The sequence below is a fragment of the Streptomyces sp. NPDC040405 genome, assembly GCF_055595765.1.
Genome location: NZ_JBVIVI010000005.1, coordinates 464,171 through 519,472 on the forward strand (window position 1 = coordinate 464,171; position 55,302 = coordinate 519,472).

The 55,302-nt window shown below is 71.1% G+C and carries 55 protein-coding genes and 1 pseudogene (1 of these 56 running past the window's edge); 36 read left to right on the forward strand and 20 right to left on the reverse strand.

Translation table 11 applies throughout. The features are described from left to right. Positions 1-230 precede the first annotated feature (230 nt). Positions 231-410 (forward strand): annotated as a pseudogene (locus ACZ59A_RS23345) (hypothetical protein); the annotation flags it as partial. A 32-nt stretch (positions 411-442) separates the two neighbouring features. Next, complete coding sequence (locus ACZ59A_RS23350; protein WP_470961286.1) at positions 443-1,285, forward strand: aldo/keto reductase; 843 nt, start codon at positions 443-445, stop codon at positions 1,283-1,285. A gap of 19 nt (positions 1,286-1,304) precedes the next feature. On the opposite strand, the gene ACZ59A_RS23355 is transcribed toward ACZ59A_RS23350, so the two are convergent. Further along, entirely contained in the window at positions 1,305-1,961 is a 657-nt protein-coding gene (locus ACZ59A_RS23355) for a TetR/AcrR family transcriptional regulator (RefSeq protein ID WP_470961288.1), read from the reverse strand. 213 nt (positions 1,962-2,174) lie between these two features. On the opposite strand from ACZ59A_RS23355, the gene ACZ59A_RS23360 reads away from it, so the two are divergent. Continuing rightward, positions 2,175-2,570 carry a VOC family protein gene (locus ACZ59A_RS23360; RefSeq protein ID WP_470961290.1) on the forward strand — a complete coding sequence of 132 codons (396 nt, stop codon included), beginning with the start codon at positions 2,175-2,177 and terminating at the stop codon, positions 2,568-2,570. Position 2,571: 1 nt separating this feature from the next. Here ACZ59A_RS23360 and ACZ59A_RS23365 read toward each other — a convergent pair whose 3' ends face one another. Further along, positions 2,572-3,147 carry a TetR family transcriptional regulator gene (locus tag ACZ59A_RS23365; RefSeq protein WP_470961292.1) on the reverse strand — a complete coding sequence of 192 codons (576 nt, stop codon included), beginning with the start codon at positions 3,145-3,147 and terminating at the stop codon, positions 2,572-2,574. A 106-nt stretch (positions 3,148-3,253) separates the two neighbouring features. Here ACZ59A_RS23365 and ACZ59A_RS23370 point away from each other — a divergent pair, with 106 nt between their 5' ends. Then, positions 3,254-4,273 (forward strand): NAD(P)-dependent alcohol dehydrogenase, encoded by a 1,020-nt coding sequence (locus tag ACZ59A_RS23370; protein ID WP_470961294.1) that lies wholly within the window; start codon positions 3,254-3,256, stop codon positions 4,271-4,273. A gap of 27 nt (positions 4,274-4,300) precedes the next feature. Here ACZ59A_RS23370 and ACZ59A_RS23375 read toward each other — a convergent pair whose 3' ends face one another. After that, the gene (locus ACZ59A_RS23375) at positions 4,301-5,017 is read right to left on the reverse strand and encodes a FadR/GntR family transcriptional regulator (RefSeq protein ID WP_470961814.1); all 717 of its coding nucleotides are present in this window, start codon (positions 5,015-5,017) and stop codon (positions 4,301-4,303) included. A 178-nt stretch (positions 5,018-5,195) separates the two neighbouring features. Here ACZ59A_RS23375 and ACZ59A_RS23380 point away from each other — a divergent pair, with 178 nt between their 5' ends. From ACZ59A_RS23380 to ACZ59A_RS23405, 6 genes are all read left to right on the forward strand, one after another. Then, complete coding sequence (locus ACZ59A_RS23380) at positions 5,196-5,711, forward strand: gluconokinase (protein WP_470961296.1); 516 nt, start codon at positions 5,196-5,198, stop codon at positions 5,709-5,711. A 19-nt stretch (positions 5,712-5,730) separates the two neighbouring features. After that, positions 5,731-7,128: a GntT/GntP/DsdX family permease gene (locus ACZ59A_RS23385; RefSeq protein ID WP_470961298.1), complete on the forward strand. Its 1,398-nt coding sequence runs from the start codon at positions 5,731-5,733 to the stop codon at positions 7,126-7,128. 22 nt (positions 7,129-7,150) lie between these two features. Beyond that, positions 7,151-7,921, forward strand: a complete 771-nt coding sequence (locus ACZ59A_RS23390) for a glucose 1-dehydrogenase (RefSeq protein ID WP_470961300.1) — start codon at positions 7,151-7,153, stop codon at positions 7,919-7,921. A 25-nt stretch (positions 7,922-7,946) separates the two neighbouring features. After that, positions 7,947-8,984 (forward strand): L-idonate 5-dehydrogenase, encoded by a 1,038-nt coding sequence (locus tag ACZ59A_RS23395; RefSeq protein WP_470961302.1) that lies wholly within the window; start codon positions 7,947-7,949, stop codon positions 8,982-8,984. A gap of 488 nt (positions 8,985-9,472) precedes the next feature. Then, complete coding sequence (locus ACZ59A_RS23400) at positions 9,473-10,333, forward strand: helix-turn-helix transcriptional regulator (protein WP_470961304.1); 861 nt, start codon at positions 9,473-9,475, stop codon at positions 10,331-10,333. 174 nt (positions 10,334-10,507) lie between these two features. Next, the gene (locus tag ACZ59A_RS23405; protein WP_470961306.1) at positions 10,508-11,506 is read left to right on the forward strand and encodes a trypsin-like serine peptidase; all 999 of its coding nucleotides are present in this window, start codon (positions 10,508-10,510) and stop codon (positions 11,504-11,506) included. A 71-nt stretch (positions 11,507-11,577) separates the two neighbouring features. Here ACZ59A_RS23405 and ACZ59A_RS23410 read toward each other — a convergent pair whose 3' ends face one another. Then, the gene (locus ACZ59A_RS23410; RefSeq protein ID WP_470961817.1) at positions 11,578-12,450 is read right to left on the reverse strand and encodes a D-alanyl-D-alanine carboxypeptidase family protein; all 873 of its coding nucleotides are present in this window, start codon (positions 12,448-12,450) and stop codon (positions 11,578-11,580) included. Between the two features lie 159 nt (positions 12,451-12,609). Next, positions 12,610-13,068 carry an aromatic-ring hydroxylase C-terminal domain-containing protein gene (locus ACZ59A_RS23415; RefSeq protein ID WP_470961308.1) on the reverse strand — a complete coding sequence of 153 codons (459 nt, stop codon included), beginning with the start codon at positions 13,066-13,068 and terminating at the stop codon, positions 12,610-12,612. A 266-nt stretch (positions 13,069-13,334) separates the two neighbouring features. Between ACZ59A_RS23415 and ACZ59A_RS23420 the strand changes: the two genes are divergently transcribed. Together ACZ59A_RS23420 and ACZ59A_RS23425 are read left to right on the forward strand one after the other, a co-directional pair. Further along, positions 13,335-14,663, forward strand: coding sequence for a CoA transferase (locus ACZ59A_RS23420; RefSeq protein WP_470961310.1), 1,329 nt, complete (start codon positions 13,335-13,337; stop codon positions 14,661-14,663). A 188-nt stretch (positions 14,664-14,851) separates the two neighbouring features. Beyond that, complete coding sequence (locus ACZ59A_RS23425; RefSeq protein WP_470961312.1) at positions 14,852-15,940, forward strand: PLL family lectin; 1,089 nt, start codon at positions 14,852-14,854, stop codon at positions 15,938-15,940. Here the strand turns inward: ACZ59A_RS23425 and ACZ59A_RS23430 are convergent. Genes ACZ59A_RS23430 through ACZ59A_RS23440 form a run of 3 tightly spaced genes read right to left on the reverse strand, consistent with a single transcriptional unit; the run spans position 15,937 to position 17,604 of the window. After that, on the reverse strand, positions 15,937-16,158 hold the full coding sequence (locus ACZ59A_RS23430; RefSeq protein WP_470961314.1) for a hypothetical protein: 222 nt from the start codon (positions 16,156-16,158) through the stop codon (positions 15,937-15,939). The genes ACZ59A_RS23425 and ACZ59A_RS23430 overlap by 4 nt on opposite strands. Beyond that, positions 16,155-17,102, reverse strand: a complete 948-nt coding sequence (locus ACZ59A_RS23435) for a MerR family transcriptional regulator (protein WP_470961316.1) — start codon at positions 17,100-17,102, stop codon at positions 16,155-16,157. Before ACZ59A_RS23435 ends, ACZ59A_RS23430 begins: the two co-directional genes overlap by 4 nt. A gap of 43 nt (positions 17,103-17,145) precedes the next feature. Further along, entirely contained in the window at positions 17,146-17,604 is a 459-nt protein-coding gene (locus tag ACZ59A_RS23440) for an Lrp/AsnC family transcriptional regulator (RefSeq protein ID WP_470961318.1), read from the reverse strand. Positions 17,605-17,666: 62 nt separating this feature from the next. On the opposite strand from ACZ59A_RS23440, the gene ACZ59A_RS23445 reads away from it, so the two are divergent. Both ACZ59A_RS23445 and ACZ59A_RS23450 read left to right on the forward strand, forming a co-directional pair. Next, the gene (locus ACZ59A_RS23445) at positions 17,667-18,386 is read left to right on the forward strand and encodes an AzlC family ABC transporter permease (protein ID WP_470961320.1); all 720 of its coding nucleotides are present in this window, start codon (positions 17,667-17,669) and stop codon (positions 18,384-18,386) included. Next, positions 18,379-18,714: a branched-chain amino acid transporter permease gene (locus tag ACZ59A_RS23450; RefSeq protein ID WP_470961322.1), complete on the forward strand. Its 336-nt coding sequence runs from the start codon at positions 18,379-18,381 to the stop codon at positions 18,712-18,714. The genes ACZ59A_RS23445 and ACZ59A_RS23450 overlap by 8 nt, the downstream gene beginning before the upstream one ends. A 52-nt stretch (positions 18,715-18,766) precedes the next feature. Here ACZ59A_RS23450 and ACZ59A_RS23455 read toward each other — a convergent pair whose 3' ends face one another. From ACZ59A_RS23455 to ACZ59A_RS23470, 4 genes are all read right to left on the reverse strand, one after another. After that, entirely contained in the window at positions 18,767-19,417 is a 651-nt protein-coding gene (locus tag ACZ59A_RS23455) for an MOSC domain-containing protein (RefSeq protein WP_470961324.1), read from the reverse strand. A gap of 43 nt (positions 19,418-19,460) precedes the next feature. After that, complete coding sequence (locus tag ACZ59A_RS23460) at positions 19,461-20,663, reverse strand: acyltransferase family protein (protein WP_470961326.1); 1,203 nt, start codon at positions 20,661-20,663, stop codon at positions 19,461-19,463. Positions 20,664-20,757: 94 nt separating this feature from the next. Beyond that, positions 20,758-22,179 carry a polysialyltransferase family glycosyltransferase gene (locus tag ACZ59A_RS23465; RefSeq protein WP_470961328.1) on the reverse strand — a complete coding sequence of 474 codons (1,422 nt, stop codon included), beginning with the start codon at positions 22,177-22,179 and terminating at the stop codon, positions 20,758-20,760. Next, a complete protein-coding gene (locus tag ACZ59A_RS23470) occupies positions 22,179-23,156 on the reverse strand; it encodes a glycosyltransferase family 2 protein (RefSeq protein WP_470961330.1) in 978 nt (325 codons plus the stop codon). Before ACZ59A_RS23470 ends, ACZ59A_RS23465 begins: the two co-directional genes overlap by 1 nt. A 223-nt stretch (positions 23,157-23,379) precedes the next feature. Between ACZ59A_RS23470 and ACZ59A_RS23475 the strand changes: the two genes are divergently transcribed. The 14 genes from ACZ59A_RS23475 (at position 23,380) to ACZ59A_RS23540 (ending at position 41,510) form a co-directional block, all read left to right on the forward strand. Beyond that, positions 23,380-24,732, forward strand: a complete 1,353-nt coding sequence (locus ACZ59A_RS23475; protein WP_470961820.1) for a DUF6716 putative glycosyltransferase — start codon at positions 23,380-23,382, stop codon at positions 24,730-24,732. A gap of 128 nt (positions 24,733-24,860) precedes the next feature. After that, positions 24,861-26,060 (forward strand): cytidylyltransferase domain-containing protein, encoded by a 1,200-nt coding sequence (locus tag ACZ59A_RS23480; protein WP_468049284.1) that lies wholly within the window; start codon positions 24,861-24,863, stop codon positions 26,058-26,060. Continuing rightward, positions 26,061-26,987: an N-acetylneuraminate synthase family protein gene (locus tag ACZ59A_RS23485; RefSeq protein WP_468049282.1), complete on the forward strand. Its 927-nt coding sequence runs from the start codon at positions 26,061-26,063 to the stop codon at positions 26,985-26,987. A 167-nt stretch (positions 26,988-27,154) separates the two neighbouring features. Continuing rightward, positions 27,155-28,345 carry a hypothetical protein gene (locus ACZ59A_RS23490; RefSeq protein ID WP_470961332.1) on the forward strand — a complete coding sequence of 397 codons (1,191 nt, stop codon included), beginning with the start codon at positions 27,155-27,157 and terminating at the stop codon, positions 28,343-28,345. 194 nt (positions 28,346-28,539) lie between these two features. After that, positions 28,540-29,763 carry an amidohydrolase gene (locus tag ACZ59A_RS23495; RefSeq protein ID WP_470961823.1) on the forward strand — a complete coding sequence of 408 codons (1,224 nt, stop codon included), beginning with the start codon at positions 28,540-28,542 and terminating at the stop codon, positions 29,761-29,763. Positions 29,764-29,897: 134 nt separating this feature from the next. Next, positions 29,898-30,929 (forward strand): BMP family lipoprotein, encoded by a 1,032-nt coding sequence (locus ACZ59A_RS23500; protein WP_470961334.1) that lies wholly within the window; start codon positions 29,898-29,900, stop codon positions 30,927-30,929. A gap of 125 nt (positions 30,930-31,054) precedes the next feature. After that, positions 31,055-32,683, forward strand: coding sequence for an ABC transporter ATP-binding protein (locus ACZ59A_RS23505; RefSeq protein ID WP_470961826.1), 1,629 nt, complete (start codon positions 31,055-31,057; stop codon positions 32,681-32,683). Beyond that, complete coding sequence (locus ACZ59A_RS23510; protein ID WP_468049277.1) at positions 32,680-33,813, forward strand: ABC transporter permease; 1,134 nt, start codon at positions 32,680-32,682, stop codon at positions 33,811-33,813. Before ACZ59A_RS23505 ends, ACZ59A_RS23510 begins: the two co-directional genes overlap by 4 nt. Next, entirely contained in the window at positions 33,810-35,099 is a 1,290-nt protein-coding gene (locus tag ACZ59A_RS23515; RefSeq protein ID WP_470961336.1) for an ABC transporter permease, read from the forward strand. The genes ACZ59A_RS23510 and ACZ59A_RS23515 overlap by 4 nt, the downstream gene beginning before the upstream one ends. Beyond that, positions 35,096-35,515: a cytidine deaminase gene (locus ACZ59A_RS23520; RefSeq protein WP_470961338.1), complete on the forward strand. Its 420-nt coding sequence runs from the start codon at positions 35,096-35,098 to the stop codon at positions 35,513-35,515. Before ACZ59A_RS23515 ends, ACZ59A_RS23520 begins: the two co-directional genes overlap by 4 nt. A gap of 46 nt (positions 35,516-35,561) precedes the next feature. Further along, on the forward strand, positions 35,562-36,839 hold the full coding sequence (locus tag ACZ59A_RS23525) for a thymidine phosphorylase (RefSeq protein WP_470961340.1): 1,278 nt from the start codon (positions 35,562-35,564) through the stop codon (positions 36,837-36,839). Positions 36,840-37,071: 232 nt separating this feature from the next. After that, the gene (locus ACZ59A_RS23530) at positions 37,072-38,715 is read left to right on the forward strand and encodes an ABC-F family ATP-binding cassette domain-containing protein (RefSeq protein WP_470961342.1); all 1,644 of its coding nucleotides are present in this window, start codon (positions 37,072-37,074) and stop codon (positions 38,713-38,715) included. Between the two features lie 40 nt (positions 38,716-38,755). Next, positions 38,756-39,397 carry a LysE family translocator gene (locus ACZ59A_RS23535; RefSeq protein WP_470961345.1) on the forward strand — a complete coding sequence of 214 codons (642 nt, stop codon included), beginning with the start codon at positions 38,756-38,758 and terminating at the stop codon, positions 39,395-39,397. Positions 39,398-39,620: 223 nt separating this feature from the next. Further along, on the forward strand, positions 39,621-41,510 hold the full coding sequence (locus tag ACZ59A_RS23540) for an ATP-binding cassette domain-containing protein (RefSeq protein WP_470961349.1): 1,890 nt from the start codon (positions 39,621-39,623) through the stop codon (positions 41,508-41,510). A 30-nt stretch (positions 41,511-41,540) separates the two neighbouring features. Here ACZ59A_RS23540 and ACZ59A_RS23545 read toward each other — a convergent pair whose 3' ends face one another. Next, positions 41,541-41,909: a VOC family protein gene (locus ACZ59A_RS23545; RefSeq protein ID WP_470961352.1), complete on the reverse strand. Its 369-nt coding sequence runs from the start codon at positions 41,907-41,909 to the stop codon at positions 41,541-41,543. 79 nt (positions 41,910-41,988) lie between these two features. Here ACZ59A_RS23545 and ACZ59A_RS23550 point away from each other — a divergent pair, with 79 nt between their 5' ends. After that, positions 41,989-42,453: a MarR family winged helix-turn-helix transcriptional regulator gene (locus ACZ59A_RS23550; protein ID WP_470961355.1), complete on the forward strand. Its 465-nt coding sequence runs from the start codon at positions 41,989-41,991 to the stop codon at positions 42,451-42,453. A 56-nt stretch (positions 42,454-42,509) separates the two neighbouring features. On the opposite strand, the gene ACZ59A_RS23555 is transcribed toward ACZ59A_RS23550, so the two are convergent. Both ACZ59A_RS23555 and ACZ59A_RS23560 read right to left on the reverse strand, forming a co-directional pair. Beyond that, positions 42,510-43,196 (reverse strand): PepSY domain-containing protein, encoded by a 687-nt coding sequence (locus ACZ59A_RS23555; protein WP_470961358.1) that lies wholly within the window; start codon positions 43,194-43,196, stop codon positions 42,510-42,512. Positions 43,197-43,422: 226 nt separating this feature from the next. Continuing rightward, positions 43,423-44,712, reverse strand: a complete 1,290-nt coding sequence (locus ACZ59A_RS23560; RefSeq protein WP_470961361.1) for an MFS transporter — start codon at positions 44,710-44,712, stop codon at positions 43,423-43,425. Positions 44,713-44,805: 93 nt separating this feature from the next. Here ACZ59A_RS23560 and ACZ59A_RS23565 point away from each other — a divergent pair, with 93 nt between their 5' ends. After that, positions 44,806-45,759, forward strand: coding sequence for a LysR family transcriptional regulator (locus tag ACZ59A_RS23565; RefSeq protein WP_468049262.1), 954 nt, complete (start codon positions 44,806-44,808; stop codon positions 45,757-45,759). Here ACZ59A_RS23565 and ACZ59A_RS23570 read toward each other — a convergent pair. Next, positions 45,716-46,414, reverse strand: a complete 699-nt coding sequence (locus ACZ59A_RS23570) for a TetR/AcrR family transcriptional regulator (protein ID WP_470961364.1) — start codon at positions 46,412-46,414, stop codon at positions 45,716-45,718. The two genes, ACZ59A_RS23565 and ACZ59A_RS23570, sit on opposite strands and share 44 nt — an antisense overlap. A gap of 199 nt (positions 46,415-46,613) precedes the next feature. Here ACZ59A_RS23570 and ACZ59A_RS23575 point away from each other — a divergent pair, with 199 nt between their 5' ends. The 3 genes from ACZ59A_RS23575 (at position 46,614) to ACZ59A_RS23585 (ending at position 50,984) form a co-directional block, all read left to right on the forward strand. Then, a complete protein-coding gene (locus ACZ59A_RS23575) occupies positions 46,614-47,924 on the forward strand; it encodes a UDP-glucose dehydrogenase family protein (protein ID WP_470961367.1) in 1,311 nt (436 codons plus the stop codon). Between the two features lie 88 nt (positions 47,925-48,012). Continuing rightward, a complete protein-coding gene (locus ACZ59A_RS23580; protein WP_470961370.1) occupies positions 48,013-49,245 on the forward strand; it encodes a glycosyltransferase in 1,233 nt (410 codons plus the stop codon). A gap of 110 nt (positions 49,246-49,355) precedes the next feature. Further along, a complete protein-coding gene (locus tag ACZ59A_RS23585) occupies positions 49,356-50,984 on the forward strand; it encodes an MDR family MFS transporter (protein WP_470961373.1) in 1,629 nt (542 codons plus the stop codon). Here ACZ59A_RS23585 and ACZ59A_RS23590 read toward each other — a convergent pair. Further along, positions 50,965-51,459, reverse strand: coding sequence for an NUDIX domain-containing protein (locus ACZ59A_RS23590; protein ID WP_470961376.1), 495 nt, complete (start codon positions 51,457-51,459; stop codon positions 50,965-50,967). The genes ACZ59A_RS23585 and ACZ59A_RS23590 overlap by 20 nt on opposite strands. Then, positions 51,456-52,190: a GbsR/MarR family transcriptional regulator gene (locus ACZ59A_RS23595; protein WP_470961379.1), complete on the reverse strand. Its 735-nt coding sequence runs from the start codon at positions 52,188-52,190 to the stop codon at positions 51,456-51,458. Before ACZ59A_RS23595 ends, ACZ59A_RS23590 begins: the two co-directional genes overlap by 4 nt. A gap of 221 nt (positions 52,191-52,411) precedes the next feature. Here ACZ59A_RS23595 and ACZ59A_RS23600 point away from each other — a divergent pair, with 221 nt between their 5' ends. From ACZ59A_RS23600 to ACZ59A_RS23610, 3 genes are read left to right on the forward strand one after another with little or no spacing between them, the layout of a single operon-like run. After that, the gene (locus ACZ59A_RS23600; RefSeq protein WP_470961382.1) at positions 52,412-53,080 is read left to right on the forward strand and encodes a DUF4097 family beta strand repeat-containing protein; all 669 of its coding nucleotides are present in this window, start codon (positions 52,412-52,414) and stop codon (positions 53,078-53,080) included. Positions 53,081-53,107: 27 nt separating this feature from the next. Continuing rightward, positions 53,108-54,064, forward strand: coding sequence for an ATP-binding cassette domain-containing protein (locus ACZ59A_RS23605; RefSeq protein ID WP_470961385.1), 957 nt, complete (start codon positions 53,108-53,110; stop codon positions 54,062-54,064). Then, the gene (locus ACZ59A_RS23610) at positions 54,061-54,846 is read left to right on the forward strand and encodes an ABC transporter permease (RefSeq protein WP_470961388.1); all 786 of its coding nucleotides are present in this window, start codon (positions 54,061-54,063) and stop codon (positions 54,844-54,846) included. The genes ACZ59A_RS23605 and ACZ59A_RS23610 overlap by 4 nt, the downstream gene beginning before the upstream one ends. 79 nt (positions 54,847-54,925) lie before the next feature. Here the strand turns inward: ACZ59A_RS23610 and ACZ59A_RS23615 are convergent, their stop codons facing one another. After that, entirely contained in the window at positions 54,926-55,168 is a 243-nt protein-coding gene (locus ACZ59A_RS23615; RefSeq protein ID WP_470961391.1) for a hypothetical protein, read from the reverse strand. Between the two features lie 20 nt (positions 55,169-55,188). Next, a protein-coding gene (locus ACZ59A_RS23620) for a S8 family peptidase (protein WP_470961394.1) crosses the window boundary here: on the reverse strand, positions 55,189-55,302 show its 3' end. 1,227 nt of this gene lie beyond the right edge of the window; the window shows 114 of its 1,341 coding nt (coding positions 1,228-1,341); its start codon lies off the right edge, out of view — the gene reads right to left on this strand; the stop codon is at positions 55,189-55,191.

The window sequence follows — 55,302 nt, forward strand, 5'->3', positions numbered from 1 at the left end:
AAAAAAGAAAGAAAAGAAAAAAAAAAAAAGAAAAAGAAAAAAGCAAAAAACAAACCACCCCCCCCCCCCCCCCCCCCCCCCCCCCCCCCCCCCCCCCCCCCCCCCCCCGCTCCTTCGCGGGTCGACGCCTGCACCTCCGGGTAGCCTGACGTCGGCTGTACGTCGGGGGGAGCTGACCGTGGAGAACATGCTGTCCGTGGCCATCGGGGCCGGTTTCGGGCTCATAAGGGTCAGCCCTCTACCTGCTCTGCGCCAGCGACACCGTTGACCTCGCCGATGCCCTCGCGCGTCGGGTCTGGAGCACCCGCCCCACCGAGGGCAGGGACGATCGCAAGGCCGAGTTCCGGGAGACGCTGGACCTCCTGCGCCGCTTCACCCAGCAGCTCCGGCAAGAGATAGTCAGATCGTAGTGCGACGTCAACGGGAGTACGGGGGACAGCGGATGGCATCGGCCACCTTTCGTATCGGCGGCGATCTGGAGGTACGGCGGCTCGGGTTCGGGGCCATGCGGCTGCCGACCGAGCCCGGTCCTGATCGGCAGGCGGCCGTCGCGGTCGCACGGCGGGCCGTGGAGTTGGGGGTCACGCTGATCGACACCGCGCATCTGTACGGCGGGGGAGCCAACGAGGAGCTGCTCGCCGAGGCGCTGTACCCGTACCCGGACGGGCTGCTCATCACCACCAAGGTCGGCGTCGCGCGGACGGGGCCCGGCGGGGAGTGGAAGTTGGACGGGCGGCCGGAGATTCTGCGGGATCAGGTGGAGCAGGCGCTGCGGCGGCTGCGCGTCGAGCGGATCGAGCTGCTTCAGCTGCACCGCATCGATCCGGAGACGCCGCTCGCCGACCAGCTCGGCACGCTGCGGGACCTCCAGGTCGAGGGCAAGGTGGGCAGGGTCGGGCTGTCCGAGGTCACCGTCGGCGAGCTCGAACAGGCGCGGGCGATCATCGACGTCGTGAGCGTGCAGAACCGCTACAACCTGCTCGACCGGGAGCATGAGCCGGTGCTCGCGGCGTGCGCGGCGGCGGGCATCGCGTTCCTGCCGTGGCGGCCCGTCGCGGCGGGAGTGTGGGACGAGGCGTCCGGGACCGCCGCCGTGGCGGCCGAGCTGGGCGCCACGCCCAGCCAGGTGGCGCTGGCCTGGCTCCTCGGGCACTCGCCGGTCATCCTCCCGATCCCCGGCACCGCCCGGATCGGCCACCTGGAGGAGAACGTGGCCGCGGCGCACCTCGACCTGACCCCGGCCCAGCGCGACCGCCTCGACCGGGCAGGGGACGTGGCTCCGTAACGCCGCCCGGCGAAACCGCTCAGTGCGGCTGGCGCAGGCCCGCGATGAGGAGGGCGACCAGGGGGCGGGGGTCGTAGCGGGGATCGGTGCCCGCGCCGACGCAGAGGTTTCCCACGCCCCGCATGAGTGCGTACGGCTCGATGCCGGGGCGGATCTCGCCGGATTCGGTGGCGGCGTCGAGGAGTTGGGTGCTCACGGGCAGGAGGCGGTCGATGAAGTACGCGTGCAGCGTGTCGAAGCCGGAGCCCTCGGACTGGAGCACGGCGGCCAGGCCGTGCTTGGTGACCAGGAAGTCCACGAAGAGGTCGACCCACTGGCCCAGCGCGGCGTGCGGGCTGGCTTGGGAAGCCAGCAGGGCCGGACCGGCCTCGGCGCACGCTTCGACCTGGTGCCGGTAGACGGCGATGATCAGGTCCGCTCGGGTGGGGAAGTGGCGGTAGATCGTGCCCATCCCGACGCCCGCCTCGGCCGCGATGTCGCGTACGGGCGCCTCCACGCCTGATCTGACGAAGACCGTGGCGGCCGCGTCGAGCAGCGTCTCCTTGTTGCGCCGGGCGTCCTTCCGTTGGGACGGGGCGGCTTGCCCCGCGCCGTCCCCGCCCTTGCTGCCGTCGTCCACCGTGCCGCTCCCCTCGCCCTCGCGCTCGCTAAACGGAACAGGGATCCGTTTGCTCATGATGTCAGCTCCGCCCGCGGGGGAGGAACACGGTCCCGTTGAAGTTTCCCCGGGGCGGCCGGTAGGTTCGGCCGGGTGACTGCCGGGTCGGCCCCTGAGGGCCATTCACGAGCGAGGCGCCCGGCCTCGGCGTGAGCGCGAGGCGGGCCAGGGCCCCGCCGCCATCTCCGTGTTCTTCGTACGCACCACACGACGACACCGGAGAGACCTCATATGCAGCAGCAGTACAGCGTCGACCTGAACCACACCGCCGTCTACGCCTCGGACCGGCACTGGTCGGCCGAATTCCTCGCCACCGTCCTGGGGTTGGAGGTCGGCGCGCCCTTCGGGCCGTTCCTGCCCGTCGACCTCGGCAACGGCGTCACGCTCGACTACTACGAGAAGCGCGACGAGCCGATCCAGCCGCAGCATTACGCCTTCCTCGTCCCCGAGGAGGAGTTCGACGGCATGATCGACCGGCTGGAGGCGGCCGGGGCCACCTACTACGCGGATCCCAGCCACACCGACCCCGGCAAGATCAACACCCTCTTCGGCGGCCGGGGCGCCTACTTCGACGACCCGGACGGCCACAACATGGAGATCATGACCCGGCCCTACGTCCGGCCGTAGCTCACGGGCCGACGAACGACCGGCGGACCGCCTCCGACAGTGCCTGACGGCGGCGGTCGTGCTCCTCGGGGCGGTCGTCCTGCGTCGCGGTGGCGTGGGGGCTCGCCGCGGACCAGGCCAGGGCCATGGCGGTGACCAGGGCGAGGATGTCCTGCGGGTCGGTCCCGGCGGTGACGGTGCCGTTCTGCTGCGCCTCGGAGAGCGCGCGCAGCTTGGCGGCGACCGCCGGGGTCTCCGGCGCCAGGCTTCCGGTGTGGATCCCTTCCAGCTTCGCCCAGGTCACCAGGCGGACCAGGTCCGGGCGGGCGAGGAACGCGTCGTACAGCCGCGCCGCGTACCCGGCGAGGTCGGTGGCGGTGAACGGGACGGCATCGGCGACGGCGTCGGCGTGGAGGCGGAAGACGGCGTCGAACAGGCGGAGTTTGTCGCCGAAGTAGGCATACAGCTGGGCCTTGTTGACGTCGGCGGCGGCCGCGATGCGGTCGACGCGGGCGCCCGCGATGCCGTGGGCGGCGAAGTCCTCGGTGGCGGCGCCCAGCAGGCGACGGCGGGTGGCGTCGGCTTTCGCGGGGGACATGGCGCCAGATTATCAATACGGATTACCAACCGGTTGGTTGTTTTCGCGCGGTCCGCTGCCCTACCGTAAAACCAACTAGTTGGTTACTTCCGAGAGGCGGCACCCCATGGCCATACGCGCGTACGCGGTGGAGCAAGCCGGAGGACCCGTACGGACGCGGGAGTACGAGCCCGCGCCGCTCGGCCCCCACGAGGTGGACGTGGCCGTCACGCACTGCGGCGTCTGCCACACCGACATCGGCATGATCGACGACCTGCACGGCATCTCCCGCTACCCGGTGGTCGCGGGGCATGAGGCGGTCGGCGTGATCGAGGCGCTGGGCAGCGCGGTCGACCGCACCCGGCTGTCCGTCGGGCAGCGGGTCGGCGTCGGGGCGACGGCCGGTGCGTGCTTCGCCTGCGAGTGGTGTCTCAGCGGTCGGCAGAACCTCTGCCCGGACAAGGACGACCTCGTCCTGCGCGGCGACGGCGGCGCGTTCGCCACCCATGTGCGGGCCGGTGACTGGCGCTACGTCCAGCCCCTCCCCGACGCCCTGACGTCCGAGCAGGCCGCCCCGTTCATGTGTGCCGGTACGACGGTGTTCTCGGCGCTCGTACGGAACGGAGTGCGGCCCACGGACCGGGTCGGTGTGGTCGGCGTGGGCGGACTGGGCCACCTCGCCCTCCAGTTCCTCGCGAAGTGGGGATGCCATGTCACCGCCCTCTCCTCGACGGGCGCGAAGGCGGAGGACGCGCGGCGGTTCGGGGCGCACGAGTTCGTCGCGGCGGGCGCGGCGGGCGAGGGGCTCGCGGGGCTCTCCGGATCGTTCGACTTCGTGCTGTCGACCGTCCCCGTGGACCTGCCGTGGGACGCGTATCTGGCGACGCTGCGGCCGCACGGGACGCTGAGCGTCGTCGGGGTGCCCGAATCCCCGTTCACCGTTGATCCGCTGACGCTGCTGATGGGTGAGAAGAAGCTCGTCGGGGGAGTCGTGGGAACGCCGCTGGAGACCGGGCAGATGCTCGACTTCGTGGCCCGGCACGGCATCCGGGCGGAGATCGAGACGTACCCGGTGGCGCGCATCGAGGAGGCGCTCGACCGGGTGCGCGGCGGGCGGGCCCGCTACCGCGCGGTGCTGGAGTTCTGAGGATCGACCAGTCGGTCGACCAAGGGGCTACGGCGCCAGGATGTCCAGCTCGCGCAGGGCGCCGACGGTGATCTCCCGGGTGTAGCGCTCGGCGCGCTCCGCGTCGCGGGCGCGGACCGCTTCGGCGACCCGGACGTGGAGGGTGACGGCCTCCGGGTCCGGGTCGCTGAACATCACCCGGTGCTCGGTACGGCCCGCCAGCACCTCGGCGACTACATCACCGAGGCGCGCGAACATCTCGTTGCCCGAGGCGCGCAGGATCGTCCGGTGGAAGGCGACGTCGTGGACCAGGTAGGCGGGCAGCTGCTGGCCGCGTGAGGTGGCGACCATGTTGAGGGCGTGCTCGGTCAGCTCGGCGCACTGGGCGGCGGTGGCGTGCTCGGCGGCCAGCGCGGCGGCGGTCGGTTCGATGGCCGAGCGCAGGGAGGTCAGCGAGCGGAGCTGGCGGGGGCGGTCGGGACCGGCCAGCCGCCAGCGGATGACCTGCGAGTCGAAGACGTCCCACTCCTCCGGCGGGAGGACGGTCACTCCGACGCGGCGGCGGGAGCGGACCAGGTGCATGGACTCCAGGACGCGCACCACCTCGCGGACAACGGTCCGTGAGACGCGGAAACGGCGCTCCAGATCGTCGGTGCGCAGCACCGTCCCCGGCGGGTAGTCGCCCGCGGTGATCGCGGGCCCGAGGGATGCCAGCACCCGAGCGTGCAGTCCCCGCCCCGTGGTGGTGGGCCCCTGGTCGTCCATGGGGGTGTCCATGGAGTCAGACTACGTGGCCGCCTCTCCGCATTTAAGTATGACTTTTAAATCACGAACTCTTGAATACGTCGTATCAGTGGGGTTGAGTGTGCTGCCAGCGGTGCCGAGGTCGAGAACGACCGTCGAGGAAGACGGCAGCACCGGAGCAGACAGCGAGGTTTTCCACATGCATGCCCCCCTGGTCGTCGTCATGGGAGTGTCCGGCACGGGCAAGACCACGATCGGCCCCCTGCTGGCGGACGCGCTCGGTGTGCCGTACGCCGAGGCCGACGACTTCCACCCACCGGCCAACATCGCCAAGATGTCCGCCGGTACCCCGCTGGACGACGAGGACCGCAGGCCGTGGCTGGACGCCATCGGCTCCTGGGCCCATGACCACGTGGGCCGCGGCGGCGTGGTCAGCTGCTCCGCGCTGAAGCGGAGCTACCGGGACCGGCTGCGCGCCGCGGAGCCCGGTGTGGTCTTCCTCCAGCTGACCGGCGAGCGCAAGCTGATCGCCGACCGGATGAAGGAGCGCAAGGGCCACTTCTTCTCCGAGAAGATGCTCGACTCGCAGCTCGCCACCCTGGAGCCGCTCCAGCCGGACGAGAGCGGCGTGGCCGTGGACATCGCCCCGGGCCCCGAGACCATCACCGAGCAGGCCGTCGCCGCACTGCGGCAGCGGCGGCCCGGACACCAGTAGCGGACGTTAGGAACCCTCCGTGACCAGACTCAGCGCCGAGGTGCTGGCAGCGGACACCGTCGACCCGATCACGTCGGCCGGTCACGCACAGCTGGGCATAGCCGTCCTCGTCGGCATAGCCGTTCTCGTCCTGCTCATCACCAAGACCAAGCTGCACGCGTTTCTGTCGCTGACGATCGGCTCGCTGGCGCTCGGCGCCGTCGCCGGAGCACCGCTGGACAAGGTCATCACCAGCTTCTCGGGCGGGCTGGGCGACACTGTGGCGGGCGTCGGCGTGCTGATCGCCCTCGGCGCGATCCTCGGGAAGCTGCTCGCCGACTCCGGGGGCGCCGACCAGATCGTGGACACGATCCTCGCCAGGGCGAGCAACCGGATGATGCCCTGGGCGATGGTGCTCATCGCGGGAATCATCGGGCTGCCGCTCTTCTTCGAGGTCGGCATGGTGCTGATGATCCCGGTGGTGCTGCTGGTCGCCAAGCGCGGCAACTTCTCCCTGATGCGGATCGGCATTCCGGCGCTCGCGGGCCTGTCCGTGATGCACGGCCTGGTACCGCCGCACCCCGGCCCGCTCGCCGCGATCGACGCGGTCCACGCCGACCTGGGCGTCACCCTGGCGCTCGGCGTCCTCGTCGCGATACCGACCGCGGTCATCGCGGGCCCGGTCTTCTCGCGCTTCGCCGACCGCTGGGTCGACGTCACCCCGCCGGACCGGCTGATGCCGACGCGCCCCTCGGAGGACCTGGAGCGGCGTCCCGGATTCGCCGCCACCGTGGTCACCGTGCTGCTCCCGGTCGTGCTGATGCTCATCAAGGCGCTGGTCGACATCGCCGTGGACGACCCGGAGAACACCCTCCAGCGGGTCGCCGACGTCATCGGCAACCCCCTGGTCGCGCTGCTGGCGGCGGTGATCGTGGGCATGTTCACCCTCGGCCGTGCGGCGGGCTTCACCCGCGACCGCATCTCCACCACCGTGGAGACCTCGCTCGCCCCGATCGCCGGAATCCTGCTGATCGTCGCGGCGGGCGGCGGCTTCAAGCAGACGCTCATCGACATCGGCGTCGGCAACATGATCATGGAGATCTCCAAGGACTGGAACGTCTCCGCGCTGCTGCTCGCCTGGCTGATCGCGGTCGCGATCCGGCTGGCGACCGGCTCGGCGACGGTGGCCACGATCTCCGCCGCCGGGCTGATGGGGCCGCTGACCGCCGACATGTCCACCACGCACGTGGCGCTGCTGGTGCTGGCCATCGGCGCCGGTTCGCTCTTCTTCAGCCATGTCAACGACGCGGGATTCTGGCTGGTCAAGGAGTACTTCGGGATGAGCGTGGGGCAGACGGTGCGGACCTGGTCCGTGATGGAGACGGTCATCTCGGTCGTCTCGTTCGGCTTCGTCCTGCTGCTGTCACTGGTGATTTAGCACCGGAAGGAATACGTACGTCATGACGACACATCCGCTCTTCGACATCACGGGCCGCACCGCCCTGGTCACGGGCTCCAGCCGCGGCATCGGCCACGCGCTCGCCCGCGGCCTGGTGGAGGCCGGTTGCACGGTGGTCCTCAACGGCCGCGACCAGCAGGCCCTGGACAAGGCCGCGGCCGAACTCGGCGGCGCGGCGGCGGGCGTGCACACCGCCGCCTTCGACGTCACCGACGGCCCGGCTGTCGCCGCCGGGATCGCCGACGTGGAGGAGCGGGTCGGTCCGCTCGACATCCTGGTCAACAACGCCGGGATGCAGAACCGCGCACCGCTGCTGGAGTTCACCGACGAAGCCTGGCGGCAGATCGTGGACACCAACCTGACCAGCGCGTTCCTGGTGGGCCGGGAGACCGCGCGGCGCATGACCGAGCGCGGCCACGGCAAGATCGTCAACATCTGCTCGCTCCAGAGCGAGGTGGTCCGCCCCGGCATCGCCCCGTACTCGGCGACCAAGGGCGCGCTGAAGATGCTCACCAAGGGCATGTGCGCCGACTGGGGCCCGTACGGCATCCAGGTCAACGGGGTCGGCCCCGGCTACATCGAGACCGAGCTGACCCGGCCGCTGGTGGAGGACGAGAAGTTCAGCAGCTGGGTGCGCGGCCGGACCCCGGCGGGCCGCTGGGGCCGCACCGAGGACCTGATCGGGGCGCTGCTCTATCTCGCCTCGCCCGCCGCGGACTTCGTCAGCGGGCAGGTGCTGTACGTCGACGGCGGCATGACAAGCGTGCTGTGAGGCACACCACGAAGGAGGCTGGGCGATGGTGCTGGGCTGTGTGATCCATGGGCAGGGAGATCTACGAGTCGACGAACTCCCCGAACCGGAGGTGGCGCCCGGGCAGGCGCTGGTAGCGATCCGGTACGGCGGGATCTGCGGGTCGGATCTCCACTACCACCAGCACGGCGGCGTGGGCGACTTCCGGCTGAAGCAGCCCATGGTGCTGGGGCACGAGGTCGTCGGCACGGTCGTGTCGTACGGCGAGGGCGCGAGCGGGCCCGCCCCCGGCACCCCGGTCGCCGTGCACCCGGCGACGCCGTGCGGGGTGTGCCCCGAATGCGCGGGCGGCCGCGCCAACATCTGCCGCGACACCCGCTACCTGGGCAGCGCGGCGCGTTTCCCGCACGTACAGGGCGGGTTCGCGTCCCGTATCGCCGTCCCGGCCGGACAGCTGCGGGTGCTGCCCGAGGGACTGGATCCGCGCCGGGCGGCGCTCGCCGAACCGCTGTCCGTCGCCCTCCACGCGGTGCGCCGCGCGGGCGATCTGGCGGGCCGCAATGTCCTGATCACCGGGTCAGGGCCGATCGGCTGTCTGGCCATCGCCGCCGCCCGGGCGGCGGGCGCGGCGAGCATCACGGCGACCGATGTGCTGCCCCGGGCCCTGGAGTTCGCTGCGGCGGCCGGTGCGACGGCGTGCGTACGGGCCGACGACCCGGACGACCCGAACTGGCCCTCCGCCTCCGACGAGATCGACGTCGCGATCGAGGCGTCGGGCGTGGCCGCCGGGCTCGACACCTGTCTGCACCGGGTGCGGCGCGGCGGGGTGATCGTCCAGCTCGGCATGCTGCCGCCCGGGCAGAGCCCGTTCGCCGGAAACCTGCTGGTCGCGCGCGAGATCGACCTGCGCGGCGCGTTCCGCTTCCACGCCGAGTTCGACGACGCGCTGCGGCTGCTGGCGACGGAGCCGTCGTTCGACGCGCTGATCAGCGGGGTGCGGCCGGTGACGGAGGCGGGGGAGGCGTTCGCCCAGGCGGCCGACCGCCGCGAGTCCTGCAAGGTGCTGCTGGACTTCGACGTCTGACCGATCGTCCCTTTCCGTCGCCCCCGGTGTGCCGCACCGGGGGCGACGGCGTGTTTCGGGCACCTCGGGAGGAACGTCAGCCGGTTGATGACGTTCGACCGGGAGTGGGCCGCCGTCGGCGGTGCGCGCGGCGGGAATGTCCCTCACACCGGCGTTGTTGATCAGGACGTCGATGTCGCTTGCCGGTGTCGCGTACCCCCAAGCCGACGCGGGCACCGGAACGGGCCGGTTCGCGTGCCGTGATCAGGCCGAGGCCACGCCCGGCACTGGTGATCACCACCGTACGGCCGGTCAGGTCCGGGAGGTCATTTGCTGTCCAACTGGTCATGGGTCGTGGCTCCGTGGTGCGGGATCCGGTGTTCTTGGTTCATGGCGACCGGTGTTCGCCACGCCAGTGAACTCGCGGCACCACGGCGCCGGAAGGACACGCGCAACCACTGAATGGCAGGTCGTGGCTGAGCCGCGCCGGATGGAAGACGATGAGGACCATGGACCAGACGTTCGACCGCTCATCCCTGGGAGCCTTCCTGAGCACCAGGCGTGCGGCCCTGCAACCGGAGGACGTCGGGCTGCGCCGGGGAGAACGCCGACGCGCTCCCGGCCTGCGCCGCGAGGAGGTGGCGGAGCTGTGCACCATGTCCGCCGACTACTTCGCCCGGCTGGAACGAGGCGACGGGCCGCAGCCGTCGGAGCAGATGGTCACGGCCATCGCCCGCGGCCTGCGGCTGAGCCCGGACGAACGTGACCACCTGTTCCTGCTCGCCGGTTACCGCACCGCCCACCGCGACGTGCGGCATCAGCACGTGAGCCCCGGGCTGATGCGGGTCATGGACGGCCTGGTCGACACCACCGCGCAGGTCATGGGCCCGCTGGGCGAGACGCTGGTCCAGACGCCGTCCGCGGTGGCCCTGCTCGGCGACCAGACCCAGTACACCGGCAACGCCCGCAGCGCGACGTACCGTTGGTTCACCGATCCGGCCGCCCGTGAGCGGTATCTCCCCGAGGACCACGACGACAACAGCCGGACCAACGTCGCGCTGCTGCGCGAGGCCGTCACCCGGGCCGGGCCCGCCTCCACCGCGGCGGACCTGGCGGGCGTTCTGCTGCGCACCAGTGAGGAGTTCGCCAGGTTATGGGGGCGCCACGAGGTGGGCTGGCGGTGGAGCGAGACCAGGCGATTCGTCCATCCCGAGGTCGGACGGCTGGATCTCTACTGCCAACTCCTGCTGGAGCCGGACCAGGGTCAGTCGCTGCTCATCTTCACCGCCACCCCGGGGACGGTGAGCCACGAGAAGCACGCCCTGCTCACCGTGCTGGGCACCGACCATTTCCCCGCCGACACGGAGTGAGGCCACCCGCGGCGGAGTAGGGGGATCACTAGAAGGCGACGGACGGTGCCGTGGTGCGGCCCGGTCCGCCATTGGCAGGTCTGTACCAGCCGTGCCACCCTACCGGCGACATCGGCGCGGACATCGTCCGTCCGCGCCGTCGGGCACCTCCAACTGACTTGGAGTCGACCGCTCATGAGACGCGTCGGTACCTTATTCAGCGCCCTCACCCTCGCCACCGTGACCCTGGGAACCGCCGCCCAGGCCGCCCCCGTGCAGCCGCCCCCGCCCGGCGCCGCCAAGTCCGGCGCCGCCATATCCGCCGACGATCAGCGCGCCGCCGAGCGCTACTGGACGCCCGAGCGGCTGCGCGGCGCCAAGGACGTCACCACCCTGCCCGCCGCCCGCGCCGCGGACCTCGGCACCGCGCCCACGACCACCGGCGAGCAGGTGACCGCGCCTCCGGTGCAGGGCCCGGCCGCGGCGACCCCCGAGTCGCCCTCGGTCCGCGCCACCTCGCCCACCGCCTGGACCGGCGGCGGGCTGATCAGCACCACCGCGGGCAAGGTCTTCTTCAACAACGCCTCGGGCGGCACCTTCGCGTGCTCGGCGACCGTCGCCAACGCCGACAACAAGTCCGTCGTCCTCACCGCCGGGCACTGCACCGTGGACGCCGCCACCGGCACGGGCTACCGCAACTGGGTCTTCATCCCGGGCTACAGCAACGGCAACCGCCCCTTCGGCACCTTCACCGCGCGCCGCCTCTTCTGGGAGCCCCAGTACGTCTCCACGAAGGGCAACGCCAACTGGGACTACGCCTTCGCCGCCATGAATACGCTGGGCGGCCGCTCGCTGGTCGACACCGTCGGCGCGCAGGGCATCGCCTTCAACTCGCCCACCGGCCGCCACGTCCACTCCTTCGGCTACGGCGGCTCCGCGGCCGAGGGCAACGGCGAGCGGCTGAACCACTGCGAGGGCAACGAGTTCGCCGACCAGGGACGGCCGGGCTCCACGATGTGGGGCATCGACTGCGTACAGACCGGCGGTTCGAGCGGCGGCGGCTTCCTCGCCGACTTCGCGAACGGCGCCGGGTATCTCGTCGGCAACATCAGTGTGAGCGCGGGCCAGAACGAATACCACCCGACGCTGGGCAACGAGGCCCTGTCCCTCTACCGCCAGGCCGGGGCGGCCTGACCGGGACGGCCCGACAACGGCAAGGGCCTGCTCGCGCGGCTCGCGAGCAGGCCCTTGCACCGTGTGCGTACTTACCGCTTGAAGCCGTAGTCCAGCAGCTTCTTCGCGTCGGTGGTGCGGGTGCCGACCGCGGAGGAGGCGAGGACGGTGCCGATGACCGTCTTGCCGCTCCGGGTGGCGGCGAAGACCAGGCAGTACTTGGCCTCCGGGCCCGAACCCGTCTTCACGCCGATGGCGCCCGAGTAGGTGCCGAGCAGCGGGTTGGTGTTCTCCCACGTCATGTTGCGGTAGCCGCCGCTCTTGGTGACGGTCTTCTGCGTGGTCTTCTTCGTCTTCACGACCGAGCGGAACGTCGAGTACTTCATCGCGCTGCTCGCGAGCTTCGTCAGGTCGCGCGGCGTGGAGTAGTTCTTGCCGTGCCCTATGCCGTCGAACGAGTCGAAGTGCGTGTTCTTCAGGCCGAGGGTCTTGGCGGTGGAGTTCATCTTGCCGATGAACGACTTCACCCGCGCGGCGCGGGTCGAGCCGGAGCCGAACTTGTCGGCCAGGGCGTACGCGGCGTCACAGCCGGACGGCAGCATCAGCCCGTAGAGCAGCTGGCGGACGGTGACCTTGTCGCCGACGATCAGACGGGCCGAGGAGGCCCAGTTGTTGTCGACGATGTAGTCGCTGTACGCCTTCTGGACCGTGACCTTGGAGTTGAGGTTCAGGCCCGACTGGGCCAGCACCACACGGGCGGTCATGATCTTGGTGGTGGAGCCGGTGGAGAGACGGCTGTCGGCGGCCTTCTTGTAAAGGTCCTTGCCCGTCCCGTTGTTCATCACGTACCCGCCCTTGGCGGTGATCGTGGGCGCAGCGGCGGTCGCGGCCTGCGCCGGGACGAACGCCCCGGAGGCCAGGACGGAACCCGCGGCGAGAATGCTCAGCGCGGAGAGCCGACGCATGCGCTTGGTGGTGGTTTTCAAATGAATACTCCAAATGTCCCTGTGTGGGCGCGACCGTCCAAAGGAAAGCCGTCGAGCCTGGGACGCATGAGAGCGGTCAATGGATGTGCGCTCCGCGATGTTATCCGTACCCGCTGTGCGGTTTCCCGTCGTATCGTCCTATGCGCCCAAGCTGGTCAGATATCCCGTCACCTCGTCCGCACGGTCGGCCGCGCATCCCACGTACCCGTCCGGCCGGATGACGAAGACGCCCCGCTCCCCGTACCCGGCGCGGATATGGCCGTCCGGGTCGAGCAGATCGGGCGCCGGGCCGCCGACACGATACGCAACCACGGACGCGCGGTCGGGGGCGGGCGGTTCCGCGTCGCCGAGCACCAGCACGGTCAGTTGCGGGCCGCGGAAGGCGTCGAAGAGGTGGAACGGGGTGCCGTCGGGGAGCGTGCAGGGGGCGTCGGGCGCGCGGTCGCCCGCCCGCAGCGCGGTCTCGGCCACGTTCCGCCGTACGTCTGCCGCGAGTGACGCGCCGCGGTAGGTCAGGCCGAGCTGGTGCACCTCCGCCGTGCGCCGGGGTTCCTTCGCGTTGCCCTCCATTCCGGCGCGGTGGATACGGGTGCTCATGCCCAGCACCCCCGCGGCGACCGGGATCCGCTCCTCCTCGTAGCTGTCCAGCAGTACCGGATCCGCGCCGCCGCGCAGCGGCCCGGACTACCCGCTCACGGGCGCCGTCGGCGCGGACCTCTTCCTGGACTACGACACCCGCTTCGAGGAGGGCCTGCGCACGATCGTGGCGGGCATCGAAGCCACGATGGGCCCGGCTGGCCCGGCTGGCCCGGCTGCCTCGGCTGGTCTGGCTGGTCCGGCTGGTCCGGCGGCACAATGACCGCATGACACCCGATGCCGCGACCGCCCACGCCTGGTCCGCCCTGGGCGGCGCTCCCGCCCTCGCCGAGCGGGTCTCGTACACCCCGGCGGGCGACGTGCTCCCCGCCCGGCTGCCGGTCCGCCAACTGGCCCGGGCCACCGTGGGCGTCTGCTCGCTGGCCGCCGCCGAACTGGCGGCGCGGCGCGGTGGCGGGGCGATCCCCGCCGTACGGGTGCACGAGGGCGCGGTCGCCACGGCGTTCATCAGTGAACGCCACCTACGGATCGACGGCCGTAAGGCCGTCAACTTCGCCCCGCTCTCCGGTTTCTGGCGCGCAGCCGACGGCTGGGTACGCACCCACGCCAACTACCCGCACCACCGCGCCCGGCTGCTGACCGCTCTGAACCTGCCGGAGCACGCCGATGCGGACACGCTCGCCGCAGAGTTGGCACAGCGCCCGGCCCGGGAGATCCAGGAGACGGCGTACGCGGCGGGCGCGCTAGCGGTGGCCGCCGTGGCGCCGGGCGAACTCCCCGTCCGTACCCTCCCGTTGACGGAGTCCCGGGACACCGACAGCGGCCGCCCGCGTCCCCTCCCACCTGCGGCGCTACCCGCCGAGGGGATCCGCGTCCTGGACCTGACCCGGGTGATCGCGGGCCCCGTGGCCACCCGCACCCTGGCCCTCCTGGGCGCGGACGTCCTGCGCGTCGACTCCCCGCACCTCCCCGAGGACCCGGACGCGCACGCCGACACCGGCTTCGGCAAGCGGTCGACGCGCCTCGACCTCGCCGACCCCCACGACCGGCGGACCTTCGACGAACTCCTCGCCCAAGCCGATGTCGTGGTCACCGCCTACCGCCCCGGCGCGCTGGACCGCTACCTCACCCACCACCCCGGTCTGATCGTCGCCCAGCTCAACGCCTGGGGCTGGACCGGGCCGTGGGCCGACCGTCGCGGCTTCGACAGCCTGGTCCAGGCCGGGACGGGCATCGCCCTGACCATGACGGGTGCCGACGGCCGTCCCGGCGCCCTCCCCGCCCAGGCCCTCGACCACGGCACCGGCTACCTTCTCGCCGCGGGCGTACTCCGCGCCCTGACCGACCGGGCGTCGACTGGCGCGGGCCGCCACCTGCGTTTCTCCCTGGCCGGAACGGCGTCCTGGCTCCTGCACGGCATCACCCCCGTACCGCCGCAGGGTGGGCCGTACGCCCCGGACCCCTGGCTGACCGAGCGCCCGTCCCCGTACGGCCACCTACGCCACGCCCTCCCCCCGATCGCCTACGACGGTGCCCCTCGCGACTGGGCCAACCCGCCTGGCCAGTGGGGCAGCGACGCCCCGGAGTGGCTCTGACGGCCTGGTCCCTCCATCCCGCCGCAAGGCTGACGCGCGGAGGAGTCACGGGGAGCGTATCGTCGTAAAAGGCCCTCTTGATTCCCGCCCTCATTCGATTGTTTTGCCGGCTCCCGTCAATTCCTCCCTTGGTTAACCCTGTCGCCATAGATACGGTCACCAATTCGCCAGAGAGGTCAGGGATTGCCATGGCTACGGTGAGTAGCGTCCGGTACGTTTCGCCCTTCTCCTGGGTCGCTCTCAATGCGCACGAAGCGCTGGAGGTTTTCGCCCGCGGTTCCGACGGCACCCTTCTGCACAACTGGCAGACGGCCCCCAGCCGCAATGAATGGTCGGGGTGGTACTCGCTCGGCGGCGAACTGGCAAGCGACCCGGTCGTGGCCACGAACCTCGATGGCCGCATGGAGGCTTTCGTCCGCGACACCGACGGTGCGATCTGGCACGCCTGGCAAACCACCCCTCTCAGCAGCTCATGGTCGAGTTGGTACTCGCTCGGCGGCTTCGGCGACAGCAGCCCGGCGGGCACCCCGACCGTTGCCAGGAACTTCGATGGCCGACTGGAGGTTTTCGTCCGTGCCGCGAACGGTTCCGTCCAGCACGTCTGGCAATCCGCCCCGAACAACGGATGGGAACCCGAGTGGAAAGCGCTCTTCGACGACCAAGTGATAGGCGAAGTGGCCGTCATGCCGGACGCCGATGGCCGACTGGAGGCATTCGCCCGCGGCTACTCGGACGAAGCCGGGGCACTCACCGTTCTGCACGCCTATCAGCGTCCCCACGTCAACGGATGGATCTTCGGCGAGCTGAACGGCGACCCGCAGGGCGACCCGACGGCCGTCTTGAACACCTCGGGCCAGCAGGAGGTCTTCGTCCTCGGTCCGGGCGGCTCCATCAAGCACATCTGGCAGACGAAACCCAGCAACGGATGGGCCCCGAGCTGGCAATCGCTCGGCGGCGACACTCCGGTGGGCGCCCCTGCCGTCGGCGTGAACACCGATGGCAGGCTGGACGTCTTCGTCCGTCAGGAAGGCGGCGGCCTGGAGCACACATGGCAGACCAACCCCGCTCCCGCCGGTCGATGGTCCCCCAATTGGGCATCGCTCTACAGCGGCGGCCCGCTCGTGATCGGCGACCCGGCGGTCGCCTCGAACGCCGACGGCCGACTGGAGGTCTTCGCCCTCTTCGGCGACGGCACGATCAGGTGCACCTGGCAGAACACCCCCGGTGACGACACCGACTGGTCCACGTGGCACTCGCTCGGTGTACCCGAAAGCTAGTTACTGCGTCCGGCCGCCTTCACTTGGCCGCGTGCCCAGCCCGCGACAACCGCACCGATGGCGACGGCGATGACGTAGACGGTGACGCGGGCCGCGAATCCGCCTGGCAGCCAGCCGAGTAGGCCGACGTTGCCGTGGTCGACGAGCTGGCGAATCGCTCCCTGACCCCCGAGGACGAGGAGAACCACACCGAGGGTTCGCAGAACGTCGTACTTCACGTCGCCGCCTCGGTGGAAGCACCGCGAAGAACGGTGGTGAACCAGGTGTAGACGGGAGCGAGTGTGGGTGATGCGGGCCATCCGTTGACCGTCGCCAGGAGCTGCCAATAGCGCTTGGCGTGTGGGTCGACGGTCATCCGCAGGCGGGCGAGGAGCCATCGGCGCAGATCGCCGTCGCCCGCACTCGCGAACGCGTGGCCGTAGAGGCCGCCCAGCGAGTCGGCGAGGGGTGCGGTGTTGATGGAGGACGGAAGGACGCCGACGGATACGGCTTCGTCGATTCGTTCACGCATCGCTCGGTTGAGGCCGTCGTGCAGGTCGCCGACGTCCTGCTGGGACGGCTCCTGCGCCTGCTCCTCGGCCATGCGCCGTACCGCGGAACGGAAGTCCGCGTTCTGGCAGAGTTCGGCGAGTTCCACCCAGGCCCCGACCTGTTCGGGCGTGGGATCGTCGGGGAGTTCGGGCAAGGCGGATCGCATCAAGGCCACGAACTCGGGGTTGCCGTCGGCGCCGCTGAAGGTGGCGTCGATGAAGTCGGCTACCAGTCGGTGGCGTTCGGCCTGGGACAGCGTGGCGAGTCGGTGCATGAGGTCCACTTCCATTGCTGTGGGGCAGCCCCTGGCGACTGCTCGCAGTACTGCGCGGCGCAGGCTGAGGGTCTGGATCTGTACGTCCAGGGCGTCGGCGTGTGCTTCCGCGACTTCCGGTATGGATGCCTCCCGGTCCAGCACCCTGCGCACGGTCGCCAGGTCGAGCCCGAGATCGCGCAGCGTGCGGGCCAGATCCAGGCGTGCGAGTGCGTCGAGGCCGTAGAGCCGGTAGCCCGCCGGGCTCCGGCCGGTCGGCGGGACGATGCCCTGGTCGGAGTAATACCGGATGGTCTTCACCGTCAGGCCGGTCCGGCGGGATAGTTCTCCGATGGAATAGAGCGTGTCGCTGTCCATGCCCCCAGCTTGATGTCTCCCCCCAGGGGAGACTCAACCAAGCTCAGTCGTCCGTCTTGATTCGCTTCATCGTCAGGTGGGAGTCGACGCGGGTGATCGCGGGGAGGCCGATCAGCTTTCCGGTCAGGAACCGCTCGTAGGCCGCCTGGTCGGCGGTCGCGATACGGATGAAGTAGTCGGGGCGCCCGAACATGCGGCGGATGTCGATGACCTCCTCGTAGGAGGCGACGATCGACTCGAACTCGTCCACCGTCTTCAGGTCGTTGACGCCGATGTCCACCGCCACCACCACCTCGAAGCCGCGGCCGACGGCTGCCGGGTCGATGCGGGCGCGGTAGCCGGTGATGACGCCCGCGTCCTCCAGGCGCTTGACGCGGCGCAGGCAGGGGGGCGGGGTGAGGCCGACGCGGCGGGCCAGCTCGACGTTGGTCAGGCGGCCGTCCTGCTTCAGGTGAAACAAAATGTCCTTGTCGAGGGCATCGAAGGGCCATTCATTGCTCATGGCGACAGTTTATAGCCATAACCGGAAACCATATTGCGTATGAAACGACCTAATATTTCTCCATGGACACTTCCACGGACACCACCGGGCCACGGACGGGGGCCTCCGACGTGGCGCTGGCGTTCAGGGACACCAGCTCGGTGGGGTTCGCGCTGTTTCCGCTGGGCATCGCCTTCGGCATCCTCGTCGTCCACGCCGGGCTCCAGTGGTGGTGGGCGACCGCCTTCACCGCGCTGGTGTACGCGGGGTCGCTGGAGTTTCTGCTCGTCGGGCTCGTGGTGGCCGTCGCGCCGCTGGCGCAGATCGCGCTGACCGCGTTCCTGGTCAACGTCCGCCACGTCTTCTACGCGCTGTCGTTCCCGCTGCACCGGGTGCGCGGGGCCGCCGGGAAGGCGTACGGGACGTTCGGGCTGACGGACGAGGCGTACGCGCTGACCACCGCCAAGCCCGCCGAGTCGCTGACCAGCGGCCGCATTCTGTGGCTGCAGGCGTTCTGCCAGGCGTACTGGGTGGCGGGCGCCACCATCGGGGCGCTGCTGGGGGCGCTGGTTCCGGCGCGGCTGGTCGGCCTGGACTTCGCGCTGACCGCGCTGTTCGTCGTGCTGGCCATCGACGCGTACCGGGCCCGGCGCGACATCCCGTCCCCGGTGCTCGCGCTGGTGTGCGCGCTGATCGCGATGGTTGTCGCGCCCGGCCAGATGCTGCTGACGGCGATGGCCCTGTTCACCGCCGGGCTGCTGGTGCGGCTCGGCCGTACGACGAAGCGAGGGGCCCGTGCCTGACACGTCCTATCTGCTGGCCGCGCTCGGCGTCTCGGTAGCCGTCACGTGGGCGCTGCGCGCCCTGCCGTTCGCCGTCCTCGCCCCGCTGCGCGGCTCCCGCACCGTGCGTTTCCTCGGCGAGCACATGCCGGTGGGGGTGATGGTGATCCTCGCCGTCTACACCCTGCACGGCGTCTCGTTCACCCACGCCCCCTACGGACTCCCGGTGGGCATCGCGGTGGTGTGCACGGTCGCCCTCCACCTGTGGCGGCACAACGCGGTGCTGAGCATCCTCGGTGGCACGGCGATCCATGTAGCCCTGGCCAGCACGGTCTTCGCCGTGTCGTAGTCGGGTGGCGGTGACGTTCCGCACGATCGGCTGACCGGGGCCATCCGATGGTCTACGCGGTCCCGCGCCTGTGGACCAGCGCCTTGATCTCCTCCGGTAGCGCGTCGGCGGCCAGCAGCCCCGGCAGCAGGGCGGGTTCCCGGGTCAGCGCGCGGAAGACCAGGGCGATGGTCACGTCGTGGCCGGGCCGGTGGGCGATCTCCACCGGGTCTCCGGCGCGCAGGGCGCCGGGGGAGATGACGCGCAGGTACGCACCCGGCAGGGCGGCCTGGGTGAAGCGTTTGATCCAGCCTTCGCGCTCCAGCCAGCCCTGGAAGGTCGCGCAGGGGATGCGGGGGCAGGAGACCTCCAGGACCAGCCCGGAGCCGATGTGCCAGCGCTCGCCGATCAGCGCGGCGTTGACGTCCAGGCCGAGGGTGGTGAGGTTCTCGCCGAACTCGCCGTTCTTCAGCGGTCTGTTCAGCTCGGCCTCCCAGCCGTCGAGGTCTTCGCGGGCGTAGGCGTAGACGGCCTGGTCGGAGCCGCCGTGGTGTTTCACGTCGTACGCCCGGTCGCCGTCGAGACCGACCGCCCCCGTGCCCTTGGGGCCGGGGGCGGTGACGGTGACCGGGCCGTCGACGGGGCGTTTGTCGATGCCCGTCGCGCCGAGCCCCTTCCACGGGTTGGGCCGGGGCTTGCCGACGTTCACGGAGAGCAGCTTCATGGGGCTGACAGTAGGGACCGCCGGGCTCCGTGGCGACGTATTTTCACCGCACCCGGGGCGCCGAGAGGGATCGTTTCAGCACGGGGGTGAGGCGCTGTTCCACGAAGTGGTAGAGCAGCCAGGCCAGGGTCAGCATCAGCAGGATGGTCAGCGGGAACGTCCCGTAGGCCGGGATGCCCAGGCTGCGGTGGAGGTACTGGACGACGACCCAGCCCAGGTGTTCGTGGACCAGGTAGAACGGGTACGTCAGCGCGCCCGCGACCGTCAGCCAGCGCCAGTTGGCCCACTGGAGCTTGCCGAGGGCGACCAGGGCGACGGCGAGGTACCCGAAGGCGACGATCGCGACGATGCCGAACGTGGAGCGGTAGGAGAAGAAGTCGGGGTTGGGGCGGTGCCAGAGTTCGGCGACCGCGTAGTGCTGCCCGATGAGGAAGCTGAGGGCGACGATGCCCCAGGCCGTGGCGTCGTGGCCGTAGCGGTGGATCAGGTAGAGGCCGATGCCGCCGATGAAGTACGGGGCGTAGTTCGGCATCAGGATCAGGTCCAGCAGAGGCTGGTTCGCCGCGTCGGTGACGGCCGCTCCCAGGGTCCAGACGGCGCAGAACAGGACCACGCGCTGACGGCTGGCGCCCGGCAGGACGACGAAGAGCGCGAAGAGGGCGTAGAAGCGCAGCTCCGCCCAGAGGGTCCAGCACACGCCCAGCACCCGGTCGGCGCCCAGCGGTTGCTGGAGCATGGTCAGGTTGAGCAGGGTGTCGCTGGGCGAGACCGTCTTGAACGCCACCCAGGGGAGCGCGAAGACGAGGCTGACCAGCAGGATCGCGGCCCAGTAGGCGGGGAAGAGCCGGGAGACGCGGGAGGCGAAGAAGGAGCGCAGCGGGCGTCCCCAGCCGCTCATGCAGATGACGAAGCCGCTGATCACGAAGAAGATCTGGACGCCCAGGCAGCCGTACGAGAAGTACGGCGAGACGGTGGGGAAGATCTGGCGCGGGGAGGCGCCCCACGCCTGGGCGATCTCGCCGTCGCGGCCGCCGTAGTGGTACGCGGCGACCATGAGCGCGGCCAGCAGCCGCAGCCCGTCCAGGGCGCGCAGCCGCACCGGCTGCCCCTTGCGGCCCGGGACCGGCTGCCCCGGACCCTGCCCCGGTTCGGGCTGGGACGGTTCCCGCTGCGACGGGAACGAGACCGGGGCCGGGGCTATCGGGCCCGCTTCGGGTGCGGGCGGCGCGCCCGCACCCGCGGTCATGACGCCACCCCCGAGGCGCCGGTGCGTATGTGGCTTGCCCCGTGGTCGGCGGTCACGCCGTGGCTCCTTCGCGTAAGACGAACAGTCAGGTGGGTCAGCTGGTCGCGGTCTTCTTCAGCGCGGCCTTCTTCAGCGCCCGCGCCCGGCGCGCGACCCGTCGCACCGTCTCGTTGCGCGGGATGAAGCCGAGCTGGGACGGGACCGCCCCGGGCAGGGCGAGCGCGGTCAGGCGGCGGCGCTTGAAGTAGCGCCAGGTGCGGGCGTCCAGATGGGCGGCGAGATAGCCTTCCGCGGCGGGCCGCAGACCGGGGTAGATCTTCGCCTGCATGCAGAAGCCGACGGCGGCGACCAGCCCGGTCAGCTTCTGGCCCGACCGCTCGTCGATCGCGCCCTTGCCGGCGGCGACCGCCTTGTGGTCCTCCAGGTCCGGCAGCAGCGTGTCCACGATGGTGACCGGGATCCGGTTGCTGTTCTGGTACGGGGTGAGCCGCTCCAGCAGCACATCGGTGCCGATCCGGGCCACCGGAAGTCCGTAGAAGACGCTCGCGGTGAGCAGCGCGGTGGAGAAGCAGCCGATGACCAGGCCCGGTTCCATCCGCTGGTAGAGCACCTCGGCGAGGACCGGGGTGTCCATGACGGTCAGCTCCGCGCCCAGTTCGGCGGCCTTCTTCTCCAGCATCCGCGACCAGCGCGCCGGGGCGGTCGGGTGCGGTTTGAAGACGACCGTGCGGTGGCCGAGCGCGACCGCGCCCCGCAGCATCCGCACATGCAGCTCTTCCTCCTCTTCCGGGGAGAGGATGTCCAGCGCGGACAGGTACTGACCGAGCAGCAGGGCGGGCCCGCTGCCGGTGGCGACCCGCTCGGTCGCGGAGGCGACGGTGCGCGGGGCGGCCTCGGCGATCTCGGCGAGCACCTTGGTGAACGTCTCGGTCGGCAGCACCTCAGCGGGCACCGCGAACTCGGTGAGCAGCAGGGGTTCGAGCCCCGGCACCAGGTCGAGGTGGATCAGGCGGCGGATGCGGGTGCCGACCAGCGGGTGGAGCTTGTTACGGGTCGGGCCGTAGCTCATCAGCCCGTCGGCGTAGACGTCGATGGGGGCGCCCTGGAACACCTGGGCGACCGCCATCGCCGGGTTGACCTGGATGGACTCCAGGACCAGCTCGACGTCGTCCTCGCCGAGGTTCCACAGCATCCGCAGATGGCGCTCCCACAGCGGGGCGTCGTCCTGGCGCGGGGACCAGCCGCCGGGGTGGAAGGGGCTGATCGTCTCGTTCCAGGACAGCACCCGGTCGAAGCGCGGCCGCAGCCGCTCGAAGCCCGGCATGTCGTCCACGGCGGGCGTGGTCTCCGGCGTCGCGGCGTTGTTGCTGACCAGCAGCAGCCTGCGGTCGGCCGGTCCGACGCTGCCCGCGTCGATCGCGGCGGCGAGGGTGGCCGCCCCGTACAGGGTGGAGGCCAGGAAGATCTGGGTGCGCTTGCGTTCGCTGCGCGGGGTGTACACCGGGGTCGCGGACATCAGGCCGCCACCTCCGTACCCGCTCCGCGGCGCTTCACTCGCCGCAGCCGCGCGGCACGCTCGTAGTCCATGGAATCCAGCGCGTCCTTCAGTACGTCCTGGGGCATGCGTTTCATCGCAGCCGCCGACATCGAACGGAGCTTGCGGGCCACTTGGGGCTCGAAGCGTTCGATGTTTCCGAGATGGTGGGAAATGATCGCGCAATAGGTGCGCACGGCCTTCGGCAGCAGGGCGTCCGCGTCGCGGTCCCGCGCCGTTTCCTCGATGACCTGGTCGAAGGCGCGGATGAAGTCGAGCTGCCGCACATCGCCGATCTGGGTGAGCGAGGAGGAGACACCGCGCCGGTAGAAGACGCCCGCCATGCCGAGGACGGCGAAGCTGCGCGCCTCGCGGTGCAGCCGCCAGATCCACGGCCGGTCCTCGGCGGTGCGCAGCCCGTGGGTGAACTGGAGAAGCCCCTCGTCGGCCAGCCGGCGGTGGTACATGCCCGCCCAGGCGAAGGCGTAGTCGACCGAGGTGGAGCGGTCGGCGGGGAGGATCACGTCCCGCGGGTTCATCACCTGGTCCCGCAGGCCGTGCGGCACCCGGTGGACCGAGCGCTTGCGGCCGGTGCACTGGACATGGTCGGTGCGGACGAAGTCGCACCCCAGGTCCTCCATGGCCGCGACCAGCTGCTCGTAATACCCGGGCGCGAGCCAGTCGTCGCCGTCGAGGAAGGTGATGTACTCACCCCTCGCCGCGTCCAGACCGGTGTTGCGCGCGGTGGCGAGCCCGCCGTTCTGTTCATGACGGATGCGGACGGCCCCCGGAAGCTCGCGTTCGGCGCGCTCCAGGATCTCCGGTGTCCCGTCGGTCCCACGGTCGTCGACGAGAATGAATTCGAAGTCCGCGCGTGCGTTCGCACGAAGACTTCTGAGCGTGTCAGGGGCATAGGTCTGCACGTTGTAGAACGGCACGATGACGGAGAGCTTAACCACGCGGGTGACGCTAGGCCGCCGGGCGGCATTCGTCTTGACCGTAGGTGTACGTGAAGGTGAACGAAGAACGTCGGAACGGTTAACCGGCCGCTCCGGCCAGCCGATTCGCCATTCGTAGACATGCTGTTAACCCTTTGTTGCTCCTGCGTTGGGCCGTGAATCGAAATCCCTTCCTAGCGTCTCCGACGTGCCCTCACGTATCAAATCCCCCGTGCGAGTAGCCGTGCTCGCCGACTCCGACACCCGGTGGAAATGGGGCGCGCTCACCGCGCAGCGCCTCGTCCCCGACAGCTCGGATTCCTCGGACACGGGTTCAGTGGATTCAGCAGGTTCAGGCCGACGCCTGGACGGCTATCTGCTGCGCGGCCGCGCCACACCGACGGTCCGGCAGCTCGCCGAGGTCGGCGTGCGCACGGACTCGCTGCGCGAGGTGACGGGCATCGAGTTCGTACGGTCCATGGACCGCGAGAAGTACGACGTGATCGTGCTGTCCCTGGTGGGCGGCGGCGTTCAGGCCATGCTGCACGGTCTCGCGCACGCCTGGCAGGGCGCCACCCACCGCCCGGTGATCGTCACCGGCTATGTGGGCGTCGTCTACGAGAAGCTCGCCGACGGCCTGCTGCTGCGGCACGGCGCCGATGTGGTGCTCGCCAACTCGCGCCATGACGCGGACCGGTTCCGCGAGGTGTACACGGGTGTCGGCACCGCCGGGGACAGCGTCACCGAATGCGCGCTCCCCTTCCTCGGCGGCGCACGCTACGACGAGAAGGCCCGGCAGGAGCGGAAGTACCCCGGCGGCACGGTGGTGTTCGCCGTCCAGCCGTCCGTCCCGGACAACCGCGCCGACCGTACGTACCTGCTGCGCCGGGCCGTCGACCACGCCCGCCGCCACCCGGACCGCGAGGTCGTGGTCAAGCTGCGCTCCAAGCCGGGCGAGCACACCACGCACATCGAGGAACTGCCGTACCAGAAGCTGATCGCCAAGTTCGGCGACGGACTGCCGCCCAACTTCCGCCTCGCGTACGGCAACATGGGCGAGGTCCTGGACACCACGGACCTGCTGGTCACCATCAGCTCCACGGCCGCGCTGGAGTCCCTGCACCGCTCCATCCCGACCGCGGTCCTCACCGACCTCGGGATCCGCGAGCCGCTGGGCAACCACCACTTCCTGGGCTCCGGATGTCTGGCCTCGTGGGACGAGCTGGACGCCGGATACCGGCCCGAGCCGGACCCGGAGTGGCTCGCCCGCCAGGGCGTGGCCGCCGACGGGTCGTATGAGACCGCGTTCGACACCGCCCGGCACAAGGTCTCCGGCCTGGTCGCCGCCGAAACCCTCCCGGCGCTCGCCCCCTACTACACCCCGGCCACCGCGCCCGGCTATCTGCCCCGGATCCTTCAGCGGTACGGCTTCGAGCCGGACGGACGGCCCCGCCCGGGCGCGTCTTCCGCGGACGAGGCCGAGGTCAGCGGATTGCGGCGGGCCGTGCGCAACACCATGCGGGACGCGGCGCGCGGTGCCTACCGGCATGGCGTGCAGCGTGTGGCCCCGGTCATCCGGCGGATGGGGGAGCTGTGAGCGACGCACGCGCGGCCGCCGGGCCGCAGACGGCGGCGATGCCCGCACCTCTGCGCCGCGCGGGCGGAGAAGCGAACGAAGGCGTCGGTGTGAGCAGCGCCAATACCGAATCCCCTGAAGGAGCCGCCATGCCCGCATCGAGCCCCTGTGTGCTCGCCGTGATCCCCGCCCGCGGCGGGTCGAAGGGCGTGCCCGCCAAGAACCTCGCCGCCGTCGGAGGTGTCCCGCTGGTCGCCCGCGCCGTCATGGAGTGCCGGGCCTCCCGGCTGGTGACCGACGTGGCCGTCTCCACCGACGACGCGGGCATCGCGGCCGCGGCGCGCGGCGCGGGCGCCGTGGTCATCCAGCGGCCGACCGACATCGCGGGCGACACCGCCACCAGCGAGGCCGCGGTCATCCACGCCATGGACGCGTACGAGGCGGCGCACGGCACCACCGTGGACGTCGTGCTCCTGGTGCAGTGCACCAGCCCGTTCATCGTCCGCGAGGACATCGACGGGGTGGCGGGCGCGGTCGCCGAGCAGGGCGCGGACAGCGCGCTGACCGTGGCCCCGTTCCACGGCTTCGTCTGGCGCGAGGGCGACGAACCGGCCACCGATGGCGGCGACGGCGTCAACCACGACAAGTCGTACCGCCCGCGCCGCCAGGACCGCCCCCAGGACTTCCTGGAGACCGGCGCCGCCTACGCCATGGACGCGCGCGGCTTCCGCGAGGCCGGGCACCGCTTCTTCGGCCGCACCGAGCTGGTGCGCACCGACGCCGCCCGGGTGCTGGAGGTCGACGACCCGCACGACCTGGCCCGCGCCCGCGCCCTCGCCCCGCTGCTGGACGCGGAGCGCCCGGGCGCCCTCCCCACCCGCGACGACATCGACGCGGTGGTACTCGACTTCGACGGCACCCAGACCGACGACAGGGTGCTGATCGATTCCGAAGGACGCGAACTCGTCTCCGTGCACCGCGGTGACGGGCTCGGGATCGCCGCACTGCGCCGCTCGGAGCTGGCGCTGCTGATCCTGTCCACGGAAAAGAACCCGGTCGTCGCCGCACGGGCCCGGAAGCTCCAGGTCCCCGTGCTCCACGGCATCGACCGTAAAGATCTCGCACTGAAGCAGTGGTGCGAGGAGCAGGGCATCGCGCCGGAGCGCGTGCTCTACGTCGGCAACGACGTCAACGACCTCCCGTGCTTCGGCCTTGTCGGCTGGCCCGTGGCGGTCGCAGGTGCGCACGACGTCGTGCGCGGCGCTGCACGTGCGGTCACCTCCACCCCTGGAGGAGACGGCGCGATCCGCGAGATCGCCTCGTGGATTCTCGGAAAGGAACTGTCTTAAGTGAGCTCCAACTCTCGCCTCCGCACCCTCGGCGCGAAGACCGCCGGCCCCGGCAACCCGGTCTACGTCACCGGTGAGATCGGCATCAACCACAACGGCGACCTGGAGAACGCGTTCAAGCTGATCGACGCTGCCGCCGACGCCGGCTGTGACGCGGTCAAGTTCCAGAAGCGAACCCCGGAGATCTGCACCCCGCGTGACCAGTGGGACATCGAGCGGGACACCCCCTGGGGCCGGATGACCTACATCGACTACCGCCACCGCGTGGAGTTCGGCGAGGCCGAGTACACCGCCATCTCCGAGCACTGCAAGAAGCGCGGCATCGACTGGTTCGCCTCCCCGTGGGACACCGAGGCCGTCGCCTTCCTGGAGAAGTTCGACGTCCCGGCCCACAAGGTGGCCTCGGCCTCGCTGACCGACGACGAGCTGCTGCGCGCCCTGCGGGCGACCGGCCGCACGATCATCCTGTCGACGGGCATGTCCACCCCGAAGCAGATCCGCCACGCGGTGGAGGTGCTCGGCAGCGACAACATCCTGCTGTGCCACGCCACCTCCACGTACCCGGCCAAGGCCGAGGAGCTGAACCTGCGCGTGATCAACACGCTGCAGGCCGAGTACCCCAACGTGCCGATCGGCTACTCCGGCCACGAGACCGGTCTGCAGACCACGCTGGCCGCCGTCGCGCTCGGTGCCGCGTTCGTCGAGCGCCACATCACCCTGGACCGCGCCATGTGGGGTTCGGACCAGGCCGCCTCCGTCGAGCCGCAGGGTCTCGCCCGCCTGGTGCGTGACATCCGCGTGGTCGAGGAGTCCCTCGGCGACGGCGTGAAGAAGGTCTACGAGAGCGAGCTGGGCCCGATGAAGAAGCTGCGCCGGGTCGCCGGTGTGGTCGCCGAGGCCGACGACCGCGAGCCCGTCGCGGTCTGAGGCTCATCTCCGTGATGCCACTGGCCGGATCGACCGGCCTACGCCCGGAAGCGGCGGGATCCCTCGACTTCTCGGGGGACACCCGCCGCTTCCGGGCCCTGCCCTTGGACGGTGTGATGTCTTCGGACGGTGCGATGTCTGTGGACGGTGCAACTGTGGACGGTGCGATGTCTGTGGACGGGGCGCAGCCAGGGAACGGCGCGAAGACCGCCACCACCCTCGCCTTCGTCGAGAGCCCGGTCCAGCTCCTCAACGTGCTGGAGTGGGCGTACACGGACGCGATGCGCGCCCCGGGTCCGGACCCGGCCGCGCCCCCGGGCCCGCCGGGGCCCGGCGACGAGCCGTCCCCGCTGCCGTCGGTCGGCCGGGCGGCCGACCTCACGGTCGTCGTGCTCTCCCCGCACGACCCGATGTCCCGCGGCCAGCTGCGGCGGATGGCCGAGCTGGCGCGCGACGAGGGCATCACGGTGCGCTGGGAGGACGCGCGGGGCGGGGCGGGTGCCCCGCTGAAGACCATCGGCGGGCTGCGCGGACCGCTGCGGCGGGCCGCCCGGATCGTCATCGGGGACCCGTTCTCCCGCTACGTCCAGCTGCTGCTGACCCTCACCCGGGCCAAGGACCTGGTCGTGGTGGACGACGGCACGGCCACCATGGAGTTCATCTCCCAGCTGGCCAACGGGGAGCGCCTGGTGCGCTGGCACCGCCGCGGCAGCAGCCGCGGGGCGCGCGACATGGTGTTCGCGCCGTTCTCCGCCACCGCGCGCCGCAAGCTCACCCCGGGCCAGAAGCGCCGGGTCGAGGTGTTCAGCTCGATGCCGGTCGAACCGCCCCCCGGGGTCACCGTCACCGCCAACGACTTCGCCTGGACCCGGGCCCGCTTCGGCCCGCCCCGGCTCACCCGCGGCACCGACCTGGTCGGCACCTCCCTGGTGGAGACCGGCGTGGTCGATCTGGAGCGCTATCTGGAGGCGGTCGCCGGGCTGGCCGAGGCCCACGGCGCGACCCGCTACTTCGCCCACCGCCGGGAGAGCGCCGAGAAGCTCAGCCGGGTGTCGCACGAGGTGGGGCTGGAGATCGTACGGCCGGACCTGCCGCTGGAGCTGATAGCGCGCCGCGGCCCCATCGGGCACACCATCGTGAGCTTCCCGTCCACGGTGGTGCACACCCTGCCGCTCGCGCTCGCGGGCACCGAGGTGAAGGTCGCCGTGTACGACGTCGACCCCGCCTGGCTGACCAGCGACGCGTCCCCGCGGGCCCAGGGCTTCCTGTCGGGCGTCACCGGCACCGCGCGGGACGTCCAGCGGCCCGGCTCCGTGCCGCCCACGGCCGCCCCGGACACCCCGCTGGCCATGTCGTAACGCCAGGGGGTACCCCATGTGGCGCTTCTCACGAAAGGATCACGCGCTCGCCGAGAAGCAGGCTGTTATACCCCCTGACTAGGGAGATCATGCATCTGCCGGGGTACTTTCCCGCCCCGAACGGGTTGAAGTTTTGTTGATCGACATTCGCTCCACCCCAAGGTCGTTCTACGCTTCATTGGGTGAAGCAATTGATGTCCCTCGATGAGACCGATGCCACACCGTCCGCCGACGCGGCTCTGCCCGGCGCGCTCCCCGATGCGCTGCGCGCCGAACTGATCGCCTTCCGGCGGGACTTGCACATGCACCCCGAGCTGGGCAACTGCGAGTTCCGTACCACCGCCGCCCTCAAGGCGCGGCTGGAGAAGGCGGGCCTTGAGCCCCGCGTCCTGCCCAGCGGCACCGGCCTCATCTGTGACATCGGCCCGTGGGACGGGGTGACCCCGGCGCTGGCCCTGCGCGGCGACATCGACGCGCTGCCCATCCCGGACACCAAGACCGTCCCGTACCGCTCGACCGTGCCCGACCGCGCGCACTCCTGCGGCCACGACGTCCACACCACCGTCGTCCTCGGCGCCGGTCTGGTCCTCGCCGAGCTGGCCCGCGAGGGGCGGCTGCGGCGCCCGGTGCGGCTGCTGTTCCAGCCCGCCGAGGAGGTCCTGCCGGGCGGTGCCGCCGACGCGATCGAGGGCGGCGCCCTGGACGGCGTCGGCCGGATCCTCGCCCTGCACTGCGACCCCAAGGTCGAGGTCGGCCGGATCGGGCTGCGCACCGGCCCCATCACGTCGGCCTGCGACCGGCTGGAGATCTCCCTCGACGGCCCCGGCGGCCACACCGCCCGCCCCCACCTCACCACCGACCTGGTGACCGCGACCGCCAAGGTGATCACCGAGGTGCCCGCGCTGCTGGCCCGCCGGGTCGACGCCCGCTCCGGCCTCGCCGTCACCTGGGGCCGGGTCGAGTCCGGCCACGCCTGCAACGTCATCCCGCAGCACGCCGAGCTGTCCGCCACGGTCCGCTGCCTGGACCTGCCCGCCTGGCGCGCTGCCCCCGACCTGGTGCACGCCGCGATCGACGAGGTCGCCACCCTGCACCGCGCCAAGTCGGAGATCAACTACATCCGCGGGGTCCCGCCGGTGGTCAACGAGGAGACCTCCACCGAGCTGCTGCGCGACGCCATGGTGGCCCGCCGCGGCTCGTACGCGGTCGAGGACACCGAACAGAGCCTCGGCGGCGAGGACTTCTCCTGGTACCTGGAGAAGGTGCCCGGCGCGATGGCCCGGCTCGGCGTGCGCAGGGTCGGCGACACCACCCGACGCGATCTGCACGCGGGCGACTTCGACGTCGACGAGGGCGCGATCGAGGTGGGCGTCGAGCTGTTCACCGCCGCGGCTTTGCTCGATCGAAACGTTCTGTAGATCCAGCTGTCACAAGAGGTTCGCGACGATCCGATAACGGCTTCGGAGCGGGCCTTTATCTGAGATCTACGCGCGTTACGATGCGGCGGAGCCAGCGCCGCAGAGAGGCGCTTCGAGATTCAGAGGGGACCCTCGTGCGCCGGGTATCCACGATAGCTGTCGCGGGCATTGCCACCGCGGCTCTCGCAATGTCCGTCACCGCCTGTGGCAGCAGCTCCGAAGAGGAAAGCAAGAACGCCGGCGTCGGCCTCGCCTATGACGTCGGCGGCCGCGGCGACCACTCCTTCAACGACTCCGCCGCCAAGGGCTACGACCGCGCCCTGAAGGACTTCAAGGTCAAGGGCAAGGAGCTGACCGCGAAGGACGGCGACACCGACGCCGACCGCTACGACAAGCTCTCCAGCCTGGCCGAGGCGGGCTACAACCCGGTCGTCGGCGTCGGCTACGCGTGGACCCCCTCGCTGGCCAAGGCGGCCAAGAAGTACCCCGGCACGGACTTCGGCATCGTCGACTCCGTCGTCGACTCCAAGAACGTCGCCAGCCTGGTCTCCGCCGAGCACGAGGGCTCGTACCTCGCCGGGGTCGCCGCGGGGCTCAAGACCAAGTCCGACAAGGTCGGCTTCATCGGCGGCACCGACAGCGCGCTGATCAAGAAGTTCGCGGGCGGCTTCCAGCAGGGCCTGAAGGACACCAACCCCAAGGCGTCCCTCGACGTCCAGTGGGTCCAGGTCGGCTCGCCCAAGGGCTTCGGCATGCCCGACCGCGGCAAGGACATCGCCGAGGGCATGCTCTCCAACAAGGTCGACGTGATCTTCTCCGCGGCCGGCGGCTCCGGCGCGGGCGCCATCGAGGCGACCGGCAAGAAGAAGGGCACCTGGTCGATCGGCGTCGACGGCGACCAGTACTACGACAAGGGCCTGGCCGCGTACAAGAACGCCATACTGACCTCCATGGTCAAGAACGTGGACGGCTCGGTCTACGACTTCATCAAGAGCGTCGTCAAGACCAAGAAGTCCGAGCACGGCGTGCAGTCCTACGACCTCAAGCGCGGCGGCGTCGGCCTCTCGTACTCCGGCGGCTTCATCGACGACATCAAGCCGAAGATCGAGACGGCCAAGAAGAAGATCATCGACGGCAAGATCAAGGTCGCGGACACCTACAAGTAACCCGGCCCTCGTCGCCCGAGGCCCTGGGGGGCGTGCCATTCGGCGCGCCCCCCGCGTGCAACAAGGCCCCCCGCCTACAACAAGGCCCCCTGTGTACTACGCCCCCGCCCCCTCAGGAGTGCGCCATCAAAGCCGCCAGCCCACCCAAGGGCGCTCCCGCCGGTGACGTCGACGACGTTGCCGTCCAACTCCGCGGAATCACCAAGCGGTTCCCCGGAGTCGTCGCCAACCACGACATCGACATCACCGTGCGACGCGGCACCGTGCACGCCCTCGTGGGCGAGAACGGCGCGGGCAAGTCCACCCTGATGAAGATCCTCTACGGGATGCAGCGCCCCGACGAGGGCACCATCACCCTCGGCGGCTCACCGGTCGAGCTGCACTCCCCGGCGGACGCCATATCCCGCGGCGTGGGCATGGTGCACCAGCACTTCATGCTCGCCGACAACTTCACCGTGCTGGAGAACGTCGTCCTCGGCGCGGAGAAGCTGCACGGCATCGGCGGCAAGGCGCGCGCTCGCATCAAGGAGATCTCCGACGCCTACGGACTGGGCGTCCGCCCGGACGTCATGGTCGAGGACCTCGGCGTGGCGGACCGGCAGCGCGTGGAGATCCTCAAGGTCCTCTACCGCGGCGCCCGCACCCTCATCCTCGACGAGCCCACCGCGGTGCTCGTCCCGCAGGAGGTCGACGCGCTCTTCGCCAACCTGCGCGAGCTCAAGGCCGAGGGCCTGACCGTCCTGTTCATCTCCCACAAGCTGGGCGAAGTCCTCTCCGTGGCCGACGACATCACCGTCATCCGGCGCGGTACGACGGTGGCCTCGGTCGTCCCCTCCGAGACAGACGCGCGGCAGCTCGCCGAGCTGATGGTCGGCAGCGAACTGCCCTCCCCGGAGACCCGCGAATCCACCGTCACCGAGACCGAGATGCTGCGCCTCGACGGGGTGCGGCTCACCGCCACCGACGTGGACGGCGTCGAGCGGGCCGTTCTGGACGACATCGATTTCACCATCCACAAGGGCGAAGTCCTCGGCATCGCCGGGGTCGAGGGCAACGGCCAGGCCGAACTGGTCGAGGCCATCATGGGCATGCGCGACCCCGACGCGGGCTCCATCACCCTCGACGGCACCGACATCTCCCACGCCCCCACCCGCACCCGGCGCGAGGACGGCATCGGCTACATCCCCGAGGACCGCCACCGGCACGGCCTGCTGCTGGAGGCCCCGCTGTGGGAGAACCGCATCCTCGGCCATGTCACCGAGGCGCCCAACAGCAAGGGCGGCCTGCTCAACCCGGCGGCCGCCCGGCGTGACACCGAGCGCATCGTCGCCGCGTACGACGTCCGTACCCCCGGCATCGAGGTCACCGCGGCCTCGCTGTCCGGCGGCAACCAGCAGAAGCTGATCGTCGGCCGCGAGATGAGCCACCATCCCAAGCTGCTCATCGCCGCGCACCCGACGCGCGGCGTGGACGTCGGCGCGCAGGCGCAGATCTGGGACCAGATCCGCACCGCGCGCCGCGAGGGCCTGGCCGTGCTGCTGATCTCCGCCGACCTCGACGAGCTGATCGGCCTGTCCGACACCCTGCGGGTCATGTACCGCGGGCGGCTGGTCGCCGACGCCGACCCCGCCACGATCACCCCGGAGCAGCTGGGCTCGGCCATGACCGGCGCGGCGTCCGGCCACCTGGATCACCCCGCGGAAGACCCCGCGGAAGACCCTGCGGCAGAGACGGCCGGGGGAGAGGACCGATGAAGAAGTTCGACAAGGAGCGGGTGCTCCTCGCGGTCGCGGCCCCGCTGCTCGCGCTCGTCGCCGCGTTCCTGCTGACCGCCCTGGTGCTGGCCGCCACCGGCAAGGCGCCGTTCAACGCCTTCGGCATCATGTTCGACTACGGCGTCAAGGCGGACAGCCAGGTCTACATCCTCAACAAGGCGACGACGTACTACCTGGCGGGTCTCGCGGTGGCCATCGGCTTCCGGATGAACCTGTTCAACATCGGCGTAGACGGCCAGTACCGGCTCGCCGCCTTCCTCGCCGCCGTCGTCGGCGGGGCCCTGAACCTCCCGGGCCTGGTGCAGATCCCGCTGATCATCCTCGTCGCCATGCTGGTCGGCGCGATGTGGGCGTCCATCGCCGGACTGCTCAAGGTCTACCGCGGCGTCAGCGAGGTGATCAGCACGATCATGCTGAACTCCCTCGCCGGCATCCTCATCAGCTATCTGCTGGTCGACGGGCGGCTGGCCGAGCTGGACAAGCAGACCAACATCGTCTCCACCGAGCCGCTGCCCTCCTCCAGCCACTTCTTCACCATCCCGGCCGGTGGCGACCTCGACCCGGTCTTCGGCTTCATCGCCGTCGCCGCGCTCGCCGGGGTCGGCTTCTGGTTCCTCCTCGGCCGCACCCGCTTCGGCTTCGACCTGCGCGCGGTGGGCCGCTCCGAGTCCGCGGCCCAGGCCAGCGGCGTCGACGTCAAGCGCATGGTGCTCACCAGCATGCTGCTCTCCGGCGCGATGGCCGGACTCATCGGCATGCCGACCCTGCTCAACGACACCCACCAGTTCACCTCCGACTTCCCGGCCGGTATCGGCTTCACCGGCATCGCCATCGCCCTGCTCGGCCGCAACAACCCGGTCGGCATCGCGCTGGCCGCGGTGCTGTGGGGCTTCCTGGAGCGCGGCGCCAACCGGCTGGAGTTCGAGGGCTACGACAAGGAGATCGTCGGCGTCATGCAGGGCGTGATCGTCCTGTGCGTCGTCATCGCGTACGAACTGGTGCGCCGCTACGGGCTGAAGCGCCAGCAGCAGCGGGTCGGCGCGGAACTCGCCGCCCAGGCCCGTAAGAACGACAAGGGCGACAAGGACAAGAAGGAGGTGGCGGTATGAGCGCCACGGCTACCGCCACCAAGACCGCACCCGGGAAGGCCCCGAAGCGCGGGCCCCGGATGTCCGTCGCCACGGTGCTGCTGATCACCGCCGGGGCGCTGGTCGTGCTGTCCGTGCTGCGCGCCCTGGCCGGCGCCACGCAAGCGTCCGCCTTCGAGAACATCACCTCCTCCGGCCAGATCGGCGCCGCCCTCTCCATGGCCGTGCCCATCGGGCTCGCCGGGCTCGGCGGGCTGTGGGCCGAGCGGGCCGGTGTCGTCAACATCGGCCTCGAAGGCATGATGATCCTCGGCACCTTCTTCGGCGCCTGGGCGGGCTACCAGACCAACCCCTGGGTGGGCGTCCTCGCCGGGGTCCTCGGCGGCGCGGTCGGCGGTCTGGTGCACGCCATCGCCACCGTCACCTTCGGCGTGGACCACATCATCTCCGGTGTCGCGATCAACATCCTCGCGCTCGGCGCCACCACCTACCTCGCCAAGCGCTGGTTCGAACCGCTCGCCGACATCGGCGGCAGCCCCAAGCAGTCCCCGCAGGTCGACGACATCGCGTCGTTCACCGTGCCGGGCCTGTCCGACGGGCTGGCCACGGTCGAGAACCACCACTGGTTCCTGGTCTCCGACCTCGCGGGCCTGCTCGGCGGCCTGGTCACCGACATCTCCGCGCTGACCATCGTCTCGATCCTGCTCTTCGCCGGCACCTTCTTCGTGCTGTGGAAGACCTCGTTCGGGCTGCGGCTGCGGTCCTGCGGCGAGAACCCCACCGCCGCCGAATCCCTCGGCGTCAACGTCTACCTCTACAAGTACGCGGCCGTCGTCATCTCCGGCGGCCTCGCCGGACTGGGCGGCGTCTTCCTCGCCCTCGTCCGCTCCCACATCTACAACGAGGGCCAGACCGGCGGTCGTGGCTACATCGGCCTCGCCGCCATGCTCTTCGGCAACTGGCGGCCCGGCGGCCTCGCCATGGGCGCGGGCCTCTTCGGCTACTCCGACGCCCTCCAGCTGCGCAACGGCGGTGCCACCGTCCACGCCCTGCTGCTCCTGGTGGCCTTCGGACTCGCCCTCCTGGCGGGCTGGCGGCTCTACCGTAAGAGGTACGTCGCGGGCGCGGTGTCCGGCGGCGCCGCGATCCTGCTGGTGCTCTGGTACGCGCTGACCGACACCGTGGCCAACGACCTGGTCCCGGCGACCCCGTACCTCGTCACCCTGCTGGTCATGGGGCTCGCGGCCCAGCGGCTGCGGATGCCCAAGGCCAACAACAAGCCCTACCGGAAGGGACAGGGCACATGACCCCACCCGCCGCGGCGGCTCCCGACTGGGAGGCGCTGCGCGACGAGGCCCGGGACGCCATGTCCCGGGCGTACGCCCCCTACTCCCGCTTCCCCGTGGGCGCCGCCGCCCTCGTCGACGACGGCCGCACGGTCAGCGGGTGCAACGTGGAGAACGCGGCGTACGGCGTCGCGCTGTGCGCCGAGTGCGGCCTGATCTCCGCCCTCTTCGCCACCGGCGGCGGCCGCCTCACCGCCTTCACCTGCTGCGACCGCGACGGGGCCGTGCTGATGCCGTGCGGCCGCTGCCGTCAGCTGCTGTGGGAGCACGGCGGCCCCGAGCTGCGGGTGGACACGGCGTCCGGCATCCGGCCGCTCGCCGAACTCCTCCCGGACGCGTTCGGCCCGGCCGACCTGGCCCGCGTCAGCGCGCCGTGAACCCGTCCGAGCCCCTGTTACGTCCGTACGAAAGGCCCCTGCGCACATGGACGCCATCTCCGTCATCCGAGCCAAGCGCGACGGCGGCCGCCTGAGCGACGCCCAGATCGACTGGATCATCGACGCCTATACGCGCGGCGAGGTCGCCCACGAGCAGATGTCCGCCCTCGCGATGGCGATCTTCCTGAACGGCATGGACCGCGCGGAGATCGCCCGCTGGACCGCCGCGATGATCGCCTCCGGCGAGCGGATGGACTTCTCCTCGCTGCCCCGCCCGACCGCCGACAAGCACTCCACGGGCGGCGTCGGCGACAAGATCACCCTCCCGCTGGCGCCCCTGGTCGCCGCCTGCGGGGCAGCCGTACCGCAGCTCTCGGGCCGGGGCCTCGGCCACACCGGCGGCACCCTCGACAAGCTGGAGTCCATCCCCGGCTGGCGGGCCTCCCTCTCCAACGACGCCATGCTCGATGTGCTGCGCTCCGTGGGCTCCGTCATCTGCGCGGCGGGCGACGGCCTCGCGCCCGCCGACAAGAAGCTCTACGCCCTCCGTGACGTCACCGGCACGGTCGAGTCGATTCCGCTCATCGCCTCCTCGATCATGTCCAAGAAGATCGCCGAGGGCACCGGCTCCTTGGTGCTGGACGTCAAGGTCGGCTCCGGCGCCTTCATGAAGGACATCGGCGCCGCCCGCGAACTGGCCACCACCATGGTCGGCCTCGGCACCGACCACGGCGTACGCACCACCGCCCTGCTCACCGACATGTCCACCCCGCTCGGGCTGACCGCGGGCAACGCGCTCGAAGTCCGCGAATCCGTCGAGGTCCTGGCGGGCGGCGGCCCCGCCGACGTCGTCGAACTCACCCTCGCCCTGGCCCGCGAGATGCTCGACGCGGCCGGTCTGACGGACGCCGACCCCGCGAAGGCGCTCGCCGACGGCAGCGCCATGGACCACTGGCGGCGCATGATCACCGCCCAGGGCGGCGACCCCGGCGCGTCGTTGCCGGTGGCCCGCGAACAGCACGTCGTCGCCGCGGAGTCCACCGGCGTCCTCACCCGCCTCGACGCCTACGCGGTGGGCGTCGCCGCCTGGCGGCTGGGCGCCGGGCGCGCCCGTAAGGAGGACCCGGTGCAGGCGGGCGCGGGCATCGAGATCCACGCCAAGCCGGGCGACCACGTCACGGCCGGACAGCCCCTGCTGACCCTGCACACGGACACCCCGGAAAAGTTCGGGTACGCGCTGGAGGCGCTGGAAGGCGCCGCCGACTACGCCGCCGGGGACGCGGCGTTCGCCCCGAAGCCGATCGTGCTGGAGCGCATCGCCTGACGCGTCAACGGGAAGGGTGCGGCGCGTAATCGGATTGATCGCGCCGCACCCTCCCCGTATCTTCGTTCCCATGTACACAGGCGCTCTCATGCACGCAGGCAGCTGGTACGCGAGGCCCCGCGACCGCCGCTGACGGCGGCGCACCGAGCCTTCTCCCTGCCCGCCGTTCCGGCCCTCCGCCGGGCGGCTGCTCGCATGCTGCCCGGCTCCATCCCGAGCTGCGGAGCACCCTGTGTCTTCCCTTCCCCCCGCGGGCTCTTCGAGCCTGCCCCCGAACGCCCATCTGCGCGCGGACGACATCACCGTCACGCGCGGCGCACGCCGGATCCTCCGAGGCGTGTCCGTCACCGTCTCCGCCCGCTCCCGGCTGGCCATCGTCGGCGAGAACGGCCGTGGCAAGACCACGCTGCTGCATGTGCTCGCCGGTCTCCTCGCGCCCGACAGCGGCTCGGTGCACCGGGCGGGCACCTTCGGGCTCGCGCGGCAAGTCATGCACTCCCGCTCCGGAGAGACCGTCGGCACGCTGACCGCCGAGGCGCTTCGCGGCGCCCACGCCGCCCTGCGCGCGCTGGACCTGGCCTCCGCCGGCCTCGCCCAGGGGGCGGACGGTGCCGACGACCGGTACGCCGAAGCGCTGGAGGCCGCCACACGGCTGGACGCCTGGGATGCCGACCGGCGCGTCGACGTGGCGCTGGAGGCGCTGCACGCGTGCACCGACCGGACCCGTGAGCTGTCCACCCTGTCGGTCGGACAGCGCTACCGGGTGCGGCTGGCCTGCCTGCTGGGCGCCTGGCACGACATCCTGCTGCTCGACGAGCCGAGCAACCACCTCGACGCCGACGGCCTGGCCTTCCTCACCGACCGCCTGAGCGGCCACGGCGGGGGCGTCGCCCTGGTCAGCCACGACCGCGCGCTGCTGCGCGACGTCGCGCGGGAATTCCTCGACCTGGACCCCACCCAGGACGGGCGCCCGCGCCTCCGCTCCGGCGGCTACGACGCGTGGCAGGACGGCCGCCGCCGCGACCGCGAGCGGTGGACCCAGGACTACGAGGAACAGCAGGCCGAACACCGCAGGCTGACCGTCGCGGTCGATCAGGCCCGGGACCGGCTCGACACCGGCTGGCGCCCCGCGAAGGGCACCGGCAAGCACCAGCGCCAGTCCCGGGCGCCGGGCGTGGTGCAGGCGCTCAACCGCGAACGGGAGGCGCTGGAGGCGCACCGCGTCACCGTTCCCCAGCCGCCGCTGTCGCTGCGCTGGCCCGAGCTGGCCACCCGTACCGGCTCGGCGCTGGTCCGCGCGCGGGAGGTGGCCGTCGCCGGGCGGCTCACCGGCCCCGTCACCCTCGACGTGGACGGCGGGGACCGGCTGCTCATCACGGGTGAGAACGGCTCCGGAAAGTCCACCCTGCTTTCCGTCCTCGCCGACGCCCTCGCCCCGACGAGCGGCACGGTGCGCCACCTCGCCGGGGCGCGGGTGGCCATGGTCGCGCAGGAAGTCCCGGCCTGGCCGGGCGAGTTCACCGCCCGGCAGGTGTACGACCAGCATGTGGGGAGGCTGATCGTCCACGGCGGGGCGCATGAGCGCGACCTCGTACCGCTGGGTGCGACCGGGCTGCTGGACCGCGAGGCGATGCGCACGCCGGTGGTCCGCATGTCCCTGGGCCAGCAGCGCCGTCTCGACCTGGCCCTGCGGCTGGCCACCCGCCCCCACCTGATCATCTTCGACGAGCCCACCAACCACCTCTCGGCCGTGCTCGTCGACGAACTGACCACGGCCCTCCGCGACACCCCGGCCGCCGTCATCATCGCCACCCACGACCGACGGCTCCTGACCGACCTGGCCACCTGGCCCCGGCTGCACCTCACCCGCACATAACCGATGGGCGGCAGCGGCGTCCGTCATTACGCTGACCCGTATGCCGCCCACCGACCGACTGCTCGCCTTCGCGGCGATGTCGTTCCTGCTGATCGTCGTCCCCGGCCCCAGCGTGCTGTTCGTGATCGGACGCGCGCTGGCGCAGGGCCGCCGCGCCGCCCTGACCTCGGTCCTCGGCAACACCCTCGGCGCGTACACCCTCGTCGTGGCCGTGGCGCTCGGCGTCGGGACGCTCGTGGAGCGCTCGGTCCTCGTCTTCACGGCGCTCAAGCTGGCGGGCGCCGCGTACCTGGTCCACCTGGGCGTGAAGGCGATACGTCAGCGTGGCTCCCTCCCCGCCGCCCTCACCGGCGACGGCCCGGTCACCCACGGCCGCCTGCGCACCCTGGGGGAGGGGTTCGCCGTGGGCGTGGCCAACCCGAAGACCATCGTCTTCTTCGCCGCTGTCCTCCCTCAGTTCGTCGACCGCGGTCAGGGCCATGTCGCGGTCCAGATGCTGCTGCTCGGCCTGGTCTTCAACGCCATCGCCCTCGCCTCCGACAGCGTCTGGGGCCTGGCCGCCGCCACCGCCCGGGGCTGGTTCACCCGCTCGCCCCGCCGCCTCGCCCTGGTCGGCGGCGCGGGCGGCCTCGCCATGATCGGCCTCGGCGTCACGGTCGCGGCGACGGGCCGCAAGGACTAGGGGGCGGCGGAACCTCGTACGCCACACCCGTCACAACCATCGGCGTTTCGGCCACCCCCAGTCGCGCCGGAAGCCTTGCGGCACGCGACCACGCGTTCGATGTCCCCGCATTCCCGGGCCGCCGCTTCGTCCGGAATCGAGCGCGTTCGAGACGCTCACCGTCTCGTTGAGCCTGGCATCGCCGGATCATCCAGGTGCGGCGGCGACCCGAGGAGGGACCCAGGTGACCGTGCCCGACACCTCGACAGAACGCCCCGCAGCGCCACCCCCTCCACCACCGGCAGTGATCAGCTTCGAGGGGAAGCACGGCAAGAACCCGCTGGAAGAGGCGAGTTTCGCCACGATGTGCTCGCGGCTTCCCTCGGTGCTGACGAAGACCGCGCGCATGGCCTGGGCCGTCGACCGCCCCGCGGTCGTGCTGCTCCTCGCCTGCCAGGTCCTCACCGGCGCCGCGGCTGCCTGCGTGCTGGGGTTCACCGCGAAGGCCATGACGCACATCCTCGGCGCGGGCACCGTGTCCGAACGTCTGCACGCCGCGCTGCCCGCCCTCGTCGTCGTGGCCGTGGCCGCCGCGGCTGGCCGAATCAGCGGTGCTCTGTCCTCGTACGCCGACGGGCGGATCACCCCGCTCCTGATGTCCGAGGCGGACGTTGCCCTGGTGACCGCCGTGTGCCGGGTCGAGGGCTCCGCCTACGGGGAGCCGGGGTTCGCCGACCGCCAGGAGGCCGCCGAGGTCGGGGTCACCCGCACCCGGCTGATGGTCCAGGACGCCCAGCGCTTCATGGCCGCCCTGGTCCGTATGGTCGCCGCCAGCGGCGTCATCACCGCCCTCCACTGGCTGATGCTCCCGCTGCTCCTGCTCGCCGTGCTGCCCGCCGGTCTGGGCGCCGTGCTGTCCGCCCGCGTCGACTACGAGACCCACTACGCCAACATCGGCGACCGCAACGTCCGCGGCATGATGCGCTGGTGGGCCACGTACTCCCGGTACGGCGACGAGGTGCGCGCCAACGGCATGACCGGCTACCTCGTCTACTGGTACCGCGCCCTGTCCGAGCGCATCGACCAGCGCACCCTGACCGCCGCGCCCCGCATGCTCCGCATCGTCCTGGCGACCTCGGCCCTCGGCGGCCTGTTCCTGCTCGGCACCTGGGCCGCCCTCGCCTGGCTGGCCACCACCGGCCGCGTCGCCCTGCCGGTCGCGGCCACCGCGGTCGTCGCCGTGCAGGCCACGCTGGCCGCGCTCTCCCAGCTCGTCATCCACGGCGCCGCGATGTTCCACACCTCGCTCTACCTCGCCGACATGCGGTCGTTCCTCGACATGGCGGCCGAACGCGCCCCGAAGCGCGGCGAGCTGACCATCCCGGACCGGGTGGACGAGATCCGCCTCGACGACGTCGTCTACCAGTACCCCGGCAAGGGCGAACCCGCGGTCGACGGTGTCTCCCTCACCCTGCGCCGCGGCGAGATCCTCGCCGTCGTGGGCGAGAACGGCTCGGGCAAGTCCACCCTGACCAAGCTCCTCACCGGCATCCTCCTCCCCGACAAGGGCCGGGTCCGGTGGGACGGCACCGATCTGGCCGACGCCGACTCCGACGCGGTCTGGGCGCGCACCGCCCTCGTCCCCCAGAACTTCGCCTGCTGGCCCCTGCGCGCCCGCGAGAACATCACCCTCGGCCAGCCCAAGACCTACGACGACGCCCCGGTGTGGGAGGCGGTCGACGCCGTCGGCATGCGGGAGGCCGTCGAGAAGCTGCCCCGGCAGCTCGACACCCTCCTCGCCCGCGAACTCTTCGGCGGCGCCGAACTGTCCGGCGGCCAGTGGCAGCGGCTCGCCTGCGCCCGCGCCCTGTACCGCCGGACCCCCTTGCTGATCCTGGACGAACCGACGTCCCAGATGGACCCGCGCGGCGAGCACCAGATCTTCCTGGAGGTCAAACGCATCGCCGCCGAGCGCATGACGATCGTGGTGACGCACCAGCTGGAGAACACCCGCCTCGCGGACCGCGTCATCGTCCTGCGGAACGGCCGCATCATCGAACAGGGCCGCTACGACGACCTCGTCCACGCGAACGGCCTCTTCGCCGAACTCGTCGCCCTGGCCAAGGACCGCTAGACCCGGTGGGAGGGGGCTCGTGGGCGCGCGTCAGACTCCGTGGGCGGTCAGGACGTAGCCCTCGGGGCCGACGAAGGAGAACACCGGGCCGAACGGGCTGTCGGCGATCGGGGTCAGGATCGTGATGCCGTCCGCGGCGAGCTTGTCGTGCAGGGCCTGGGCGTCGGGCGTGGAGAACCACAGGGCGACCCCGAGCCCTGGGCGCCCGGCGTCCAGGTCGGTGCCCGGCAGCGGCTCGCGCACGGCCATCGGAACGGGCTTGGTGTCGAAGACGACCGCGCCCGGCGGCGACGCGGGGGTACGGCGCAGGCCGAGGTGCTTCTCGCAGAACTCGGCCGCCGCCTCCACGTCACGGACCTGCAGGGCGATGAAGTCGGGGCCGTCGATGCTGATGGACATGGATGTCTTCCTCGAATCATGTCAGGACTTTGACATCACTCACGTTAGATCCGGCCCCTGGGTGTGTCAAAGTATTGACATGACGGACAGCTCGCGGGCGGCGGAACCGCCCCACCCGGCCGACGACGTGCTCGATCATGTGGGCTACCGGCTCAAACGCGCGCACGCCGCCCTGCGCGGCGCCATGGACCAGGCGCTGCGCGAGCACGGTCTGACCGTGCCGCAGTACGCCTGCCTGGAAGTCCTCGCCGCCCGCCCCGGCATGTCCAACGCGGAGCTGGCCCGCGCCACCTTCGTCACCCGCCAGTCCATGAACGTCGTCCTGCGCGGGCTGCAGGACGACGGACTGCTCGCCCGCCCCGACACCGTCGACCAAGGGCGCGCGCGCCCCACCACGCTCACCGACGAGGGCCGACGCCGCCTGCACGCCGCACAGGCAGCCGTCTATGCCATCGAAGCGCACATGATCCAGGCCATCCCCGCGGAGCGTCTGGACAACCTCCTCGAAGACCTCAACCGCATTGCGCAAGCCCTCAACAAATGAAGGGGCCGCCCCCGCCGGACAGTGGCGGGGGCGGCCCCTTCGGCTCGGGGAAGGCATCAGTCGTCGTCGCCGTCGTCGTCGTTCTGGTCGTCGTCGTGGTCGACGTGCTGGCTGAGGACCTTGCCGGTGGTGGCGTCGACGGTGACCTCGTGGCTCTTGTGGTCCTTGCCGAGGATGTCGACCTCGTAGACGGCTGCGCCGTTGCTGTCGTTGTCGTCGAGGCCGTAGGAGGTGGCGGTGCCGGGGACGGCCTTGAGGGCGGCGGCGGTGGCCTTGTCGTAGCCGGTCTTGTCGCCCTTGAGCTGGGCCTTGGTCTCGGCGGCGTCCTCGGCCGCGTCGTCGTCGCGGTCGGTGTGCTTGTTCAGGACGGTGCCGTTGCCCGCGTCGACGGTGATCTCGTGGTTCTTCTGGTCCTTGCCGAAGACGTCGACCTCCCAGGTGAGGGAGCCGTTGCGGTCGGAGGTGTCGAGTTCGGCGGAGGTCGCGGTGCCGGGCACGGCCTTCAGGGCCGCCGCCGTGGCCTCGTCGTAGCTGACCTTGTCGGCCTTGACCTGAGTGCGGTCCTCGGCCGTGTCGTCCAAGTGGCGCTCGTTCTGGGAGAGCTGGACCGAGGACTTGGGCGCCGGGCCGTCGTCGTCCGCGAAGGCGCTGGCCGCGCCCGTGCCGCCGATGAGGGCGATGGCGGCGGCCGTGCCGAGGACGATGGCGCGGGGGGCGAGGGTGCGCTTGGCGGTGGCCTTCATGAGGACGTTCCTCCGGTTCGTTTCGCGGTTGCGTTCCGTGGTGCGTTTCGCCGGTGGGCCCTGTCGCGCCCTTCCGACACCCACTACGTTGCCGAACCGCACCTGAAGCCAGCCTGAAATCCTGAAGGGGTCTTCAGGTTGGGGAATCTCCGCAAGCGGAAACGGGCGAAGGGGCCGCGCCCGCCGGACAGTGGCGGGGGCGGCCCCTTCGGGCTGAGAGGTGGTGTCAGGCGTGGGCCGGGGCGGGGGACAGCCGCTGCTCGACCCGGGCCTTGCGCGTCCCGTACAGCGTGATGGCCGTGGCGCCGACGACGGCCAGCAGGCCGAGCGCGACGGTGCCGGTCCAGCCGCCCGTGTGGAAGGCCATGGCGCCGAGCGTGCCGCCCGCGCTGCTGCCGACGTAGTACGCGGTCTGGTAGAGCGCGGCGGCCTGGGCGCGGCCCGTCTTCGCGGTGCGGCTGACCGCCGACGAGGCGGCGGCGTGGCCCGCGAAGAAGCCCGCGGTGATCAGGACCAGGCCGAGCAGGACCAGCGCCAGCGAGTCGGCGAGGCTCAGCAGGAGCCCGGCGGCGGTGGTGCTCACCGCGACGTACAGCGCGCCGCGCCGTCCCAGGCGGCCGACCAGCTTGCCGGTGGTGGCGGAGGAGACCGTGCCCACCAGGTAGATCAGGAAGATCGAGCCGATCATGCTCTGCGAGAGCCCGAAGGGCTCGTCCACCAGCCGGTAGCCGATCACCGTGTAGACGCCGCCGAAGACGGTCATGAAGAGCGCGCCGATGGCGTACAGCCTGCACAGCAGCGGGTCGGACAGATGCCGGGTCACGGTGCGGGCCAGGGCCCGCGGGCTGACCGCGGAGGGGGAGAAGTTCCGGGCCTTGGGGATCAGCAGCCGGAAGGCGATACCGCACACCAGCGACATGGCGCCGACCGCCGCGAGGCCCATCCGCCAGCCGTAGCCGTCGGCGACCCAGCCGGTGATGAGGCGGCCGCTCATGCCGCCGACGCTGTTGCCCGCCACGAACAGCCCGATCGCACCGACCAGGGCCTTCGGCTCGACCTCTTCGGACAGGTACGCCATCGCGGAGGCTGGGATTCCGGCGATCGCCGCGCCCTGGACCGCGCGCAGCGCGATGAGCCAGCCCAGGTCGGGGGCGTACGGAACGACCAGGGCGACCGCCACCGCGACCGTCAGCGAGACGGTCATCATCGTGCGGCGGCCGAACCGCTCGGACAGGGCGCTCAGCGGGACGACCATCAGCGCCAGCGCCAGCGTGGCCGCGGACACGCTCCAGCTGGCCTGGTCGGCTTGGACGTGCAGATCGTCGGAGATCGCGGGAAGCAGCGCCTGCGTCGAGTAGAGCAGAGCGAAGGTGGCGAGTCCGGCCGTGAAGAGGGCGAGCCTCATCCGGATGTAGCCGGGGCGGCCGGGTGCCATGCGCTCGGAGTCGGAAGAGACGGGCGGTGCGGAGGCGTCCACGCGGCTGTGGGTGGACGCCCCGGTATCAGCAGGAGGCATGGTTCGACCGTAAGGACCCGGGCGTTGATGCGTCCAATGCACGGAATCGCGATAATCGATCCACGGGAGCATCAGTAAAGGTCAGGGGCGCTTATGTCACGCATCCGCAACGAAAAAGACATTCCGGTGACAGTAGAGATCGAGGCCGAGTCCTGGGCGGCGGCCCTGACGCCCCGCCTCGCCCAGTTCGCCGCGGTCGCCCGCCACGAGCACGTCACCCGCGCCGCCCAGGAGCTGGGCGTGCCCCAGTCGACGCTCAGCCGGGCGATGGTGCGGCTGGAGGAGGACCTGGGCGTGGCGCTGTTCGCCCGCCGCGGCCGTACGGTGGCGCTCACCCCGGCGGGGCGTACGTTCCTGCGCTCGGTGGAACGGGCGCTGGCCGAGGTGGACCGGGCCGCCGAGTCCGTACGGGCCGACGCGGACCCGGCGGCGGGCCTGGTCGCGTTCGGCTTTCTGCACACGCTGGGCTCGGAGACCGTACCGGGCCTGATCCGCGGCTTCCGCGTCGACCACCCCCGGGTCCGCTTCCAGCTCGTCCAGAACTACGGCCAGGCGATGATCGACCGGATGCGCGAGGGCGGCCTCGACCTCTGTCTGACCTCGCCCGTCCCCGACGCCCCCGATCTGGTCGCCCGCCGCCTGGACGAGCAGCGGCTGCGGCTGGTGGTGCCGGACGACCACCGGCTGGCCGGGCGCCGCCGGGTGCGGCTCGCCGAGGCGTCGGCGGAGCTGTTCGTCACCCTGGAACCGGCTTACGGGCTGCGCCGGATCACCGACGCCCTGTGCGCGGAGGCGGGCTTCACGCCGAAGATCGCCTTCGAAGGGGAGGAGGCGGAGACGCTGCGCGGCCTGGTCGCCGCGGGGCTCGGCGTGGCGCTCCTGCCGCCGCCCGCCGTGCCCCGCCCCGGCGTCGCGGAGCTGACGGTCACGGCGCCGCGCGCGGTCCGGGAGATCGGCGTGGCCTGGCTGGACGGCCACCCCGACACGCCTCCGGTGGCCGCCTTCAAGCGGTTTCTGCTGAGCCGCCGCGGTCAGCTTCTGGACTGAGGTCTTCGCGGCCGGGGTTCTCCCCGCCGCGGTTCTCCCGGCTGAAGTCCGCGGCGTCCGGGCTGATCAGGACGTCGATCCCGGCCCGCAGGAACTGCTCGAAGACCTCCTGGTTGGCCGCCGAGGCCAGCGCGGGGGTCTGGATGGTGCCGCGCATCAGGCTGGTGCCGAGCACCCAGGCCACCAGCAGCTCGGACCGCACCTCGGCGTGCGGGCCCTCCAGGCGGGCGGCGAACCGCTCGGTGAACATGTCGGTCAGCTCCTCGCGCAGCCGGCCGATGGCCTCGTCGCGGCTGGAGGAGCGGAGCACGGTGAGCACGGGGTGGGGGAAGTCGGCGTCCTTGGGCTCTCCGTCGATCAGGGCGCTGAACCAGTCCGCGACGCAGTCCAGGGGCACGTCGAGCAGCGGCTCGAACACCTTGGATTTGCTCGACACCGTGTCGAACAGCGCCTCCTTTGAGCCGAAGTACCGGTAGACGAGCGCGGCGTCCACCCCGACGTCCCCGGCGATGTCGCGCACGCTGGTGCCGTCGTAGCCGTACCGGCCGAAACGGAAGGCGGCGGCGGACATCAGGGCGGTGCGCGTCCGCTCGGCGCTGCGCTTGCGCGCAGGTGCGCACGCCCCTGAAGTGCTGTCGTTCGCTGGTTCGTTCACCCAAAGCTCCTCGCGCAGTACGGCTGTTCGCCGGTCGCCCATCCTCCTGGCTCTGCCGACTGTCTCAAAGTCACCGATCGTTGTCAGCGCTTGTTGACTTCCGGATGAGCGCGCGTGCACGATGATCGATAAGTCAACGGTCGATGACTTAGGGGTTGGGAGATCAACTGTGTCTGATGTATCGGGTCGACATGTAGCCGTGATCGGAACCGGCTATGTCGGACTGACCACCGGCGCCTGTCTGGCGTCCCTCGGCCACCACGTGGTGTGCGCGGACGCCGACTCCCAGAAGGTCCAGCGGCTGCGGCGGGCAGAGGTCGACATCCTCGAACCCGGCCTGCCGGACCTCGTGGGGGACACCGTGGCCACCGGCCACCTGCGGTTCACACAGGACACCGCGGCCGCCGTGGCGGACGCGGAGGTCGTGTTCCTGTGCCTGCCCACGCCCATGGGCGCGGGCGGCGCGGCCGACCTGGCCGCCGTCGAGACGGTCGCCGGGGAGATCCGGACCGTCCTGCCGGAGGGCAGCGTGGTCGTCAACAAGTCCACCGTGCCCGTCGGCACCGCGCAGCGCGTCGCGGATCTGCTCGGCCGCCCGGACGTGACGGTGGTGAGCAATCCGGAATTCCTCCGCGAGGGCCGGGCCGTCCACGACTTCCTCCACCCGGACCGCATCGTGATCGGTGCCGAGCAGGAAGCGGACCGGGAGGCGGCCCAGCGCGTGGCCGACCTGTACGGCACCATCGACGCGCCCGTCGTGCTGACCGACGCCGCCAGCGCCGAACTGGCCAAGTACGCGGCCAACTTCTTCCTGGCCATGAAGCTGTCCTTCGCCAACAACCTGGCCACCCTCTGCGAGCACTTCGGCGCCGACATCGGCGACGTCACCGAGGGCATCGGCCACGACCCCCGCATCGGCCCCGCGTTCCTGCGGCCCGGCCCCGGCTGGGGCGGCTCCTGCCTGCCCAAGGACACCCACGCCCTGCTGACGATCTGCCAGCAGGCCGGGGTGGACTTCCCGCTGCTGCGGGCCACCATCGAGACCAACGTCGAGCATCAGCACCGGCTGGTCGAGCGCATCGCCGCCGAGTCCGGGGCGGCCGACGGCTCGCTGCACGGCGTACGGCTCGCGCTGCTCGGCCTCACCTTCAAGGCGGGCACCTCCGACCTGCGCGACTCACCGGCCCTGGCCATCGCCCGGCTGCTCAAGGAGCGCGGCGCCGAACTCCTCGCCTACGACCCGGCGTTGCGGGGCACCACCCGCCCCGACCTCAGCGATCTGCTCACCCTCGTCGACGACCCGCTGGACGCGGCGGCCGGTGCGGACGCGTGCGTCGTCCTCACCGAGTGGCCGCAGCTGCGGGACCTCGACTGGGAGGCCATCGCCGGGCGGCTCGCCACGCCCACCGTCCACGACTTCCGCAATCTCCTCGACCCGGTCCGGCTGGAGCGGGCCGGGCTGCGGTGGTACGGCGTCGGCCGCACGCCCGCCCTCGCGCCGCGCGGCTGAGCCGTACGTACGCCCGTACCACGTCACGTAAGCCCGTACCGCGTTGCGTACGCCCGTACCACCTCACCGAACAGAAAGGGTTCACCCCATGCGGGTCCTGTGCACCACAACCGGCAGCCCCTCCCACGGGCGTGCCCAGCTCCCCCTGCTCCGCGCCCTCGCGGCGGCCGGACACGAGGTGCTGGTGGTCACCAACCCCGGCCTGGCGCCGGTCTTCCAGGACGACGACGTCCGCCTGGACACCACCATGCCCGAACTCGACCCCCGGGCCCGGATGATGGAGCGCGCCGACGAACTGGCCGCGCTGCCGAAGGACGACACGGCCGCCCTGCACGGGGCGATCGCGAAGCTGATGTTCCGCGGCATGGCCGAGACCGGGGCGAAGATCTCCCTGGAGGGCGTCTTCCCGCTGGCCAAGGAGTTCCAGCCCGACCTCATCCTGCGCGACGGCTTCGACATGGGCGCCGTCCTGATCGCCGAGCGGCTGGGCATACCCCATCTGCCCACCCCCTCCGGGGCCATCAACCTCCTCGACCCGGTCGATCTGCTGCCGTACCTCAACGCCACACGCGAGGAGGTCGGGCTGCCCACCCACGACGACCCGCTGTCCGTCGTGCCGCACGGGCGCGTCGACTGCGTGCCGCCGGAGTTCACCTTCGCCCGCAACCTGCCCCCGACGTGGTCGTACCGGCAGACCGTGGACGTCGAGCGGGCCTCCGTCCTGCCGCGCTGGGTCGCAGAACTCCCCACCGACCGGCCCCTGGTGTACGCCGCCATCGGCACCGCGATGCCGAAGATGCTCGAAGAGAGCGCCTCCGGGAACGGCCCTGGAGCGGGCGCGCCCGAGATGCCCTTCGAGTTCCCGGACCCGACGACCGCGGTGCGCACCATCGCCGACGCCGTGTCGCGGCTGGAGGACTGCACCGTCGTCCTCACCACCTCGGGCATCCCGCTGGACACGGACAGCCTTCCGCCGCACGTCCACGTCACCGACCGGCTGCCGCAGCCGATGCTGCTGGAGTCCGTCGACCTGTTCCTCACCCACGGCGGCTTCAACAGCATCCGTGAGTCGCTGCGCACCGGCACCCCGCTGGCCGTCCTGCCGCAGTTCGGCGACCAGCACTCCAACGCCCGCCGGGTGGAGGAGCTGGGCATCGGCCGGGGCGTCACCGACACCGCGCCGGACGCCGTCGCCGCCGTCTGCCGGGACGTCCTCGCCGACGACGCCATCGCCGCCCGCTCCCGTACGGCACGGCTGGCGATGCTGGCCACGCCGGGCATCGAGACCGCCGTGGGCGATCTGGAGAAGCTCGCCGGTTAGGTCCTGTCCGGCGGATCTTCGTGGGCCCGCGAAGATCCGCCGGACAGGGCCTAGCCCTGCCCTGCACGCCCTCGGTACGACGCGACCCCCGGGAAGAGACGGACCTCCTCGTGACCACCTCCGACACGACCGAGCGGGGCGCGGCCCCCGACGCGGACGGCCCGCCTGTACGGCTCACCCACCGCCAGATCACGACCGTCATGTCGGGTCTGGTGCTGGGGATGTTCCTGGGGGCGCTCGACGGGACCGTGGTGTCGTCCGCGCTGCGCACCATCGCGGACGACCTCCACGGCCTCACCGCCCAGGCGTGGGTGACCACGGCCTACCTGATCACCGCGACGATCGCGACCCCGCTGTACGGCAAGCTCTCCGACATCCACGGCCGCCGCCCGGTCTATCTGGCCGCGATCGTGCTGTTCACCCTCGGTTCGCTGCTGTGCGGGGTCGCCACCTCGGTGTACGAGCTGGCGGCGTTCCGGGCGGTGCAGGGCCTGGGCGGCGGCGGGCTGATGTCGCTCGCCATGACGATCATCGCCGACATCACCTCGCCCCGGGAACGTGGCCGCTACCAGGGCTACTTCATGGCGGTCTTCGGCGGCTCCAGCATCGTCGGGCCGCTCGTCGGCGGGGCGCTGGCGGGTCGCGAAACCCTGCTGGGGATCGACGGCTGGCGCTGGATCTTCCTGATCAACGTGCCGCTGGCGATCCTGGCCATCACCGTGATCATGCGGGTGCTGCGCTTCGTGCCGCACCGCCCGGTGAAGCACCGGCTGGACTACGGCGGCGCGGCGGCGCTGGCCGTCGGTCTGGTTCCGCTGCTCACCGTGGCCGAGCAGGGCCGCAGTTGGGGCTGGGGCGCACCGCTGTCCCTGGCCATGTACGCGGTCGGGGTGGCGGGGCTGGCCGCGTTCGTCCTGGTGGAGCGGCGGATGGGGGACGCGGCCCTGCTGCCGCCGCGGATGTTCCGCGTCACGTCGTACCGGCTGGGCACGACGCTGCACTTCATCGTCGGCATCGGCATGTTCGGCGCGATGACGACGCTGCCGCTGTACCTCCAGCTGGTCAAGGGCATGAGCCCGATCGGGGCCGGTCTCGCCACGCTGCCCACCGTCGCGGCGAACCTGACGGTCACGCTCGTCGTCGGACGGCTGATCTCCCGGACCGGGAAGTTCAAGGTCTACCTGGTGACGGGCATCGGCTCGTTCGCGGCAGCCATGGTCGTCTACGCGACGCTGGGGGTGGACAGCCCGGTGTGGCACGTCTCCCTCGGCATGGTGTTCATGGGCGCCGGGCTGGGCGCGGCGATGCAGACGCTCACCACCCTCGCCCAGAGCGAGGTGCCCCGGAAGGACATGGGCGCCGCGACCGCGGGGGTGAACTTCTTCCGCTCCAACGGCGGCACGGTGGGCGCCGCCGCCTTCGTCTCCATCCTCTTCTCGTTCGCGGGGACCCGGATCGGCGACCGCTTCACCGAGGCGCTTCAGCAGCCCTCGTACCGCCAGCTCGCCGAGCAGCCCGCGAACGCGGAGGCGCTGAAGGCGGCCGTCGGCCCCGGCGGCAAGGTCAACCTGGAGGACTCCGCCTTCCTGCACACCCTCGACCCGCGGGTCGCCCAGCCGTTCCTGGAGGGGTACGTCAGCTCCCTGCGGATCGTGTTCCTCACCGGCGCCGCCGTGCTCCTGGTGGCCTTCCTGATCGCCGCCTGGCGGGTGCCGGACCTCACGCTGTCCGACGAGTAGGCCCGGTAGGCCCCGTACCCGGGTCGTCGCCGGTGCCCAGGATCAGGCGCCGGTGCGACTCGTGGACCTCCTCCGGCAGGGTGTCCGGCGAGAACCACCCCGCCTCCAGGACCTCGAACGCGTCGAGCTTCAGGTCGCCGCCGGTCAGCCGGGCCTCGTAGGCGACCTCGATGCGCAGCTTGTAGCCGCTCCTGAGATACACCAGGCGGCCCGGCTCGACCTCCAGGCCGGTCTCTTCCCGCACCTCCCGGACCACGGTCCGGCCGAACTCCTCGCCCTTGACGGCGTATCCGGAGGGCAGCCCCCACTGGCGGCCCTCCGGCCACATGCGGTGCCGCAGCAGCAGTACCCGGCCCGCGTCGTCGCGCACGATGCCGGTCACTCCGACCATGAACGTCGCGTTGGCCAGCCAGAGCACGCGCCATTGCACGGGGCCGCGCAGGGAACGCCACACGCGCGCGATGAGCCGCTTCATCCGTTGTCGCCCGAGGGCGTTCCGGGTTTCGTGTGGAGGATCTCGCGGGCCTGCTCCGCGGCGCGGGTGGTGCTCTCGGCGACGAAGTCGAGGAAGCGGGCGATGTTTTCGAGGCGGGCGGCGGCCGGGGTGCCGGAGCCGAGGACGCCGACGCCCTGCCGCGCCGTCTCGACGATCTGGACGAGGGACCGGGCGCTGGCCATCATCGACTGGTACCAGACGTCGTCGTCGACGACGTAGCGCTCACGGCGGCGTTCGTCGCGCTCCCGGCGGACGAGGCCCTGGCTGTCGAGGAACGCGATCGCCTTGGAGACGGACCCCGGGCTGACCTGGAGGCGCTGGCCGAGTTCGGACGCGGTGAGGCTGCCCGCGTCGGTGAGGGTGAGACAGGCCAGCACCCGGGCCATCATCTTGGGCATGCCCGAGGCCATGAGGACGGTGGTGAACACCTCCTCGTACTCGTGCACGGCCTCGGCGTCGCGCCCGTGCGCCTGCGGGGGCGCCTTCGGATCCCGGGGCGCGGCCTGCCTGCGCCGGTTGGCGCGGCGCTCGGTGGCGCGGTGGGCCAGGTCGGAACGGTAGGCGGTCGGGCCGCCGTTGCGCATGACCTCGCGCGTGATCGTCGAGGTCGGACGATCGAGACGTCTGGCGATCTCCGCGTAGGCGATTCCGTCGGCCAGTCCCAGCGAGATCTGCTGGCGTTCCTGCTGGGTGAGCCTGCCTCCCGGCATCGCGCCCTCCTTCGTGCTCCGTGAGCCTCCAGGGTAGTGCCCACGTCCTCTTCATTGCAATCAATTGATGATCCTTCGTTGCGTTAAATGCGAGGTCGTTGCAACGATATTTCTGTCTCTATCTGCGGTAATACTGGTTGGACGCAATGAGTTAGTTGCCAAATATGAGAACGCAACGTAGCGTTTCCATTGTTCGAAACAACGAGTCGCAGGAGGACACGATGCACACGTTCGACACCCCCGCCCCGATCTCCGCCGTCCTCGACATCCCCGCGGGCCGCGTCCGGTTCATCGCCGCCGACCGGGCCGACACCACGGTCGAGGTCCTGCCAGGGGACGCCTCGAAGGGCCGTGACCTGAAGGTGGCGGAGCAGACCGAGGTCAGATACGACGACGGCGTCCTGCGGATCGAGGTCCCGGCGAAGAACCAGTACCTCGGCGCTTCCGGGACCGTCGAGGTGACGGTCCGACTGCCCGCCGGTTCCCAGGTGGTGGCGAAGGCGGCCAGCGCCGAAGTCCGGGGCGTCGGACGGCTCGGCGACGTCGACTTCGAGGGCGCGCAGGGCTCGGTCAAGCTCGACGAGGCCGCGAGCGCCCGCCTGACCCTGATGGCCGGTGACGTATCGGTCGGCCGCCTGGGCGGCCCCGCGGAGATCAGCACCCAGAAGGGCGACATCCGGATCGCCGAAGCCGTGCGCGGCACGGTCACGCTGCGCACCGAGCACGGCGGGATCTCGGTCGGCGCCGCCCGCGGAGTCTCCGCCTCCCTGGACGCCGGCACCAGCTACGGCCGGATCCACAACGCGCTCAACAACACCGACGGCGCCGCCGCCGGGCTGAGCATCCACGCGACCACCGCCTACGGCGACATCACCGCCCGCAGCCTCTGACCCGCGGCTTTTCGAGGAGCATCCACCATGACCAACCTGGCCATCGCGGCGAACGGGCTGCGCAAGTCCTACGGCGACAAGACCGTGCTCGACGGCGTCGACCTGGCCGTCCCGCAGGGCACGGTCTTCTCCCTGCTCGGCCCGAACGGCGCGGGCAAGACCACCGCCGTGAAGATCCTCTCCACTCTCGTCACCGCCGACGCCGGTGCCCTGCACGTCGGCGGCCACGACCTGGCCGCCGACCCGCAAGCGGTCCGTGCCGCGATCGGGGTCACCGGGCAGTTCTCCGCCGTCGACGGCCTGATCACCGGCGAGGAGAACATGCTCCTCATGGCGGACCTGCACCACCTGTCCAAGCGCGAGGGCCGCCGGGCCGCCGCCGAGCTACTGGAGCGCTTCGACCTGGTCGAGGCCGCCAAGAAGCCCGCCGCCACCTACTCCGGCGGCATGAAGCGCCGCCTCGACATCGCCATGACCCTGGTCGGCGACCCGCGGATCATCTTCCTCGACGAGCCCACCACCGGACTCGACCCGCGCTCCCGCCACAACATGTGGCAGATCATCCGCGAGCTGGTCACCGGCGGCGTCACCGTCTTCCTCACCACTCAGTACCTGGAGGAGGCCGACGAACTCGCCGACCGCATCGCCGTGCTCAACGACGGCAAGATCGCCGCCGAAGGCACCGCCGAGGAGCTCAAGCGGCTCATCCCCGGCGGCCACATCCGGCTCCGCTTCACCGACCCCGCCGCGTACCAGAGCGCCGCCTCCGCCCTGGGCGAGGCCACCCGGGACGACGAAGCCCTCGCGTTGCAGATCCCCAGCGACGGCAGCCAGCGCGCGCTGCGCTCCCTCCTCGACCGGCTGGACTCCGCCGGAATCGAGGCCGACGAGCTGACCGTGCACACCCCCGACCTCGACGACGTCTTCTTCGCCCTGACCAGCGGCACCCACGTCCCCCACCAGCCCAAGGAGACCGTCCGATGAGCAACCTCTCCCTCGCCGTCCGCGACTCCGCCACCATGCTGCGGCGCAACCTCCTGCACGCGCGGCGCTACCCGTCCCTCACCCTGAATCTGCTGCTCACGCCGATCATGTTGCTGCTGCTCTTCGTCTACATCTTCGGCGACACCATGAGCGCGGGCATCGGCGGCGGAGACCGCTCCGCGTACATCGCCTACCTTGTCCCCGGCCTTCTGCTGATGACCATCGGCTCCACCACCATCGGGACCGCGGTATCCGTCTCCACCGACATGTCCGAGGGCATCATCGCCCGCTTCCGCACCATGGCCATCCACCGCGGCTCCGTGATCATCGGACATGTCATCGGCAGCGTGCTGCAGTCGATCGCCAGCGTCCTCCTCGTGGGCGCCGTCGCCGTGGCCATCGGCTTCCGGTCCACCGATGCCACCGCTATGGAATGGCTGGCCGCGTTCGGACTGCTCGTGCTCTTCGCCATGGCACTCACCTGGATCGCGGTCGGCATGGGCCTGATCAGCCCGAACGCCGAGGCCGCCAGCAACAACGCCATGCCGATGATCCTGCTGCCGCTCCTGTCCAGCGCCTTCGTCCCGGTCGACGCGATGCCGGGCTGGTTCCAGCCCATAGCCGAGTACCAGCCCTTCACGCCCGCCATCGAGACCCTGCGCGGGCTGCTCCTCGGCAGCGAGATCGGCCACAACGGATGGCTCGCCCTCGCCTGGTGCCTGGGCCTCGCGGTGCTCGGCTACTTCTGGTCGGCCTCGAAGTTCAACGCCGATCCGAAGTAACCGCCGATCCGAAGTAACCGCCGATCCGAAGTAACCGCCGTGACAGCCCGGGCCGCCCACCGGCCCGGGCTGTCACGGCTCACTGGAGCGGCGAGTCCGGTGGCGGGAGCCGTACGATGCGCTCCCGGTCGACGGCCTCCACGCCCTCCACCGCCTCCAGCATCGGGATCCGCTCCTCGGCGATGGTGCCGGACAGCGAGCCGAGCAGGGGCTGTTCGCCGGTGACCGCGAGACCGGCCGCGCGGGCGGCCCGCACCACCTCCCCGAACCGGTCGGGGTCGACCGAGACGATCACCCCGACCGGTTCCGACGCGTCGTTCACGGGGCCGCTCACGGAACCCGTCACGGCGCCTGCAGCAGGCCCGCGCCGACGTCCGTGGCGGGGAGCGGCAGCGGGTACGCCCCGGAGAGCAGCCGGGCCCGCAGGCCGGCCGTCGAGGACTCCGGATGTGCCTG

Coding starts and splice junctions, on each gene's coding strand:
- ACZ59A_RS23350 (WP_470961286.1), top strand. CDS start 443: ATGGCATCGGCCACCTTTCGTATCGGCGGCGATCTGGAGGTACGGCGG.
- ACZ59A_RS23355 (WP_470961288.1), bottom strand. CDS start 1,961: ATGAGCAAACGGATCCCTGTTCCGTTTAGCGAGCGCGAGGGCGAGGGG.
- ACZ59A_RS23360 (WP_470961290.1), top strand. CDS start 2,175: ATGCAGCAGCAGTACAGCGTCGACCTGAACCACACCGCCGTCTACGCC.
- ACZ59A_RS23365 (WP_470961292.1), bottom strand. CDS start 3,147: ATGTCCCCCGCGAAAGCCGACGCCACCCGCCGTCGCCTGCTGGGCGCC.
- ACZ59A_RS23370 (WP_470961294.1), top strand. CDS start 3,254: ATGGCCATACGCGCGTACGCGGTGGAGCAAGCCGGAGGACCCGTACGG.
- ACZ59A_RS23375 (WP_470961814.1), bottom strand. CDS start 5,017: ATGGACGACCAGGGGCCCACCACCACGGGGCGGGGACTGCACGCTCGG.
- ACZ59A_RS23380 (WP_470961296.1), top strand. CDS start 5,196: ATGCATGCCCCCCTGGTCGTCGTCATGGGAGTGTCCGGCACGGGCAAG.
- ACZ59A_RS23390 (WP_470961300.1), top strand. CDS start 7,151: ATGACGACACATCCGCTCTTCGACATCACGGGCCGCACCGCCCTGGTC.
- ACZ59A_RS23395 (WP_470961302.1), top strand. CDS start 7,947: ATGGTGCTGGGCTGTGTGATCCATGGGCAGGGAGATCTACGAGTCGAC.
- ACZ59A_RS23400 (WP_470961304.1), top strand. CDS start 9,473: ATGGACCAGACGTTCGACCGCTCATCCCTGGGAGCCTTCCTGAGCACC.
- ACZ59A_RS23405 (WP_470961306.1), top strand. CDS start 10,508: ATGAGACGCGTCGGTACCTTATTCAGCGCCCTCACCCTCGCCACCGTG.
- ACZ59A_RS23410 (WP_470961817.1), bottom strand. CDS start 12,450: ATGCGTCGGCTCTCCGCGCTGAGCATTCTCGCCGCGGGTTCCGTCCTG.
- ACZ59A_RS23415 (WP_470961308.1), bottom strand. CDS start 13,068: ATGAGCACCCGTATCCACCGCGCCGGAATGGAGGGCAACGCGAAGGAA.
- ACZ59A_RS23420 (WP_470961310.1), top strand. CDS start 13,335: ATGACACCCGATGCCGCGACCGCCCACGCCTGGTCCGCCCTGGGCGGC.
- ACZ59A_RS23425 (WP_470961312.1), top strand. CDS start 14,852: ATGGCTACGGTGAGTAGCGTCCGGTACGTTTCGCCCTTCTCCTGGGTC.
- ACZ59A_RS23435 (WP_470961316.1), bottom strand. CDS start 17,102: ATGGACAGCGACACGCTCTATTCCATCGGAGAACTATCCCGCCGGACC.
- ACZ59A_RS23440 (WP_470961318.1), bottom strand. CDS start 17,604: ATGAGCAATGAATGGCCCTTCGATGCCCTCGACAAGGACATTTTGTTT.
- ACZ59A_RS23445 (WP_470961320.1), top strand. CDS start 17,667: ATGGACACTTCCACGGACACCACCGGGCCACGGACGGGGGCCTCCGAC.
- ACZ59A_RS23455 (WP_470961324.1), bottom strand. CDS start 19,417: ATGAAGCTGCTCTCCGTGAACGTCGGCAAGCCCCGGCCCAACCCGTGG.
- ACZ59A_RS23460 (WP_470961326.1), bottom strand. CDS start 20,663: ATGACCGCGGGTGCGGGCGCGCCGCCCGCACCCGAAGCGGGCCCGATA.
- ACZ59A_RS23465 (WP_470961328.1), bottom strand. CDS start 22,179: ATGTCCGCGACCCCGGTGTACACCCCGCGCAGCGAACGCAAGCGCACC.
- ACZ59A_RS23480 (WP_468049284.1), top strand. CDS start 24,861: ATGCCCGCATCGAGCCCCTGTGTGCTCGCCGTGATCCCCGCCCGCGGC.
- ACZ59A_RS23490 (WP_470961332.1), top strand. CDS start 27,155: ATGTCTGTGGACGGGGCGCAGCCAGGGAACGGCGCGAAGACCGCCACC.
- ACZ59A_RS23495 (WP_470961823.1), top strand. CDS start 28,540: ATGTCCCTCGATGAGACCGATGCCACACCGTCCGCCGACGCGGCTCTG.
- ACZ59A_RS23510 (WP_468049277.1), top strand. CDS start 32,680: ATGAAGAAGTTCGACAAGGAGCGGGTGCTCCTCGCGGTCGCGGCCCCG.
- ACZ59A_RS23515 (WP_470961336.1), top strand. CDS start 33,810: ATGAGCGCCACGGCTACCGCCACCAAGACCGCACCCGGGAAGGCCCCG.
- ACZ59A_RS23520 (WP_470961338.1), top strand. CDS start 35,096: ATGACCCCACCCGCCGCGGCGGCTCCCGACTGGGAGGCGCTGCGCGAC.
- ACZ59A_RS23525 (WP_470961340.1), top strand. CDS start 35,562: ATGGACGCCATCTCCGTCATCCGAGCCAAGCGCGACGGCGGCCGCCTG.
- ACZ59A_RS23535 (WP_470961345.1), top strand. CDS start 38,756: ATGCCGCCCACCGACCGACTGCTCGCCTTCGCGGCGATGTCGTTCCTG.
- ACZ59A_RS23545 (WP_470961352.1), bottom strand. CDS start 41,909: ATGTCCATCAGCATCGACGGCCCCGACTTCATCGCCCTGCAGGTCCGT.
- ACZ59A_RS23550 (WP_470961355.1), top strand. CDS start 41,989: ATGACGGACAGCTCGCGGGCGGCGGAACCGCCCCACCCGGCCGACGAC.
- ACZ59A_RS23555 (WP_470961358.1), bottom strand. CDS start 43,196: ATGAAGGCCACCGCCAAGCGCACCCTCGCCCCCCGCGCCATCGTCCTC.
- ACZ59A_RS23560 (WP_470961361.1), bottom strand. CDS start 44,712: ATGCCTCCTGCTGATACCGGGGCGTCCACCCACAGCCGCGTGGACGCC.
- ACZ59A_RS23565 (WP_468049262.1), top strand. CDS start 44,806: ATGTCACGCATCCGCAACGAAAAAGACATTCCGGTGACAGTAGAGATC.
- ACZ59A_RS23580 (WP_470961370.1), top strand. CDS start 48,013: ATGCGGGTCCTGTGCACCACAACCGGCAGCCCCTCCCACGGGCGTGCC.
- ACZ59A_RS23590 (WP_470961376.1), bottom strand. CDS start 51,459: ATGAAGCGGCTCATCGCGCGCGTGTGGCGTTCCCTGCGCGGCCCCGTG.
- ACZ59A_RS23595 (WP_470961379.1), bottom strand. CDS start 52,190: ATGCCGGGAGGCAGGCTCACCCAGCAGGAACGCCAGCAGATCTCGCTG.
- ACZ59A_RS23600 (WP_470961382.1), top strand. CDS start 52,412: ATGCACACGTTCGACACCCCCGCCCCGATCTCCGCCGTCCTCGACATC.
- ACZ59A_RS23605 (WP_470961385.1), top strand. CDS start 53,108: ATGACCAACCTGGCCATCGCGGCGAACGGGCTGCGCAAGTCCTACGGC.
- ACZ59A_RS23610 (WP_470961388.1), top strand. CDS start 54,061: ATGAGCAACCTCTCCCTCGCCGTCCGCGACTCCGCCACCATGCTGCGG.